This window comes from Bradyrhizobium cytisi (assembly GCF_008123515.1).
In the GTDB taxonomy this organism is placed as follows: Bacteria; Pseudomonadota; Alphaproteobacteria; order Rhizobiales; family Xanthobacteraceae; genus Bradyrhizobium; species Bradyrhizobium cytisi.
On sequence record NZ_VSSR01000039.1, the window covers coordinates 1 to 55,510 of the forward strand.

Genomic DNA, 55,510 nt, shown 5'->3' on the forward strand with positions numbered 1-55,510 from the left:
GTCGATCGCGTCCTCGAGCTCGCGCCCGAGATGATGGCGGCCTGATACGGCGGCAGCGCCGCCGACGTACTCGCAATTGGAAGTTCCCCCGCAAAGGGGATCAGAAGCAGAGGTTCACATGAGAACGTGTCTCGTCGTTGATGATTCCAGCGTCATCCGCAAGGTTGCGCGCCGGATCTTGGAAGGCCTCGACTTCCAGATTCTCGAAGCCGAGGACGGTGAGAAGGCGCTCGAGGCCTGCAAGCGCGGGTTGCCCGACGCCGTGCTGCTCGACTGGAACATGCCGGTGATGGATGGCTACGAATTCCTCGGCCATCTGCGCCGCATGCCCGGCGGCGACCAGCCCAAGGTGGTGTTCTGCACCACCGAGAACGACGTCGCCCATATTGCGCGCGCGCTGCACGCCGGTGCCAACGAGTACATCATGAAGCCGTTCGACAAGGACATCGTGACGGCGAAGTTCCAGGAAGTCGGCTTGATCTGAGCGAACACCGGAGGCTGAACGGCTCCTTCGGCGTTTTCAACTAAACCGTTTCAGTCTGAGTTGGTGAGTAATGAGTATTGCGTTCGCAGGTAATTCGGCCACGGGCTCGTCGCGCGAAGCGGGACCGCTGCGAGTGATGATCGTCGACGACTCCGTCGTGATTCGCGGTCTGATCTCGCGCTGGATCGGTGCCGAGCACGATATGGAGGTCGCTGCCTCGCTGCGCACCGGGCTCGAGGCGGTCAACCAGATCGAACGCATCAGCCCCGACGTTGCCGTGCTCGACATCGAAATGCCCGAGCTCGACGGCATCTCGGCGCTGCCGCAGCTCTTGGCGAAGAAGCGCGATCTCGTCATCATCATGGCCTCGACGCTGACCCGCCGCAACGCGGAGATCAGCTTCAAGGCGCTGTCGCTCGGCGCGGCCGACTACATTCCGAAACCGGAATCGACACGCGAGACGTCCGCCGCGGACATCTTCCATCACGATCTGATCCAGAAGATCCGTCATCTCGGCGCGCGGTTGCGCAGGAAGCCTGCGGTTTCAAGCCCGCCGCTGGCGCCGGCGAGCCCGGCTCCGGCTCCGGCCGCGCGCGGACCGATTGCGCGGCCTGCCTCGCCAGCACCGGCCATCCATCCCCTGTCGTCGGGGCCGCTGACCACGCGTCCGTTCTCGACCCAGATGCCGAAGGTGCTGCTGATCGGCTCTTCGACCGGTGGCCCCCAGGCGCTGATGGCGCTGGTCACCGAGCTTGGCCCGGTGATCGACCGCGTTCCGGTGCTGATCACCCAGCACATGCCCCCAACCTTCACCACCATTCTCGCCGAGCACCTCGCGCGTTCGAGCCGCCGGCCGGCAGCCGAGGCGGTCGATGGCGAGCCGGTGAAGCCGGGGCGCATCTATCTCGCGCCCGGCGGCAAGCACATGCGCGTGGTGCGCAGCGGCGCGGACGTGGCGATCGCGCTCGACGACGGCCCCGCGGTCAATTTCTGCAAGCCTGCGGTCGACCCGCTCTTTACCTCCGCCATCGACATCTGGCACGGCAACATCCTCTCCGTGATCCTGACGGGCATGGGCTCGGACGGCATGCGCGGCGGCAAGGACATCGTCGCTGCCGGTGGCAGCGTGATCGCGCAGGATGAAGCCTCCAGCGTGGTATGGGGCATGCCCGGTGCGGCTGCCCATGCCGGCATCTGCGCGGCGATCCTGCCGCTCAACCAGATCGGCGCCAAGGTCAACCGCCTGTTCGCGGGAGATCGCTCGTGACGCCTGCGGACTACGAGTATCTGCGCAAGTTCCTGAAAGAGCGCTCCGGTCTCGATCTCTCGCCCGACAAGCAGTATCTGGTCGAGAGTCGGCTGCTGCCGCTGGCCCGCAAGGCAAGCCTATCAGGCATCCCCGATCTCGTGCTCAAGATCAGGAACGGCGATGGCCGGCTTGCGACCGACGTGGTCGAGGCCATGACCACCAACGAGACCTTCTTCTTTCGCGACAAGATCCCGTTCGATCATCTGCGCGACAGCATCATGCCCGGCCTGATCCAGGCGCGTGCGGCGCGCAAATCGTTGCGCATCTGGTCGGCGGCTTCGTCGACGGGGCAGGAGCCCTATTCGATCGCGATGTGCCTGAAGGAGATGGGCACCGCGCTCGCGGGCTGGCGCATCGAGATCGTCGCCACCGATCTGTCGCAGGAGGTGCTGGAGAAATCCAAGGCCGGCGTCTACAGCCAGTTCGAGGTGCAGCGCGGCCTGCCGATCCAGCTCCTGATGAAATACTTCACCCAGTCCAACGAGGTCTGGCAGCTCAATACCGATATTCGCGCGATGGTGCAGTTCCGCCAGCTCAATCTGTTGCAGGACTTCTCCCATCTCGGCACGTTCGACGTGATCTTCTGCCGCAACGTGCTGATCTATTTCGACCAGGACACCAAAGCCGTGATCTTCGAGCGCATGGCGAAGGGCCTGGAAGCGGACGGCACGCTGTTGCTCGGCGCCGCCGAATCCGTCGTCGGCATCACCGACGCATTCCGTCCGATCTCCGACCGCCGCGGTCTCTACCAGCTCAATCCGGCGCGCTCCGGCCGGGCGATGGGGGGACTGATGCCGCAACCGCTGAAGGTCGCCGCGGCAAGGTGATCTACAAGATCGCATGCGGCAAAAACCGCGAGCCGTTGCCCGTGATCGGGCTCCCGTCTTCGCGGATCGAAAGCCCGCATGGCTCGTGGTTCACCAGCCAGCTTCCCACCACGGGATAGACGCCTGAAAAGTTCGGGAGCGGCGAGAGCGCCTGGCGAATAAATCCTTCCGCGCCATACGGGCCTGCGTGTTCGTCAAGCGAAACACCGGCCGACACCAGCGTGACATTGGCGCCTTCGCGCGACAGTAGGGGCTTGCGGACGTAGGAGCTGCCGAGCTCGGCTGCACGTGGATCGTCCTCGAAGAAGGCCGGCAGCAGATTGGGATGGTTCGGAAACATCTCCCAGAGCAGCGGCAGGATGCCCTTGTTGGAGAGCACCGCCTTCCATGGTGGCTCGATCCAGCGCGTCGGAGCGCCGGCAAGCTTTGCACCGAAAGCGTCGTGGAACATCCATTCCCAGGGGTAGAGCTTGAAGACCAGCTCGATGTCGCGGTCGTCGAGATCGACGAAGCCGCCGGCCTCATCGCGCCAGCCGATTTCTTCGATGTCGAGCAGCGTGGTCGAGAGGCCTGCCTGGCGCGCGGTGTCTTCGAGATAAGCGAGCGTGCCCGCGTCCTCTTCGTTGCCAGTCGTGCCTGTGAGATGCAGATGCCCGCCCGCGCCGATCGCTTTCCACGCCTCGATCAGCCGCTCGTGAATGGAGTTGAACTGGTCGGCGCGGGCGGGAACGATGCGCCGCTCGATCGCCTGCTCGAGCCAGGTCCATTGAAACACCGCAGCCTCGAAGATCGAGGTCGGCGTGTCCGCATTGTATTCGAGCAGCTTTGCCGGGCCGTGGCCGTCGAATTTCAGGTCGAGCCGGCCGTACAGGCTGCGGTCGTCTCGGTCCCAGCTTTCCGCGATCAGATCCCAGAACGCTTCCGGAATTTTGAGCCGCCGCAGATGGCGTTCGTCGCCGATCACGTGACCAGCGAGCTCCAGGCACATCGCATCGATCTCGCCGGTCGGCGTTTCGATCGAGCGCTCGATCTCGTCGAGCGTGAAGGCATAATAGGCGCGCTCGTCCCAATAACGCTCGCCGTCGATGGTGTGGAAGGCGAAGCCGCATTGCTCGGCGGTCTGTTGCCAGTCGTCGCGCTCGGGACAAATGATGCGTTGCATGTGTCAGCCGCCGCCCGAGAAGCCATGCGCAAACGAGCCGAAGCCGCCGCGCGTGACGCCACCGGAGCCGGAATCGGACGACGTCCCTGACGAGGAATGGCTCGAGGAGTCGCTGCTGTAGAAACCCGACCGCGAGGACCAGTGCGAGGTGCCGCCTGACGAGCTGCTGCTGCAGTTCGTCGTCTGCGTCGGCGCCGCCGCCCCGGGGACTGTCGCCCCGGCAACTGCCGCCCCGGGAGGAGAGGGGTCGCAGCTTCGGTGCGGTATCAGCGTGTAGGCCGTGGTGCCGGCCGCGATCGTCCCCATCACCAGCAGCGCGACATGGCCCGAGCGTTTCACCGGCTCGCGCGGGGCCGGCGGCGCGGGTGCGGGCCTGCGCTTGCCGAAATCCTTGGTCGGAGGCTTCGCTGCCATATCAGTAGATCATGCAGGCAGCGTTCAGGAGGCCCGCGGCGAGCGAGGACAGGCCGAGCCAGATCGCGGGCGCCAGCTCGCCGGCGGCGATCCGCCCCGACAGGTTCGGCACCGGGATTTTCACGATGTAAAACACGGCAACTTGCACGATCAGCGCGATTGCAGCCCAGATCAGGCAGTCCAGCACGTTGGCCGAATGCGCGATCGCGCTGAACAGCGGCGCCACGAAGCCGAGCAGGCTGAGGCCGAGCGCAATCGCAGCCGCTGGATCGTTGTCGCGGATCAGCTGAAACTCGTTGTGCGGCGTGATCCGCGTGTAAACGAAGAGATATGCCACTATCGCGATTAGCCCGGTGCAAAAATAGACCAGGAAGGCGGGCAGGCCGGCGAGCGATTGCAGGATCATGGGGAGGTCCAACGTTGGCGCCGTGAATTCTGGCACGATCGCTTAGTCGCCGCATCGGTCGAACAGGTTCGATCCCCAGAAACAAGTCGGCCCTGTGGTACGCCCCCGGCACTGCACGAAATATCGGGCCGCATGAGACATGCTTCACAAATGCGTCTCGAGGTTGCATGTGATAGTCTCGCGCATTGTTTTCACGGTCGTCCTGATTGCGATCGGCCACGCACATTCGAGGGCTTCTTCGTTCAGATCAAAATCTTGTTGAGTGAGGCGCAAAATGCCTGTTGCCGAATACGAAGATTTCGAGCTCGAGATCGGCTCCGATCTGCCCGTGGGTGGCGGCCCTCAGCAATATTACGGTCGTGTCGTCAGGTCGCCGGCGGGTGAGGCGCCGAAGGCACAGGTGAAGTTCTGGTTCTCTGCGCCCGGCGAATTGGCCAAGTTGCGCGGCGAGCTGGAAAACGCCGTGCTGGAAATCGACGACAAAAATCGGCAGGGCCCGACGACGCGTGGCGAACAGGTGCTGCGGGATTTCGGGCGCGGCGTGTTCCGCAGCGTCTTCACCGACGTGCCCTCGATCCAGCGGATCTACGAGCGCAGCAAGGGCGCAGCCCAGGATCTGAGGATCAAGCTGCGGATCGAGGCGGCCGATCTTGCCGGACTGCCGTGGGAATATCTCTACGACGAAGACGACATGCCCGGTTTCGTCAGCTTGACGCGGCCCATCGTGCGCTATCTCGAAACCGCCGGCAGCGTGGGCCGGATGGGCGTCAAAGGGCCACTGCGCATTCTCGGCATGATCGCCGACCCATCGACCAGCGAATGGCCGAAGCTCAATGTCGTCAAGGAGCGCGACCGCATCAACAAGGGCATCGATTCCCTCCAGCACGAAGGCAAGGTCGATTTCCAGTGGGTCCCGGGCGGGAGCGGACGAGACCTGATGAAGAAGCTGTTGGAGGGCGAATGGCACATCTTCCATTTCATCGGGCATGGCGGGGTCGAGGAAGCCTCGCCCGGGGTCGGCGCGAGCGGCTTCGTCGTCATGGTCGACGAGGACGGCAGGCCGGTGAAGAAGTTCGCCTCCGATCTTGCGATGATGCTGACTGGGGCAAAGCGGAGCATGCGCCTGATCATGCTCAATTGCTGCGAGAGCGCCCGGATCAATGTCGGCGATCGCTTCGGCAATCCTGCGATCGGGTTGATGAAGACGGGATGGCTGCCCGCCGTGGTGGCGATGCAGTTTCCGATCACCGACAGTGCCGCGATTTCGATGTCGGAGGGGTTTTACGCGGCACTTGCCGGCAATCGTTCGATCGACGATGCGGTGACACTTGCGCGCAAATTCATCCAGGAGAAGTCCCGCGTCGAATGGGGAATCCCGGTCCTCTATATGCGCTCGTCCGACGGCCGGATCTTTGACGTCGAAGCGCCGCAGCCGCTGCCGACCCCGGCCGAGGCCGCGCGCCTCTCGAAAGACATGCTGCGGCAGCGGCGCGACGAATTCATGGAAGCACTCGCCGCCGGTCCCGCCACGATCGAGGCGCTGGAGGAGCTGACCCGGCGCGGGCAGGAGTTGCACGGCCTGCTCGCGGATGACGGCGAACTTTCGGTTCGGCTCGCAAAAGTCTATTTCGATCTCGGCACGCTTCAACACAAGCAGAAGCAGATTCCGAAAGCCGCCGCGAGCTTCGCCTACATGCTGAAGCTTGATCCGGCGAAGCCCGAATATTTCGTGCGCCGCGCCAATTTCAACGTGACCGTCGGTCTTTACGAAAATGCGCTCAACGACATCACCGAAGCGATCAAGCTCAAGCCGAAGAACCCGGAATTCTACTGGATCAGGGGCATCGTCAGCATGACGGCCGCCGGCATCGACGACAAGCGTGGCTATCTCGAGGAGGCCATCAAGGCCTTCGGCACGGCAATCGCGACCAACGAGAACGAGCCGAAATATCTGGTGTCCCGGGCCAACGCCTATGCCCAGATCAAGGACGTCGCGAAGGCCCAGAACGATATGGACAGCGCGATTGCGCTGGCTCCGGACAATATCGATCTCCTGGTCCAGAAGGCCAAGATGATCGCCGAGGCTGCGTGACTCTCACGCGACCGCCGGATGCCGCGGTGTCCGGCGCGCCTTTCAACAACGAACCCTAGCAATAGGAGTTCATCGTGCCGCTTGCTGATGTCGTAGACCCCCTGAATGCGATCCTCGAGTCCTTCGGCGGACCGCTTCTGGTCGTGCTGTTCTACTGGTTCAGGTTTCACACGATGAAGGGGACCCGCTCGTTCACGACGCGGCCGCTGTTCTTGTTCGGCCTCGCCGTCTTCATCACGCCGTTCCTGGTGACCTACGCTTTTCTTCCCGATAAGCTGTCGCCGCTCGCCGCGGTCTGGCTCCTGATGTTCGCCTGGCTCATTCCGGTCGCGCCGAAGGCGTGGCGGAAATTCTGCCAGGAGCTGGCCGGCATTCCCGTCAGGGCGTTCGCGCTGCGCGACGCGCTGGCCGCGTCGCCGTTCCAGGTCGCCCCGGACGATATGCAGAGCCTCCAGCGCAAGCTCTCCAGGGTCGGCTATCAGGTCGATGATTTCCGCGCCACGCAATCGACCGCGATCCAGTCGCGCTTCCTCAAGATCTCGGCGCTGATGCTCCATCTCGAGCGCTGGGCCGCCGAGCATGATGCCTTCATGGAGCGCAATTCCGATCTCTATGCCGAGCTGCTCGCGGTCTACGATTCTCTCTGCTTCCGCACCGTCCGCGTGCTCAAGAGCAGCGCCGAGATCTACGGTGCGATCATGGAGGACAGCCAGGTCGAGCCGGACGACTGGCAGGCGCTCGATCAGCTCTCGACCCGCCATAGTGCGGTCAGCCAGCTTCAGCTGGCCGCCCAGACCGCGGCGGGATGCATGCTGGAGGATCTGCGCAAGGACATGGATTCCCTGCTCAACAATCTCCTGCTGTTCGCGGCGCGCGCCGCGCTCGCCGGCGAATGGACCTTTGCCCGCAGCAGAAAAAGGTTAGGGGCAATCGGCTTCGTGCTGGAGCCGGCCCCACCCGGTATCGTCAAGGTCGTGGCGGTCGTGGCGGCCTTCGCCTTCGTCTGGTGCCTGGCCTGGCTGCTCGGGTCCGGCAAGGTCGTCCACATGCCTGGAGACCAATATGTCGGCATGATGCGGACGCTGCTGATGACGCCGCTGTACCTGATCGTGAACTTCTGGCTGGTTTATTATTTCAAGCGGCAATACGCGTTTGCGAACGAGACCATCTTCGGCCGGCTGCCGGTCGGATTCATTCTCACCATCGGTCTCTGGAGTGCCCTGATCCTTTTCCCGATTCAGGCCGCCTTCGACTTCTACCAGTTTCCGCAAAAGCCCTATCTCGATGTGGTCCTGCACGAACTGCCGCTTTTGACCTTTCCTTGGGGGATCGCGGCGATGGCGGCGCTGCTGGTGCAGGATTCGACCTGGGGCAGGCGGTCGCGCAAGACACGGCGGATGCGCGACGGCCTCGTCTTCGGTGGCGGCATGACGGTGCTGCTGTGGGTGCTGCTGGGCATCCACCAGGTCAGCCCGATGCCGGTCATGGAGGTCGTCGACAACGTCTCCGGCTGGGCGTTCTTCTGGTCCTTCGTGCTCCCGACCTTCGCGTTCGGATTCATCATCGGCTACGCGTTGATCGCCTGGCTGCGCGAGGCGGCCGCACGCGTCCCGGTCAGGAGCGCGCCTCTCGCCACCGCTTCGCTGGCGAGTGCTTGACGGAAGCCCCAAAAAACAAAACCCCGCCATTTGCGGCGGGGTCCAGGCTGGGAGGAGCAAGCCCGAAGGGCTCGCGACGTAAGCTGATCAGGCCGGAATGCGCTCTTCGACCTCGTGCGGCTCGCGCAGCACGTAGCCGCGGCCCCACACGGTCTCGATGAAGTTGCGTCCCTCGGAAGCGTTGGCGAGCTTCTTGCGGAGCTTGCAGATGAAGACGTCGATGATCTTCAGCTCGGGCTCGTCCATGCCGCCATAGAGGTGGTTGAGGAACATTTCCTTGGTGAGGGTCGTGCCCTTGCGGAGCGAGAGCAGCTCCAGCATCTGGTATTCCTTGCCGGTCAGGTGCACGCGCTGGCCACCGACTTCGACCGTCTTGGTGTCGAGATTGACGACGAGGTCGCCGGTCTGGATGACCGACTGGGCGTGACCCTTGGAGCGGCGCACGATCGCGTGGATGCGGGCAACCAGCTCGTCTTTATGGAACGGTTTGGTCATGTAGTCGTCGGCGCCGACGCCGAGACCTTTGACCTTGTCCTCGATGCCGGCGAGGCCGGAGAGGATCAGGATCGGCGTCTTGATCTTGGAGACCCGAAGCTGCTTGAGCACGTCGTAGCCGGACATGTCGGGCAGGTTGAGGTCGAGAAGGATAATGTCGTAATCGTATAATTTTCCGAGATCGACGCCTTCTTCCCCCAAATCGGTCGTGTAGACATTGAAGCTCTCAGACTTCAGCATCAGCTCGATCGACTGCGCGACGGCGCTGTCATCTTCAATCAGCAAAACGCGCATGCCAGTTCCCCATAGTCGCCGCTCCTGGGCGTCAGGTCGGCCGCATTCGCGGCACTCAACTAAACGCCTTTGAACAACTGATTCGGATCCTGACGACAGATGGTTAACAAATCCTGATTCTGGAACGCAAGTCCCCTTGGTGCAATTTTTCTCGAATCGCCCTAAGGTCTTGCGTAGGAAGCAGCTTTTGTTACTCCGCTCCGTTCAAGCTCCACTTTAAGAGACGGGCCTAACCGACTCCCACGACTCAGCCTTCTTCTGAAGGGGAGTCGCGCTCAGTCACAAAGACAGTGACGCAATGATTAACGATGCGGGTAAACACGAGGTTAAGCGCCGTTCAGAAATATGGCGAAACTTAAGGGTTTCGCCATGAAGGCCCCCCGTCATGAAGGCGCGTCCGCTATGAAGGCCCTCTTATGAAGGCTGCTCCATGAAAGCTCTTGCCGAGCAGATCGGCGATATCGACGGCGTCAATATCTATGGCCGTGTGGTCGGCGTGCGCGGCCTCATGGTCGAGGTCGCCGGCCCGATCCACGCGATGTCGGTCGGTGCGCGGCTCGTGATCGAGACCGGCGCCAACCGATCCATCCCCTGCGAGGTGATCGGCTTCTCCGGCAACAACGCTGTCGTGATGCCGTTCGCCGGCCTCGACGGCGTGCGTCGCGGCTGCAAGGCCGTTATCGCCAATGCCGCCAATCAGGTGCGTCCGTCGGCGGCCTGGCTTGGCCGCGTCGTCAATGCGCTGGGCGAACCGATCGACGGCAAGGGACCATTGCCGCAAGGCGCTTCCCCGGTGCCGTATCGCAATTCGCCGCCGCCGGCGCATTCGCGCAAGCGCGTCGGCGCGCCGCTCGATCTCGGCGTGCGCGCGATGAACACCTTCCTCACCTGCTGCCGCGGCCAGCGCATGGGCATCTTCGCGGGTTCCGGCGTCGGCAAATCCGTGCTGCTCTCGATGCTCGCGCGCAACGTCGATGCCGCGGTCAGCGTCATCGGGCTGATCGGCGAACGCGGCCGCGAGGTGCAGGAGTTCTTGCAGGACGACCTCGGCGAGGAGGGCCTGGCGCGCTCCGTCGTGGTGGTCGCGACCTCCGACGAACCGGCCCTGATGCGGCGGCAGGCCGCCTATCTGACGCTCGCGGTCGCCGAATATTTTCGCGACGAGGGCCAGGACGTTCTCTGCCTGATGGACTCGGTGACGCGTTTCGCCATGGCCCAGCGCGAGATCGGGCTGTCCGCCGGCGAGCCGCCGACCGCCAAGGGCTACACGCCGACCGTCTTCACCGAGCTGCCGAAGCTTCTTGAGCGCGCCGGACCGGGGCTCGGCGAGGGCGCGATCACCGCGATCTTCACGGTGCTGGTCGACGGCGACGATCACAACGAGCCGATCGCCGACGCCGTCCGCGGCATCCTCGACGGCCACATCGTGATGCAGCGCTCGATCGCGGAGCGCGGCCGCTATCCCGCCATCAACATCCTCAGGTCGGTCTCCCGCACCATGCCGAAATCGGCCGATCCGCAGTTCTGGCCGACCATCCAGAAGGCGCGGGCGGTGATGGCCACCTATGCCGACATGGAGGAGCTGATCCGGCTCGGCGCCTACCGGGCCGGCTCCAGCCCCGAGGTCGACGAGGCGATCCGCCTGCACGAGCCGCTGGAGGCTTTCCTGCGCCAGGGCAAGGACGAAAATGCCTCGCTGGCCGATGGCTACCGCCAGTTGGCGCAAATCCTCGGCAATTTGGAAACGGAACGCTAACTTTGTCCCGTCATCATCCGATCCACAGAGTAGCAGAGCCGGTCTTGGCCCCAATCGGGCCTGTGGGGAGACTGGTGTCGTCCCACGTGCAGCCAAGGGACTTCTGGGGAGTACGAGTCGATGAAGTCACGTGATACCCTCATCCGCCTGAAGAAGTTTCAGGTCGACGAGAAGCGCCGCCGGGTCGCCCAGATCGAGTCCATGATCGCCGACTTCCAGCGGATGTCGACCGATCTGGATCGCGAGATCCAGACCGAGCAGGACCGCGCCGGGATCAACGATCCCGCGCATTTCGCCTATCCGACCTATGCCAAGGCCGCCATCCAGCGCCGCGAGAACCTGACCCGCTCGGCCGACGAGCTGAAGGGCCAGCTCGAGGAGGCCAAGGCCGCGCTCGGCGAGGCTTTCGAGGAGCTGAAGAAGGTCGAGCTCCTGGACGAGCGCGACCAGGCCCGCGAGCGCGCCGAAGAAAACGCCCGCGAGCAGGCCGATCTCGACAGCATCGGCCTGATGCGCTCTCGCATCGGCGCCGTTGCCTGAAGACGCCGCCAGCGGTCAAAATCGTCAGAGAATTTGCGAGCCCGGACCCGCAAGGTCCGGGTTTTTGCGTGTGCTGTCCACAGCGTGGCGCACCGGCTCTTGGTGACCGGCTTGGCCGCGCGCTATGGTAGCGGAGTGCCGGGGTCCGCGCGGATGCGGCGGGGCCTTGAGCGTTGGGGGGCTGAATGCTGACGCCAGCAGAGCTGGTCGGGCTGATCGAGGCGGTGGCGAAGCGCGACCAGGCCGCGTTCGAGCGCCTCTACGGCGCCACGCGCGCGAAACTCTATGGCGTCGTGCTCCGTATCTTGCGCCGGCAGGATCTCGCAGAGGAGGTCATTCAGGAGACCTACGTCAAGATATGGAACAGCGCCGGCCGGTTCAATCCGACGCTGTCATCGCCGATCACGTGGATGGCATCGATCGCGCGCAACCGCGCCATCGATATCGTGCGCAAGAAGACGGAGGCCTCCATCGAGGAGGAGCCGCAGGCGATGGACGTCGCCGCCGACAGTCCCGATCCCCTGGCGCGCCGGGAGATGTCCGAGGAGTTGAAGCGGCTGCTGGAATGTATTGGCCGCCTCGAGCCGGACCGTCAGCGGCTCGTGCTTCTCGCCTATTACAACGGCTGGAGCCGCGAGCAATTGGCGGAGAAATTCGCCGCGCCCGTCAACACGGTGAAGACGTGGCTCCGGCGCAGCATGTTGGATATCCGGGAGTGCCTCGGACTTTAGTGGATGATGAGAGTGCCTATGCTGACGCAGCGTTCTTGTTTCACCTCTCCCTTCGGGAGAGCTGAAGGAAAGTGATGGCCTATAGCGAGGACCATATCGTGCTCGCCGCGGAATATGCGCTCGGCACACTCGATGCCGACGAGCGCGCGCAGGTCGCGACCATGATGGCGGTGGACCAGGAGTTCGCCGCCTTGGTGCAGTCGTGGGAATTCCGGCTCGGCGTCCTCAACCAGATGGTCGGCACGATCGAGCCGCGGCCGATCGTGTGGGAGAACATCCGGCGCGAGATCGCGCGGACGCTATCGTCGCAGGATTCGCCCCAGGCACCGCCGGTGCTCCCGGAGGCGCCGCCGCCACCGCCGGAGTTCTATTCACCGGAGCCTTCATCGCCCGAATCTTCGGCGACAGAGCCTTCAGCGACAGAGTCTTCAACGACAGGTCCGCCGACGCCAGAGCCTCCGTCGCCGGACGTGCCGTCGCCCGAATCCAATTCCGATGCCGTTCCGATTTTCCCGCCGCAGTTCGTGCCGCAGACCCATGCGCCCGATCCGAGCGTCGCACCGGTGACGCAGGCGCCGGTCGCCGACGGCAGCAACGTGATCCATCTCGAGGGCCGCGTGAAGCGCTGGCGCACGATCGCCTCCGCCGTGGGTGCGCTTGCGGCCGCATTGCTGGTGACGCTATCGCTTCAGATCTTCCTGCCCGATGCGCTGCCGGGCGCGCTGCGGCCCGCACCGCGTATCCAGACGGTCGAGCTCAAGACACCGGCCGCGCCGCTGTCTTCGCCCGCGCAATATGTCGCGCTGTTGCAGGGCCAGAGCGGCGGCCCCGCCTTCATCCTCACCATTGACGGGGCGACCAAGAACTTCACGGTGCGCAAGGTCGGCGCGACGCCGGAGCCGGGCAAGAGTTTTGAGCTCTGGCTGATCTCCGACAGGTTGCCGCGCCCGCGTTCGCTGGGCGTGATCGGCAGCGGCGACTTCACGGCGCGCCCGGTGCTCGCCGGCTACGATGCCGATGTCGTCAATGGCGCAACCTATGCCGTCACGGTCGAGCAGTCGGGCGGCTCGCCCAACGGCCAGCCGACCTCGGCGCCGGTGTTTTCCGGCAAGCTGATTGAGACCGTGCCGCCGTCCCAGCCGCAGTTGCCGGCGAAGAAGTAGTCGCCACAAGGGCGCATAATTGTCGCTGCGGTCCATTTCGCCGTCGTAATTCGACAAGTCTCGCTGAATCCGTCTGTGATTTGAACCTCCATGCATGTCCCGGCGTCAAATGCCCGGAATTTGCAGTCGGCACCGCCGATCATGGTGCCGGAAAGGGGCTAGAAATCAGATGGATGCAGCCAAGCCGCCGGGCGTCTTTATTCACCAATATGCCGGCCTGCCGCAGGGGCCGGCATTCGAGCATTGGCGCGACAGGGCCTTGGGGTCCTGTGGCCTCGAGATCGGACCGAGCCAGGGCGACAGCATCGATTGCCGGCTGCAGATCAGCGTGGTCGATAATATTGCGCTCGCCATTCCCGAGGGGGCCTCCGCACACTATTCGCGCACGCAGAGCGGTCTCGCCGACGGCAGCGACGATCTCGTGCTGATCGCCGCGCATGCCGGCCTCGTCAACGTCCGGCAGAACGGCCACACCGTCGAGCTCGCGCCGGCGCAGATGACGCTTGCCGATATGGGCATCACCGGCAGCGTCGGTCACACCGACGAGAACCGCTTCGCCACCATCCGCATGCCGCGCCGCGCGCTGCTCGACATCAATCCGCGCGCCGAGGAGAAGCTGTCGCAGGTGCTGTCGGATGGTGCGGTCGCCGAGACCATCTTCCGCTATCACGCGCTCGCTGCCCATCAGGCACCGCATCTCGACGCCGTCGGCCAGCGCCTGACCGCGCAGCACATGGTCGATCTCGTCGGCCTGCTGCTTGGCACCGATGCCGAGCACGCGGCGCTCGCGCGCGGTCGCGGCCATGCGGCGGCCCGTCTCGATCTCATGCGCGCCGATGTGATGGCTGCACTCGGCCGCAACGATCTCTGCCTGTCCGAGGTCGCCACCCGCTCGGGGCTCAGCCCGCGCCAGGCGCAGCGGCTGTTCGAGCAGGCCGGCACCACCTTCACCGAATTCGTGCTCGAGCAGCGCCTGCTGCTCGCGCGAAAATGGCTCGGCGATCCCCGCGCGCGGGCGCGCAAGATCAGCGACATCGCGCATTCCTCGGGCTTCGCCGACCTGTCCTATTTCAACCGCGCCTTCCGCAAGCGTTTTGGCGCGACGCCGTCGGAACTGCGCGAGGCCTGAGGCCCGATTTTGTGCAGCGGCGCGCCGCGGCCGCAGTTGGTCGATCCGGACGAATGAGCTATATCTGTCTGCGCGGGGCAGATCGTCGGATTCCCTGGAACAGCGAAGTCAACGCACATGGCGCGTATCGTCGTGCTCGGCGCCGGGTTTGCAGGTCTGTGGGCGGCCATCGGTGCCGCGCGCATGCGCGACCAGATTGGTGCCGCCGGCCGCCACATCGAGATCCGCGTCATTGACCGCAATCCCTACCACAACATCCGCGTGCGCAATTACGAGGTCGACCTCAGCGAGGTCGCGCTGCCGCTTCCGCAACTGCTCGATCCGATCGGCGTCACGCACGGTATCGGCGAGGTCACGGCCGTCGATCCGTCGCGGCGCCAGATCTCGCTGGTCACGAGCAGCGGCGAGGAGACGCTGAGCTACGATCGCCTCGTGCTTGCACTCGGCAGCGAAGTGATGCGTCCTGATATTCCGGGGCTGGCGGAGCATGCGTTCGACGTCGATACCTATGCTGCGGCGCTTCGCCTCCAGGATCACCTGATCTCGCTCGGGCGCAGCCCGCCGTCGCCGGGACGATCGACAATTCTGGTGGTGGGCGCCGGCTTCACCGGCATCGAGGTTGCCGCCGAATTGCCTGACCGGCTGGTGCGCGCGGGCATCACCGGCAATCGTCGTATCATCCTGGTCGATTCCAATTCCGCGGTCGGTGCCACCATCGGCGCGCAGGCGCGTCCCGTTATCGAGACGGCGCTGTCGTCGCTCGACGTCGAAGCGCGGCTCGGGGTGCGCGTCGCGTCGATCGAAGCTGCTGGCGTTCGCTTGAGCTCGGGCGAGTTCATCGCAACGCAGACGGTGATCTGGTGCGCCGGCATGCGCGCGAGCCGGCTGACCGCAAGCTTTCCGGGCGCGCGCGACCGCCTCGGACGCCTTCTGGTCGATCCCTTCATGCGGGTCGCGGATCTCCCCGGCGTCTTCGCCGCAGGCGACGTCGCCTCCAGCGTGGTCGATGGCTTGCATCCGACCGTGATGTCCTGCCAGTTCGCCCGCCCCATGGGCCGGTTCGCCGGTCACAATGTGGTGGCCGATCTTGCCGGCCAGCCGATGCTGCCGCTGCGGATCGACTGGTACGTCACCGTGCTCGATCTCGGCGATTGGGGCGCGCTCTACACGGAAGGCTGGGACCGCGAGGTGCGGACGACCGGCCAGGCTGCGAAGGCAACCAAGCAGACCATCAACCGCAAGCGCATCTATCCCCCGCTCACCGGCAGCAAGGAAGATCTATTCGCCGCCGCCGCGCCGACGGTGCAGGCGCCGCCGCCGACCTATGGGGCGCCGCGTCGTTGAGCGGACCGTGCATCCGCTCCGGGCCTCAGCCGACTTGGGCGCCGTTCCCGCGATGTCGCCAAATGACCCGTTGCAGACGTAGGATTCTCTTGTCATTCTTCCCACGTGGTAAGTGGTTTGGAAAAGGCTCGACGGATGAGCTTGCGGCGCTCTACAGGCACGCGCGCCGATCCGCGTCCTCGGCCCCCGCGTCCCGAGCTATCGGTGCGCGGACGCAATTATCTGATAGCCCATGCGTGTTTCGATTGCCGGAAATCATGGAAGGTTCGGGCGGATACGAGGGCCGCTTGTCCGCATTGCGGCTCTTGCCTTCATGAGATGGGCCGCGCGTTCAAAGCTCCTAAGCGGGCCGATGCCGAGCAATGGTTGAAGGTGCAGGCCCTCTGGTCAGCAGGCTTCCGCTTTTGGCACTACGCCGGCGCACAGCCATTGCCAGAGCGACTGCGGGACGTTGAGGAATTCATACGCCGCAATCCGGAGCACCCGGCGCGCATCGCGCGTTAATGTCCGCTTGTGGCCCATAGCTGACCTCCGGCCGATTTACGGAAAATTTGGCATAGGTGAAGCGGACCTCGCCGCTTTGGTCTGGACAGGTAAGATGAGCTATAGTCGCGTGCAATGTCCGATTCAAATGACCTACCGAAAGATAGCATCCGACGTCTGTTTAGCGGGTTGCTCATTGCCGTAGAAATTATCGCTGTGATAGTCGGCGTGCTCTTCCTGCTGCTTGTCTTTATGCTCTCAACAGGGGGCAGGCCGAGCGACATAAACTTCGCGGCGCGCTCTGGGGCGGGGGCATGGGCCTTTGCGATCATATGCGATTTATTCAGGCGGGTAGTAGTTCTGAAGCGACATCGGCTCTGATTAACTAACTTGGAACGCGCAATGTCCGCACGTGGCCCATAGCTGATCTTGCCGTGCCTCCTGCCGACTGTCGGCTTCCGATCCAATTCCAGATTTCTCAACAAACTCAGAGCTGCTTATCGCCACCAATCCGGCGGGCTATGTAGAGGTGAGTCTCGTAGTCTATTTCGAATTCTCCTCCGTGACGATCGATCGCTCGGGAAACGTCATTGAGCAGCCCTTCGCGCACCGCTTGCGTGAGCATCCGAATATCCGAGCGCGTCCCCAGGAAATTGGCATAGCTTGATGTTGTGTGCTGCCACTTCCACGGATAGCAGCGGTGCTCCACCGGTCCAAACAATCCCGACTCGTCAAACCAGCCTTTGAATGGACCGCTGGGCAGGTACCAGGCTTCCGGCGGGGGCCCCCAGCGGCCCGCATGACGCAGGTATATTTCCTTGAACCGTTCGAGCAACGGGATGGGCCATCCTGTCGGAACATGCCCGAAGACGGCCAATGATCCGTCCGATGAAAGCAGCTTCGCGGCCTTCACGAACCGCAAGTCCGGCGAAACCCAGTGCCACGACTGCGCAGCGATGATGAGTCGGAACGGTCCTTGGTCTTGTGGCCACGCCTCGAGTGTCGTCTCGACCAGCTCGACGTTACCAAAACCGGCCAAGCTCTCACGCGCAGCACGGACCATTTCGGGGCCAGGATCGATTGCAACGATCCGAAAATCTCGCTTCGCGAAGCTCCTCGTTGCCTGCCCCGTGCCGCAGCCAACTTCCAGAACGGGATCGCCCGGCCTCAAGTTGCCGTACGAAACCACGTCGTCGACGAGGGCTTCGGGGTAGTCGGGGCGTGAGGCCCTATATGCCTCCGCAATCTGATCGAATGTAAAGCGCTGCTCCATGGAGGTCCCCGCTTCATCAGGTTGTGGAGCTAGCCAAGTAAAGCCATTCGTTGTCAAGACGTCTTGGGCCCATCTACAAGCCTTGCGTTGCCCGACGGGCAAAACATCCAAACCTTCGGTCAATCCACGCGGCCAAAAATATTCCACTTTACCGAAATTCGGAAATCGCGTATGTGTCGCCTACTCCGGCCCAAGGAAGAGGGGCGCATCGCGATCGTCACGAACGCGGGCCGGGCGGCGGTGGGCGTGGGTCACATCGGCGCGAAGGGTTTTGCAGGGCGGGCAACCGTGAGCGAAGACCTCGCGCATACGACCGGGGTGATCGGCGTACGGCGAAATCGTGTGGTCCTGGCGCCCGGAGTCTGTGCGCCAAGTCTTGCGGTGATGGGTGTGGCCCAACCGGGCCCTCACATCAGTCATCCGTGAGGCGACGGGGGCAATAGTGCATCGCTCCCCGGGGAGAGCACGACATAAGCCGTCAAACCACTGCGCAGGGAAGGCCGGGATGTCCTGGCTTCACCTGTATGCCGCTGTGCAGCTTTTCTGACTGTAACTTCGCACAGTGGACCGCGGGTGCCAGCCGGCACCCGGTCTTCCCTGCGCCCTCTTTCAGTTGAGGGTGAGGCGACTGAAGCAAAGCTCGGGCGATATGAGCCGCGAGAGGGCGAAGGTGTGTCTGCGATGGAGAAGGTGTGTCTGCGATGGATGTGCGAGTTGAAAGGACGATGTCCGCGCCTCACACTCCGTCATTGCGAGCGCAGCGAAGCAATCCAGACTGCCTCCGCGGAGGGATTCTGGATTGCTTCGCTCCGCTCGCAATGACGAGGTTGATGTAGCTGTGCGCGAACACCGCGCTCTCGTGCCCCGGACGCAGTGCAGCGCCCACTTCAGCGGTGCGCTGCAGAGCCGGGGGCCATGCAGCAGCGTGAGCGCGGCCTGGGTCCCGGCTCTGCGCAGCAACGCTAAGAGGCGTTGCGGCGCGTCCGGGACAAGAGAGGAGCGAGTGGCGCGCGCGTGCGCTCACAATGACGAGGTACCCCCAGACATGAGAAAGCGCCCGTGGGGGGCGGGCGCTTTCTGTAGTCGACTTGGGGTTGGGGTCGTCTACATATCCACGTGGCGACTTTGGGGGGCTGGTAAAGAGCCGCGTGAATTCCTGAAACTCAAATCTCCTTAGCGAACGACCGATGCGTTCGAGCTGGTGATCGCAACCGGCTTGCCGGCCTTGATGACGCGGGCGGTCTGGGTCAATCCGTCGTCCGAACCGGTGCGTGCAGTGATGCCGAACCCTGCCACCGCGATCCCGGCGACGAGGGCCACGACCACGATCTTCAGATGTGTCGAGCGATCTGCGCTGTAAATCGAGTGGTTCATGGAAGGCTCCTGCCGCCATCTACCCGAAGTAGTCGCCACCCTTGTTAGGCAGGTTCATGCTTCCGGTGCCCAACAACCTAGTATTGGGCGGATTCGTTCCCAAGGGGCTATCACAAGAGCGTGATACGACGTGAACGATCGCGATCAGGGGCGGACCTTGATCGCCAGATTTCGCAATTATTTCAAAGCTGTAATATGCCTGGAAGGCGCTTTGCCAGCAGTTGGTCGACAAAGTGCCAGAAACTAAAAAACCATTTGCCTGTGGCTGAAAAACACACGGCTTCTTAAGGCAAATCAGATGCTTCCGACCGTTTTCAGCCTCGCTCTCGGGTGGATTTCGGCCTGCGACAACACGGTCGTCTGGGCCCGGAACCGCTCGACCAGGGAGCGGACGAAAGGTCGAATTGCCGCGGAGGTCACCAGCACCGGCGCCTCGCCTTCGCGGGCGGCTCGCTCGAAGGCCTCGCGCACGCCGGTCATGAACTCGGACAGCTTGGAGGGCTGCATCGCGAGGCTGCGCTCTTCGCCCTGGCCGACGATGGATTCGGCAAAAGCCTGCTCCCACCGTGCCGACAGCGCGATCAGCGGCAGATAGCCGTTGTAGGACGTATTCTGCGCGCAGATCTGCCGCGCGAGGCGAGCGCGGACATGCTCGACCATGGTCGCGGGATTGCGCGAGAAGGCGAGCGAGTCGGCGATGCCTTCGAGGATGGTTGAGAGGTCGCGGATCGAGATGCGCTCGGCGAGCAGCAGCTGGAGCACGCGCTGGATGCCGGAGACCGTGACCTGTCCGGGCACGATGTCCTTGACTAGCTCGCTCTGCTCCTTCGGCAGCTCCTTGAGCAGCTTCTGCACCTCGCCATAGGACAGCAGGTCCGACATGTTGGCCTTGAGCAGCTCGGTGAGATGGGTCGAGAGCACGGTCGCGGCGTCGACAACGGTGTAGCCCTTGAGCGAGGCCTCCTCCTTGAGGCTGGCGTCGACCCAGGTCGCGGGCAGGCCGAAGGTCGGCTCGGTGGTGTGGATGCCGGGCACCTGCACCTGGCTGCCGCCGGGGTCCATGACCATGAACTGGTTCGGCCAGATCTTGCCGGTGCCGGCGTCGACCTCCTTGATCTTGATGATGTAGGTGTTGGCTTCGAGCTGAACGTTGTCGAGGATTCGCACTGCGGGCATCACGAAACCCATCTCGATCGCGAGCGAGCGGCGCAGCGCCTTGATCTGCTCGGTGAGGCGGTCGGTGCCGTCGGGGCCGTTGACCAGCGGCAAGAGCGCATAGCCGAGCTCGATCTTGAGGTCGTCGATCTTGAGCGCCGCCGAGATCGGCTCCTCGGCCGCCGCGGTGCCGGGGGCACCGGGCGTCCCGGCCGCGGGTGCGGCCCTTGCGGCAGCCTCGGCGTTGGCGGTCGCACGGTTGCGGTTGCGCGCCGACCAGGCCAGCGCACCGGCGCCGGCGCCGAGCAGGAAGAAGGGGATGGTCGGAATGCCCGGCAGCGCGGCCAGCACCAGCATGACCGCCGACGACATCGCCAGCGCCTGCGGATAGCCGGAGAACTGCTTCATCAGCGCCTTGTCGGCCGCTCCCGAGACGCCGGCCTTGGAGACGAGCAGACCCGCCGCTGTCGAGACGATCAGCGCCGGGACCTGGGTGACGAGGCCGTCACCGACGGTCAGCAGCGTGTAGCTGCGGCCGGCGTCGGCAAAGGACAGGCCCTGCTGCGCCACGCCGATAATCATGCCGCCGACGACGTTGATGAAGACGATCAGGAGGCCGGCGATGGCGTCGCCGCGGACGAACTTCGAGGCACCGTCCATGGCGCCGAAGAACCCGCTCTCATCCTCCAGCGCCTTGCGGCGCTCCTTGGCGACCTTCTCGTCGATCAGTCCGGCGGACAGGTCGGCGTCGATCGCCATCTGCTTGCCGGGCATGGCGTCGAGGTGGAAGCGGGCGGCGACTTCGGCGATACGGCCCGAACCCTTGGTGATGACGACGAAGTTGACGATGATCAGGATGGCGAAGACGATGATGCCGATGACGAAATTGCCGCCCATCACGAAGCTGCCGAAAGCTTCGATGACGTGACCGGCAGCATCCGTGCCCTCGTGCCCATGCGACAGGATCAGGCGGGTCGAGGCCATGTTGAGCGACAGCCGCAGCATGGTCGAGATCAGCAGGATGGTCGGGAAGGCGGAGAATTCCAGCGGCGCCTGGATGAACAGCGAGGTCATCAGGATCAGGATCGACAGCGTGATCGAGATCGCCAGGAACAGGTCCAGAACGATCGCCGGCAGCGGCAGGATCAGCACCACAAGGATGGTGAGGACGCCGAGCGCGAGCGCGATGTCGCCGCGCTTGAGGATGGTGACGATCTCGGAAAGGGAGGGGATGCCGGGCTTGGCGTTACCTACGCCCTGTCCCGCGGTGACGTCGACCATGGTAGCTGCTCCCCCGCGCGACTGCCGTCCGCGCGCCCCAAACGTCTGCGCGGCGGCCGATGGGCCGCCGTTCCGAAAGTGAGGCACCGCACTGGCGTCCACGGGAGCTCCCGTTCTACGCGGCTGACGACACTCGACTCCACTGGGCAATTCTTGCCGGGTGTATGGTTAGCAAAGGGTTAACGGAGGGTGCGGCAGGAGTGCGGGGTGGGGGTGTTTCGGGACTATCAGGTCGTCATTCCCGGGCGCGCGAAGCGCGAGCCCGGAATCCATCGTGCCGCAAGCGATGTGGTGACATGGATTCTCAGATGCGCAATTGCGCATCATAGCTCGCGCCAAGAGGCGCGCCCCGGAATGACCATGAAGGAGATCGCCCTACTTCGCCTTCTCCATCTTCGTCACCGTGTAACCCGACGCGGCCTCCTCGGCTTCGAATGACACCTTGTCGCCGACCTTCACCTGCTTGAGCATGGCGGGATCCCTAACGCGGTAGACCATGGTCATGGGCTCGTCCATGCCGAGGCCTTTGGCGGGGCCGTGCTTGAGCGTGATCTTGCCGGTGGTTTCGTCGATCTTCTTGACCTCACCGTTGATGGAAGCGGCCTGCGCCAGCGCGCTCGCGGTCAGGCCCAGCGTCAGTGCGAATGCTGCGGTGGCGCGGATGATCGGCTTCATGGCTCTCTCCATTGTCCTCATTTCACGGTGACGTGGCCGACCATGCCGTAGTCGCGATGGTCGGGGATCAGGCAGGAAAATTCGAAGGTGCCGGCTTTGGTGAACTTCCAGACGATCTCGGCCGTCTTGTTCGGCGCAAGCCGCACCCCGTTCGGGTCGTCATGCTCCATGTGCGGGTGCTTCTTCATCACCTCGGCATGTGCGAGGTTCTCCTTCGTGGTGGCGAGCAGGAATTCGTGGTCCTCCCTGCCGACATTGCGCAGCACGAAACGGATCTGCTCGCCGCGCTTGACTGTGATGCTCGACGGCTCGTAGGACATTTCGCTCAACGCGATCTCGATGGTGCGCGCCGGCTTTTTGGGATCGCCGGGCTCGCCGGCCGAGAAGCCGTGATGGTCGTGACCCTCGTGCGCGAACGCGGGTGCGATCGACAGCGCGAGCAGCGTCAAGGCGAGTTTGATCGTCTTCATTGTGGTCTCCAGTTGGTGGTTCATCGAAACGCTCACATCTTCATCTTGTGCGCCGGCATGGCTGGCTGCCGCGCCGGCTCCGCCGCCGGCGAGGCGACCTCGTAGGCGACGGTGCCTTGCGGGAATTGGTAGGGGCCGGGATCGCGATAATCGTCGCGCGCGAGGTCCTCGCGGATCTTCATCACCGTAAACATGCCGCCCATCTCGATCGGGCCGAACTGGCCGGTGCCGCTCATCATCGGCAGCGTGTTGTCAGGCGCCGGCATCTCCATGTTGCCCATCGCCATGCCGGACTGGCCCATCACCATGGCGTCGGGCGCAAGCTTGCCGACAGCCTTGGCGAGATCCTTGCGCGACACGCCGATCATGTTGCGCATGTCGTGCCCCATCGCATTCATGGTGTGATGCGATTTGTGGCAGTGAAACGCCCAGTCGCCGGGATTGTCGGCGAGGACGTCGAATACGCGCACAGCGCCGACCGGCACGTCGGTCGTCGTCTCCGGATATTGCGCGCTCTCGGGAATCCAGCCGCCGTCGGTGCACGTCACCGCAAAGCTGTGGCCATGCAGATGGATCGGGTGATTGGTCATGCTAAGATTGCCGATGCGCACGCGCACCTTGTCGCCGAGCCTGACCGGCAGCGGATCGATGCCCGGAAACACCCGCGCATTCCAGGTCCACATGTTGAAATCAGTCATCTCGTTGACCCGCGGCAGATAGGTGCCGGGATCGACGCGATAGGTGCTCATCACGAAGACGAAATCGCGGTCGACGGGGCGGAAGTTTGGGTCGCGCGGGTGCACGACAACCATGCCCATCATGCCCATCGCCATCTGCACCATCTCGTCGGAATGCGGGTGGTACATGAAGGTCCCGCTCTTCTTCATCTCGAACTCGTAGACGAAGGTCTTTCCCGGCTCGATATGCGGCTGGGTCAGTCCGCCGACGCCGTCCATGCCGCTCGGGATGATCATGCCGTGCCAATGCACGGTGGTGTATTCGGGAAGGCGGTTGGTGACGAAGATGCGGACCTTGTCGCCCTCGACTGCCTCGATGGTCGGCCCCGGCGACTGGCCGTTGTAGCCCCACAGATTGACCTTCATGCCCTCGGCGAATTCGCGCACCACGGGCTCGGCGACGAGATGGAATTCCTTCCAGTCGCCGTTGATGCGGAACGGCAGTGTCCAGCCGTTGAGCGTGACGACGGGGCGATAGTCGGGACCGCCAATGGGATGCAACGGCGGCTGCATCACCGCCTTGTCCATATGGGCTGCTTCCGGAATCGATGCGGCTTGGACGCGGCCGCTGACGGCTGATGCGCCCACGAGCGCGGCGGTGCCCAAAAATCCTCGGCGGGAAAACATGCTGGCCTCCATGTCAGTGGCCGCCATCGGCAGGTGCTGCCGCGGCGATATTGGTTGGATTGTCGCCGCCGGAAACAGGCGCGCCGCCGCCATTGACGGCGGTCTGCAACTCGGACTGGGCGATGAAGAAGTTTTGCCTGGCCTCGATCGCGCCGCGCAGCGAAGCGAGCCGCTGGCGTGCTTCGGTCAGGAGCGCGAAGATGTCGACCTGCATGCTGGAGAAGCGCAACTGCATCTCCTCGGTGATGATCTTTCGCAGCGGGATGATCTCGCGCTGGTAGTGACTAGCGATGTCGTAGGAGGAGCGATAGACACGGTAAGCGTCGCGCGCCTCCGAGCGGACGTTCACGGCACGCTCGGTGAGGCGGTTGAAGGCGAGATTGTAGGTTTCCGCGGCCTGCCGCACACGGACCTCGCCGCCATCGAAGATCGGGATCTGGAACTGCACGTCGAAGCCGCGCTCGCGGAACGGGGCGCCTTCCGGATCCTGAGTCCGGCGGGAGATGCCAGCGAGATCGAGCAGCGTGACGAAGCGGGTCGCCTCGGTGAGGTTCAACGACTTCGCCAGCGCCGTCAGATCCAGCCGCGCGATCTGCAGGTCGATGCGATGGGCCACCGCGTTGGCCTCGATCGAGGGCAAAGCCTGCGGCCGGCGCGGCAGCGGCGGCAGTTGGTTGGGCAGACGGAAATCGAGGCCGTCGTCCCACAGCCCCATCAGCCGTGCCAGCCTTTCGCGCGCGCTCGTCGCCGCCTGGCGTGCGGTGGCGAGGTCGGCGGTGGTCTCGGCGTAAAACACCTGTTCGAGGGCCTGATCGAGCTTGTTGACCGAGCCGGTTTCGCCGAGCTTGACAGCGAGCTGCGCGGTCGATTCCGCGGTCGCCTTCGCGTCGGTCAGCAGGACCACCATCTCGTTTCCGGCGACTGCGCGAACGTAAGCGCGCCGCACATCGGCGGCGAGCCGAAGTGTGGCCAGCGCCGCACGCAATTGCGCCTGACGAAAGCGCTCGCGCGCGATGTCCGATCGGAACGGCAGCGTGGCCAACGCCAGGATGTCGCCGACGACCTGGCGCTCGATCTCGCTGGCGCCATTGCCCGAGATGCGCGAGACCGAGAACATCGGATTGGGCGGCAGGCTCTGCTCGACCAGATCGGTCTCGGCCAGCGCCAGCTCGTTATAGGCGGCCTGCAGCCCCTTGTTGTTGAGCAGCGCGACCTGCACGGCGGTCTCTTCGGTCAGCGTCCGCGACAGCAACTGGCGAACGCGCGCGTCGACCGCACCGGCTCCCTCGGCCGTCCGCACGAAGGCGATGTCCTTCCTGATGGTCTGGCTCGTCAGCTCCGAGACCGCGCTCATGCCGCTGTCGGGCGAGAACGCGGCACAGCCGGAGAGGCCGAGCGCGCCGAGAACGAGCAGGCTCCGTGCAAAATACTCTGCCATGGCGCGCTCCTACCGGTCCTGCTTCGGCTGCGGAGTGACAGCGTCGTTGCGCTCGCGCCATGGCGCAGGCGCTGCAGGCCGCAGGCTCGTGTAAGGCGCAACCGTCGAGCGATAGTCGACGCGCGCTGCCTTTGCTGCGGGATCGGCCGGATCCGCGCCGGTCACGGACGTTGTCGCCGGCATGCAGCCGGACAACGCCAATGTGGCCGCGGCCAGCAGCGGCCAATTGAATCGAAAGTGACCTCGACGCACCGCAGATGCGGTGGCGGACCTCGCCCCGAGAAGCGTAAGCATGATTTATCCCTGATCTGTCTGGAGACCACAGGTTCGCGCGCGCGGATTGCACGCCCGGCCTGATGTCGTGGAATCAGATCAGATGATGGGAGGGCGATAGAGCCGGGGCGGCGCTGCGCTGTGCAGGCTGGCCACGATCTCGGGCGCGCAGCTGGAAACCGGCTGAAGCGGCTTTGCGAAGCTCGGGAGATCGGCCGGTAACGCGCTGATGCACATCATGGCGCAGCACGGGCCAGCCTTGCCCTTGCCGTCATGATGATGCGGGGCAGGCGTGTCCTGCGCGGCGGCCTGGTGATGCGCATGCATCGCCGCGTGGTCACGCGTCACGTCGCCATGCATGTGGCTGGCCGGCATCTGATGATGCACGGCCACAAGGTCGGCGAGCGGAGCTTCGTCGCCAAGGCATGGTGCTGGACCACTGCCCCAGGCGAGGCTTGCCGCCGGCGCGAGCACGCAGAACAGATAGGCCAGCGCAATGAAGCGCCCCACCCTGATCCGCATCGATCGCGTCAATTGCAACAACATTCCGACAGCATGCTCCGCGCGGCGTTGTTGCCCACGCAGATTGCAAACTAATGGCAAAGCGCGATTTCGCCAAGCTCCTTCTTACCGCAGTGCACCGCGCATGCCCATTATCGCGGCACGATGCTTGACCGCGAGGCGATCCGCGAACATGTTCCGCGCCGTGCACGCACCAAATCACCCAGAACAGAAACCGGCCTCATTCAGCCCTGACTCCCGTCAGGCCTGGGTGCGGCTCTTGCTCGCACTGCTGATCGGCTCGATCGGCGGCGTCGGCATGTGGGCGGTCGTCGTGGTGATTCCGGTCGTGCAGGCCGAATTCTCCGCCACGCGCGGCGCGGTGTCGCTGGCCTTCACACTGATGATGTTCGGCTTCGGGCTCGGCGGCGTGATCGCCGGCAAGATCACCGACAAGTTCGGCATCGTGCCGGCCATGGCGATCAGCATCGCCTTCCTCGGCGTCGCCAATACACTGGCGGGGCTCTCGACCCAGCTCTGGCAGTTCGTCGCCGCCTATTTCCTGATCGGCCTCGGCACGTCAGCGACCTTCGCGCCGCTGATGGCGGAGGCCTCGCACTGGTTCGAGCGCTATCGCGGGCTGGCCGTGACCATCGTCGCGAGCGGCAATTACGTCGCCGGCACGATCTGGCCGCCGCTCATCAGCTCGGGCATCGAGAGGATCGGCTGGCGCACCACTCATGTCGGTATCGCCCTGGTCTGCGTTAGCCTGATGTCGATCCTGGTGCTGGTCCTGCGCGCGCAGATGGGCGACGACAAGGTCCGCAATCACGCCAATGCGCCGCCGCCGCGGGTCGATCTCAGGCTCTCGACCAACACGCTGACGGTGCTGCTCTCGATCGCCAGCATCTCCTGCTGCGTCGCCATGGCGATGCCGCAGGTGCATATCGTCGCCTATTGCGGCGATCTTGGTTACGGCGTGGCGCGCGGCGCCGAGATGCTGTCGCTGATGATGGCCTGCGGCATCGTCAGCCGCATCGGCTCCGGCTATCTTGCGGACAAGATCGGCGGCATTCCGACATTGCTGATCGGAGCACTGGCGCAGGGTTTTGCGCTGGTGTTCTACCTGTTCTTCGATAGCCTCGCCTCGCTCTACCTGATCTCCGCGATGTTCGGCCTGTTCCAGGGCGGCATCGTGCCGAGCTATGCCATCATCGTGCGCGAGGCGATGCCGGCCAGTGAAGCCGCGACCCGCGTCGGCATCGTCATCTTCGCCTCCGTGTTCGGCATGTCCTTTGGTGGCTGGGTGTCCGGCGTCATCTTCGATGCCACCGGCTCCTACGCGGCTGCGTTCGCCAACGGCGTGGCGTGGAATGCCCTCAATGTCGGAATCGTGCTGATGCTGTTGATCCGCTCGCGGATGAATTCGGTCAAGACGGGTCCGGGTTTTGCGACTTAGGACGACGCCACATGTCAGCTTCCGCTGGATCTGGTTGATCCTTGTTGTCGTGCTGCTGGATCAGGGCACGAAAAAGCTCGTCGTCGACCTGCTGGAGCCGGAGCGTCCGCTGCTCATTCTGTCGTCCACGGTATTGCCATGCATCGACTTCGTGCTCTCCTACAATAAAGGCGTCTCGTTCAGCTTCCTGCGGCTTGCCGACGATGCGCAACGCTGGCCGCTGGTTGGTCTCTCGCTTCTCGCCTGCGGACTGTTGGCCTGGTGGCTCCGCCGCGTGGCGCCGTGCCAGCCGATCCTGGCAACCGGACTTGCCCTGATCATTGGCGGTGCGCTTGGCAATATGCTGGACCGCGCGCGGATTGGCTCGGTGATCGACTTCGTCCATCTCTCCTATCAGGCCTGGTCGTTCGCCATCTTCAATGTCGCGGACGCGGCGATCACCTTGGGCGCCATTGCGACCGTAGTGTCTTTATGTCTGGAAGCGACCTAGACCGCCTGTCCTGCCCTCAGCAGCGAGCAGCCGGTGATCTTGTAACCTCCGTCCGCCTGCTGCTCGAGCGTGTAGAGCGCTTCCCAGGCTTCGCCGTTGGCATCGATGATGTGAACCCGCTGGGCGACGGAGCTGCCTTCGATCTTGCTCTCGCCGAACTCAAAGCTCTTGTGACGATAGACCGGCGCGTAGCCGTTCTGCACCATGGACATGAAGATGTCGGGCGCGGGGAAGATCTCCCGGATCGCCGGCGCGGCGTAGGAATAGGCGGCCGCTGCGTCGTCATGGCTCAAGGCTTGTTCCTGCGCTCGGATCACGCCTTGCGCTGTCGCGATGTCGTCGGCACGTGCGGAGATGGAACTGCAAGCAATACTAAGAACAACGAGCACGGCGGCAATGCGCATGGCAGGCTCCGCGTTGAAATCCCGGCTATGCTGATCGTAGCACGACCTTGGCAACTACGGACGCGCTATCGCTTCGGTTTCGCGGCCGGCTTCGCGCGCTTGGTGGTGTGCGCCTTTGGCTTTGCGACGGGCTGCACGCGAAGACCATCGACGAACACGTCGAGGAGCCGCAGTGCGGTTGACTGCCAGCCGGGCTGGTCGTGGATGTAGCACATGCCGAAGAACGCGCGCAGCAAGTCCTCGGGACTGATGTCGGCACGCATCTCGCCGGCCGCGACTGCGCGGTCGAGCAGCGAGCCGGTCGCCTTCGTCAGCCGGTCGAACGAGAAGGCGTGCAGCTCGGACCCGCTCTGCACCGCGAGCGCCAGGGCCGCCACCATGCCTTTCTTGGTGGCGACGAATTCGACACCTGAACGCAGCCAGCGCCTGAGCGCATCGACCGGATCCTTGGCGTTCTTCAACTGCTCGGCGAACTCGCTGAGCTGCTCGACCTCGCGCCGGTACACCGCCTCGAACAGATCCTCGCGCGTCGGGAAATGCCGGTAGAGCGTGCCGATGCCGACGCCTGCGCGTTTGGCCACGGCCTCCAGGCTCGCCTCCGGGCCGCCCGCGTTGAACACGACCTTGGCTGCCTCGAGCACGAGTTCGCGATTGCGCACGGCATCGGCGCGGGGCTTGCGGGTCCGGTCGGTGTGGTCGTCCATGCCGGCAATGTAGATCACGAATTGGTTAGATTGAACCCTTGGCTAGCTGCACCGCGTTGTCTGCGCACGGGCTTTTGACGAATTCCAAATATTTTCCAGTGACCCTTGTTAAGCGGAGGCTGCCTCCGTATCTTCGCTGAGGTGCCAGTCCTGACCCACGTCCGGGGCGGCGCGATATCGACGGCGGCCACGGCGGTGGCGCGCCGGGCGATGAGCCATGTCCATATCTGATCGGAGCCTTGTATGAACCACTCCATCAGCCTCACCGTGAACGGTGCGCGGCGCGATTTCGTCCTCGACGATCCGCGCGTCACGCTGCTCGATCTCCTGCGTGAGCGCCTCCATCTGACCGGAACCAAGAAAGGATGCGACCGCGGCCAGTGCGGTGCCTGCACTATTCTGGTCGACGGCAAGCGCATCAATTCCTGCCTCGCGCTCGCCATTAGCCATGACGGCGCCGACATCCTCACCATCGAGGGCGTTGCGCGCGGCGATCAGCTTCATCCGGTCCAGGCGGCCTTCATCGCCCATGACGGATTCCAGTGCGGCTTCTGCACGCCCGGCCAGATCATGAGCGCCATCGGCATGATGCAGGAAGCCCAGGCCGGCAACGATCCCGAGCGCATCCGCGAATGCATGAGCGGCAATCTCTGCCGCTGCGGCGCCTATGCCGGCATCGTCGATGCCGTGCTCGAGGCGCAGGCCGGTGCCGACGAATCCAACCAGAGGCGCTCCGCATGAAGCAGTTCGATTATGTCAGGCCTGCCACCGTCGCTGAAGCCGTTGCCGCCGCCGCCCAGCCGGGCGCGACCTATCTCGCCGCCGGCACCAATCTGCTCGACCTGATGAAGGGCGGTGTCAGCCGTCCGGATCGGTTGGTCGACGTCACGCATCTCGATGGTCTCGATCAGATCGAGCGTCTCGCGGATGGAAGCGTGCGCATCGGCGCGTTGGTGAGCAATGCCGATCTCGCGCATGATGCAGAATTTGCAAAATCCTATCCGGCCGTCGTGGAAGCGCTGCTCTCCGGCGCGTCGGCGCAATTGCGCAATGCCGCGACTGTGGGCGGCAATCTGCTGCAGCGGACCCGTTGCGCATATTTCTACGACACCGCCAGCCGCTGCAACAAGCGCGAGGCCGGCTCGGGCTGCGACGCCCGCGAGGGCGAGAACCGCACGCACGCCGTGCTCGGCTGGAGTGAAAGCTGTATCGCCACGCATCCGTCCGACTTCTGCGTGCCGCTGGTGGCGCTCGACGCCATCGTCGAGATCGAAGGCAGGAACGGTCGTCGCGAGATCGCGCTCGACGAATTGCATCGCCTGCCCGGCCATACGCCCGAGCGTGAATCAGCGCTTGAGCCCGGCGACCTCATCGTCGCGGTGCGTCTGCCGCCCGCGGCGCCTGGTTTTGCAGCGCATGCGCGCTATCTTAAGGTTCGCGAGCGCACGTCCTACGCGTTTGCCGTTGTCTCGGCTGCTGCGGCGCTACGGATCGAGAATGGCAAGATCGCGGAGGCGCGACTTGCGCTTGGCGGCGTCGCCGCAAAGCCCTGGCGTGCCCGCGCCGCGGAGGATGTGCTGAGGGGCGTCGCACCGACGGCAGATGCTTTCCAGGACGCCGCATGGCGCGCACTCGCCGACGCAAAGCCGTCCGGCGACAACGCCTACAAGATCGAGCTCGCGCGCCGCATCGTCGTGCGCGCGCTGACCCTTGCTGCCGCCGGCACGCCCGCGCGTATCCCCGCTCTGCCGGCTTCTCCCTTTGCCTCGACGTCTGGAGCCATCCATGCCTGAGCTCAATCTCACCAGCGCCCCCGCCCATCTTCGCCATGGCTCGAGCATCGGCCAGCCGCTGACCCGCCGCGACGGCGTGCTCAAGGTCAAGGGGCAGGCGACCTACGCCGCCGACAATCATCCGCCCGGCATGCTGTTTGCGGTGATGGCGGTTTCCAGCATCGCACATGGCCGCGTGACCTCGCTCGATGTCGCTGCCGCCAAGCGTCATCCCGGCGTCGTCGACGTCATGACGCCTGACCACAAGCCGCAGCTCGCGATCGATCCGGAGATCAAGACCAATCCATTCGTGTTCCGGATGGAGGTGCTGCAGAGCAACGAGGTCCGCTACGCCAACCAGCCCATCGCCGTCGTGATCGCCGAGACGCTCGAGGCGGCGACCGAAGGCGCGGTGCTGCTGGCGCCGTGCTATGAGACGCTGCCCGCCCTCGTCGGCCTCGATGCCGGCGAGAGTTTTGTGCCGCCTGTCGTTGGCGTCGGCAATCCCGCGGAAAATCATCGTGGCGATGTCGAGGCAGGCCTCGCATCGGCCGAGAAGCAAATCGACGTCGTCTACGAGACGCCGCCGCAATACCACAACGCCATGGAGCCGCATGCGATCGTTGCTAGCTGGGATGATGACAGTGTGCAGATCGACATGCCCACCCAAGGTCTCATGTTGTCGCTGACGCGCGTCGCCGAACTGTTCGGCATCGCGCATGACAAGATCCATATCCGCAGCCCGTTCCTCGGTGGCGGCTTTGGCTCCAAGGGGCTCATGGCCGGTCCTCCCGTGCTCGGTCTGATGGCCGCAAAACTGGTCGGCAGGCCGGTCAAGCTCGTGCTGCGCCGTGAGCAGATGTATGGCCCGGTCGGCCATCGTGCGCCGACACGTCAGCGCTTGCGCATCGGCGCCGACGGTGAGGGGTGCCTGACTGCGCTCGACCACCATGCGCGCACCGTGTCGAGCACGTTCGATGATTTCTACGAACCGGCCGCCGACGCGTCGCATACGCTCTATGCCGCGCCTGCGATCCGCACCTCGCACGATGCTGTGCGCGTCAATACCGGCACGCCATTGTTCATGCGTGCGCCGGGCGAGGCGACGGGATCGATTGCGCTGGAAAGCGCGATCGACGAGATGGCCTGGGCTTGCGGCATGGATCCGCTGGCCTTCCGGCTGAAGAACTACGCCGAGGTCGAGCCGATCACCGGCAAGCCGTTCTCGTCCAAAGCGCTGCGCGCCTGCTACGATCAGGGCGCGGCGCGCTTCGGCTGGTCGAAGCGCTCGCTGCAGCCGCGCCAGACGCGCGACGATGCCGGCCTGCTCGTCGGCTGGGGCATGGGCACCGCGACCTTCCCGGCGCTGATGTTCCAGGCGGAGGCGCGCGCCGCGATCCGCCGTGACGGCACCGGCGCGATGGAGATCGGCGCGCATGACATGGGGCAGGGCGCCTGGACGGCGCTGGCCCAGATCGCAGCCGACGCCGTCGGGCTCGATATCGACCGCGTCGAGTTCAAGGCGGGGACATCAGATCTGCCCGATGCCGGCATCGCCGGAGGCTCGGCGCACACTGCAACCGCCGGTGCGGCGATCCACAGCGCCGGCGCGGCCGTGATCGCAAAACTCGCCGATCTCGCCACCAAGGACCAGCGCTCGCCGCTGTTTGGCGCCGGCAATGCCGGCGTGATCGCGCGCGACGGCCGGTTGATCCGGCGCGACGACGAGAACCGCAGCGAGAGCTACACCGAGATCCTGGCCCGTGCCGGCGTCGCCGAGGTCGAGGCCCGCGGCACAGGTGCGCCGAATCCGGCGGCGATGGAGGAGTATGCGATGCATGCCCATGGCGCGGTGTTCGCGGAGGTGAAGGTCGATCCCGAGCTCGGGCAGATCCGCGTCACCCGCATGGTCGGCGCCTTCGCCGCGGGGCGCATCGTCAATCCGCATCTGGTGAAGAGCCAGCTGTTCGGCGGCATGATCTGGGGCATGTCCTTTGCGCTGCACGAAGAGGCCATCACCGACCGCCGTAGCGGAAGGATCATGAACGCCAATCTCGGCGAGTACCACATCCCGGTGAATGCCGATGTGCCGCCGCTCGATGTGATCACGGTCGACGAGTACGATCCGCACGTCAATGCGCTCGGCATCAAGGGCGTCGGCGAGATCGGCATCACCGGCAGCGCCGGCGCCGTGGCGAACGCGGTCTGGCATGCGACCGGAGTGCGGGTGCGCCGCTTCCCAATCCGGATCGAGGAGCTGCTGACGTAGCTTTGAGGCTTTCGGCCTGCCGCCGGCTCAAAACGTCGGTGGCGTGCAGGCCGAGATCACTTCGCACGGCTTGCCGCCGACGCAGCGGAAGCGATGCGGACGGCGGCTCTCGAAATAATAGGCATCGCCCGGATTGAGGATGCGGCGTTCATCCTCAACAGTTACTTCGAGCTTGCCCGAAATCACGATGCCGCCTTCCTCGCCGTCGTGAACAAGATGCACGCGCCCGGTATCGCTGCCGGGCTCGTAGCGCTCCTTCAATATCTGCAGGCTGCGGCCGAACAGATTGTCGCCGACTTGCCGATACGAGATCGGCTTCTTACCGACCTCGGTCAGCTCTTCCGAGCGGTAGAAGATCTTGCGACGACTCTCCGGCTCCAGCGCGAAGAACTCGGCGAGCCCCATCGGGATGCCGTCGAGGATGCGCTTGAGCGCGCCGACCGACGGGTTCATCTGGTTGGATTCGATCAGCGAGATCGTCGAATTGGTGACGCCGGCGCGCTTGGCGAGCTCCCGCTGCGACAGCTTGTGGCGCGCCCGGATGAATCGCAGCCGTCCACCGATGTCGACGCTCATGCCCAAATCCCTGTTGCAGGTGTTGCGGATCGCGCAAATATGGACCGGCAGCCCCAGTTAAATCAATGGCTTGCAGGCCGTCAGAAAAGGACTTGTTGCGCTTTGGAAGCCGTGCCTCTGCTGTGCCGTCAGCAAAGGAGCGTGGCCCGTGACCCTTCATCAGATTCCGAACACTATCAAGACCGACTCGTTCTGGATGCCGTTCACGGCCAACCGTCAGTTCAAGAAGGCGCCGCGCCTGTTCTCCTCGGCCGAGGGCATGCATTACACCACCGTCGACGGCCGCAAGGTGATCGACGGCTCCGCCGGCCTCTGGTGCGTCAACGCCGGCCACGGCCGCAAGCAGATCGCCGCCGCAGTCGAGCGGCAGCTCATGACACTGGACTTCGCGCCGTCATTCCAGATGGGCCATCCGCTGGCGTTCGACTTCGCCGAGCGCCTCGCCGAGATCGCGCCCAAGGGCCTCGATCGCATCTTCTTCACCAACTCCGGCTCTGAATCGGTCGACACCGCGCTGAAGATCGCGCTCGCCTATCATCGCGCCAACGGCCAGTCGAGCCGCACCCGCCTGATCGGCCGCGAGCGCGGTTATCACGGCGTCGGCTTCGGCGGCACGTCGGTGGGCGGCATGGTCGCCAACCGCCGCGCCTTCGCCACGCTGCTGCCTGGCGTCGATCACATCCGCCACACCCACGATCTCGGCCGTAACGCCTTCGCCAAGGACCAGCCGGAGCACGGCGCGGAGCTTGCTGATGATCTCGAGCGTCTGGTGGCCTTGCATGGTGCCGAGACCATCGCTGCCGTCATCGTCGAGCCGGTGCCGGGATCGACCGCGGTGCTGCCGCCGCCGAAGGGCTATCTGCAGCGCCTGCGCGCGATCTGCGACAAGCACGGCATCCTCCTGATCTTCGACGAAGTCATCACCGGCTTCGGCCGCCTCGGCACGCCGTTCGCCGCCGACTTCTTCGGCGTCACGCCTGATATGATGACGACGGCGAAGGGCATCACCAACGGCACCATCCCCTGCGGCGCGGTGTTCGCCAGCCGCAAGATTCACGATGGCATGATGGTCGGTCCGGAGAACCAGATGGAGCTGTTCCACGGCTACACTTATTCCGCGCATCCGACCGCCTGTGCCGCGGGTATCGCCACGCTCGACATCTACAAGGACGAGGGCCTGCTCACGCGCGGTGCGTCGATCGCCGAATATTGGCGCGATGCGCTGCACTCGCTCAAAGGCCTGCCGAATGTCGTCGACATCCGCAATTGCGGCCTGATGGGCGCGGTCGAGCTGTCGTCGCGTGACGGAACGGTCGGTGCGCGCGGCTACGACGTCATGGTCGACTGCTTCAATCGCGGGCTCTACTTCCGCATGAGCGGCGACTCCTTCGCGCTGTCGCCGCCGCTCATCGTCGAGAAGAGCCATATCGACGACATCGTGTCGATCCTGGGCGATGCCATCAAGCGGGTGGCCTGATAATTGCTCCCGCGGTTCACGGAGTTTCTTCTTGCAGCGGCGAACGTGATGCCGCGGGAGTTTGACGAAGCGTGAAAGTTCTGATCCTCGGCAGCGGTGTCATCGGTGTCACCTCTGCCTACTACCTCGCGCGTGCCGGTCACGAGGTGACGGTCGTCGACCGTCAGCCCGAACCGGCGCTGGAGACCTCTTTTGCCAATGCCGGCGAAGTGTCGCCCGGCTATTCCTCGCCGTGGGCCGGCCCCGGCGTGCCGGTGAAGGCGGTCAAATGGCTCCTGATGAAGCACGGCCCGCTGGTGGTCCGGCCGAAGCTCGACCCAGTGATGTGGGTCTGGCTGCTCAAGATGCTGCGCAACTGCACCAGCGCGCGCTATGCGGTCAACAAGAGCCGGATGATCCCGATCGCGGAATACAGCCGCGACTGCCTGCGCGATCTGCGCCGCGACATCGGCATTCAATATGACGAGCGCACGCGGGGCACGCTGCAGCTGTTCCGCTACCAGGCGCAGCTCGACGGCACCGGCGAAGACATCGCCGTGCTCAAGCAATATGGCGTGCCTTACGAAGTGCTGAGCCGCGAGGGCTGCATCGCGGTCGAGCCGGCGCTTGCCGGCGTCAAGGAGAAGTTCGCCGGCGGGCTTCGTCTGCCGCAGGACGAGACCGGCGACTGCCACATGTTCACGCAGGCGCTGGCCAAGCATGCCGAAGCGCTCGGCGTGCGATTCATGTTCAATACCGGCATTGATCGGATCGTCACCGATGGCACGCGCCTCAGCGGTGTCGCGACCAGCGCCGGGATGTTGCAGGCCGACGCTTACGTCCTTGCGCTCGGAAGCTGGTCGTCGCGGCTCGTTGCGCCGCTCGGCATTTCGCTGCCGGTCTATCCGGTGAAGGGCTATTCGATCACGGTGCCGATCAAGGACGCCTCCGGCGCGCCGGAATCGACCGTGATGGACGAGAGCTACAAGGTCGCGATCACGCGCCTCGGCAATCGCATCCGCGTCGGCGGCACCGCCGAGATCTCCGGCTTCTCGACCAAGCTCTATGATGCGCGGCGCGCCACGCTCGATCACTCCCTGACCGATCTGTTCCCGCGCGGCGGCGATCTCTCCAAGGCGACGTTCTGGAGCGGCCTGCGTCCGATGACGCCGGACGGCCCGCCCGTGATCGGCCCGACGCGTTACAGCAATCTCCATCTCAACACCGGCCACGGCACGCTCGGCTGGACCATGTCCTGCGGCTCCGGGCGCGTGCTCGCGGACATGTTGTCGGGCAAGAAGCCGGAGGTGGATGTGAGTGCGCTGACGGTGGACCGGTATCAGCACAGGTTTGGATAAGACTCTATCCCCTCGTCATTGCGAGGAGCTCTTGCGACGAAGCAATCCAGACTGCCTCTGCGGAAAGACCCTGGATTGCTTCGCTTCGCTCGCAATGACGGAAGCAGAGAATTCAGCCCGCCCCCGTTACGCAATTCACCCACAGCACCACGGCCTTCGCATCCTGCGCCGGATTGGAAAACCGGTGTGGCCGGCGGCTCGCGAACCGAAAGCTGTCGCCTGTCTTCAGCGACCACGTCTCGCTGTCCACCGTCAGCATCATCTCGCCTTCGAGCACCAGGCCGGCCTCTTCGCCGTCATGGGTGTAGAGCTCGTCGCCGGTAGAGCCGCCGGGCTCCAGATGCACCAGGAACAGATTGAGCTTGTTGTCGGCACTCGCAGGGCTCAGCAATTGTTTTGAGACGCCGGTGCGCCAGAGTTTGAGTTCGGGCCGCTGCGATCCGCGCGTCACCACCTGATCGGATGTGCCGTCGGCGCTCGGGCTTGCGCCGAACAGCGCGGCGATGCCGACGCCGAGCACGTCGGCGAGCGTGGCCAGCACGCGCAGCGACGGCGACGACAGGCCGCGCTCGATCTGGCTGAGGAAGCCGATTGACAGATCCGTGCGCGCGGCGACCGTCTCCAGCGAGAATTGCCTGATACGCCTGAGATCGCGAATGCGGCGACCGACAGCAATGTCCATTGCAGGCTCCGCGGGCTTCGCGATAGCCTTGGCCTTCTTCACCGGCTTTGCGGCGGCCGGTTTGCGCATTCTTTTGCCACCGCTCACGTCAAACCGCTTCCTTCATGTGCATGAAAACTGCTTGCATCGCGGGCGAAAGTGTGGCCCAATTTTCATATTAGTGAAAATAGGCCGAAACGGCTCGGCCCGCAATGTCTGCGATGACGACATTTGCGAGCGCCGCATCGGCCCGGCCCAAAGGGGGATGCGATGAAGCGTTTTGGTCTGGCCGCGGTCGCGGCGCTCGCACTTGCGGCCATCGCGCCGGCTTCGGCGCAGCAGGTGCTGAAGGTCGGCTCGACGCCGACGGGCATTCCCTTCACCTTCCTCGACACCAAGACCAACACCATCCAGGGCATCATGGTCGATCTCATCACCGAGATCGGCAAGGATGCCGGCCTCAGCGTGCAGATCGAGCCGATGCAGTTCTCGGCGCTGATCCCGTCGCTGACCTCGAGCAAGATCGACATCATCGCGGCTGCGATGTTCATCACCGCGCCGCGCAAGGAGGTCGTCGACTTCTCCGACCCGATCTACACCTATGGCGAAGGCCTGGTGGTGCCGAAGGCCGACACCAAGGCCTATGCCACACAGGACGATCTGAAGGGCGAGACGGTCGGCGCCCAGGTCGGCACCGCCTTCGTCGACGCGCTGAAGAAGTCCGGCCTGTTCGCCGACGTCAAGGCCTACGACACCATCCCCGACATCCTGCGCGACGTGAACACCGGGCGCCTCAAGGCCGGCTACGCCGATTATCCGATCCTCGCTTACAATTTGAAGCAGGGCGGCTTCCCCGAGGTGCGTCTCGTCGACGGCTACAAGCCCGTTACCGTCGGCTCGGTCGGCATCGGCGTGCGCAAGGGCGAAGCCGCGCTGCTCGGCAAGATCAACGCGTCGCTGGCGAAGCTGAAGGCCAACGGCACCATCGACAAGATTCTCGGTAAATGGGGCCTGAAGGCACAGGGCTGATGAAAGGTCCATCGAAGGTTGCCCGATGAGAGGCTTCTGGCACGACGCCGTCGAGTTCTTCCCGATCCTGATGAGCGGCGTCGCGCTGACGATCGTCGTCACCATCGGCTCGCTGCTGCTCTCGACGGTGCTCGGCCTGATCTGGGCGATGATGCGGGTCTCCGGCATCAAGGTGCTGTCGATGCTCAGCGCCAGCCTGATCAACGTGATCCGCGGCATCCCGATCATCGTGCTGCTGTTCTATCTCTACTTCGTGATGCCCGATCTCGGCGTCACGCTCAGCGCGTTGCAGGCCGCGATCCTCGGGCTCGGCATCGCTTATTCGGCCTATCAGGCCGAAAACTTCCGCGCCGGCATCGAGGCGATCGACAAGGGACAGATCGAGGCGGCGCAGTCGATCGGGATGGGCTGGTGGGTGACCATGCGCCGCGTGGTGCTGCCGCAGGCAGTGCGCATCGTGCTGCCACCTTACGGCAACGTCATGATCATGATGCTGAAGGATTCCTCGCAGGCGTCGACCATCACGGTCGCCGAGCTCGCGCTTCAGGGCAAGCTGATTGCGTCATCAACCTTCAAGAACACCAACGTGTTCACGATGGTGGCGCTGATGTACCTCACCATGAGCATTCCGCTGATCCTGCTGGTTCGCCACTTCGAGAAGCGGGCGGGCAAGAAATGATCGAGCTCACCGACGTCCACAAGAGCTTTGGCCAGAACGAGGTGCTCAAGGGCATCACCGCGAACGTTGAGAAGGGCGAGGTGGTCTGCATCATCGGTCCCTCAGGTTCGGGCAAGTCCACCATTTTGCGCTGTATCAACGGACTTGAAAGCTACGATCGTGGTGAGATCAACATCGAGGGCCTGAAGGTCGACCGCGATGCGGCCTCGATCGTGAAAGTCCGCACCCAGGTCTCGATGGTGTTCCAGCGCTTCAACCTGTTCCCGCATCGGACAGTGCTCGAAAACGTTGTCGAGGGGCCACTCTTCGTGAAGAGGGAGCCGCGTGTCCAGGTGCTCGAGCGCGGCCGCGCACTGCTTGCGCAAGTGGGCCTGGCCGAGAAAGCCGACGCGCATCCGCCGCAGCTTTCCGGCGGCCAGCAGCAGCGCGTCGCGATTGCGCGGGCCCTGGCGATGCAGCCGAAGGCGATCCTGTTCGACGAGCCGACCTCGGCGCTCGATCCGGAGCTCGTCGGCGACGTCCTCGGTGTGATGCGCAAGCTCGCCGACGACGGCATGACCATGGTCGTCGTTACCCACGAGATGGGCTTTGCCCGCGACGTCGCCGATCGCGTGCTGTTCATCGATGGCGGCGTCATCGTCGAGCAGGGGCCGGCCAAAACACTGCTGAACCAACCCCAGCATTCGCGCACGCAGGACTTTTTGCGCCGCGTCCTGCATCCGCTCTGACCGGATTTCGCCATGACTACGCGCCTGCCTCTGCCGCCCTCGCTCTATGCGGACACCGCTGTCGCGCCGGTGGCCACGCCGCCGCTCGACGCGGACAAGACCGTCTCCATCGCGATCGTCGGCGGCGGCTATACGGGGCTGTCCACGGCGCTGCATCTGGCGGAGCAGGGGGTCGGGGCGCTGGTGCTGGAGGCGCAGGAGCCGGGTTGGGGCGCGTCGGGCAACAATGGCGGCCACACCAATCCGGGATTGAAGCACGATCCCGATCAGATCGAGGCGGATTTCGGCGCGGAGCTTGGCCGCCGCATGATCGAGTTTGCCTATGGCACGACGAACTTCACGCACGATTTGATCCGGCGCTACCAGATCCCCTGCGAGGCGCGGCAGAACGGCACGCTGCGCGCGGCCTATAATGAGGCCAGCGCCGCCGCGATCGAGAAGACCGCACAGCAATGCATCCGCCGCGGCATGCCGGTGTCGTATCTGAACCGCGAGCAGCTGCGCGAGATGACCGGCACGGATCGCTACATCGGCGCCATGCTCGACACCCGCGGTGGCGACCTGCATCCGCTCAGCTACGCCCGAGGCCTCGCGCGCGCCGCGATCTCCGCCGGCGCGAAGGTTTATGGCGAGACGCCGGCGCTATCACTCCGGCGCGACGGCAGCCGCTGGCGCATCGAGACGCCGCGCGCGGTCGTGCATGCTGATAACATATTGCTCGCCACAAACGGTTTCACTGACGATCTCTGGCCCGCACTCCGCCGCACCATCGTGCCGGTATTCTCTTCGATCGCAGCCACCGCGCCCCTTTCGGACGATGTCGCGCGCTCGATCATGCCGACGCGTCCCGTCCTCTACGAGAGCGGCCACATCACGGTGTATTACCGCATCGATCAGCAGAACCGCCTCTTGATGGGCGGCCGCGGACCGATGCGCTGGATCAATTCGCCGAACGACGTCGCCTATCTCGTCCGCTACGCCGAGCGGCTCTGGCCACAGCTCAAGGGCGTGGCCTGGACCCACGGCTGGAACAGCCGGCTCGCGATCACCAAGGACCATTATCCGCATGTGCATGAGCCGGCGGAGCACATCCTGATCTCGCTCGGCTGCAACGGTCGCGGCGTCGCGCTCTCGACCGCGATGGGCGCGCAGCTCGCACGCCGTTTGATCGGCGGAGCCAAAGCTGAGATCGATATGCCCGTCACCGGTATCAAGCCGATCCCGATGCACGCGTTCTGGCCGGTCGGGGTGACGACTGCGGTGATCACGGGCCGCGTGCGCGACCGGCTGGGGATCTAGCTTTCCGCCACCGCGTCGGCCCAGGGCTGGAAGATCTCGACTGCGCCGGAATTGATGTCGCCGTCGCGCATCACAACGCTCGGGCAGGCGAACTTCATCGGCAGGGTCTGCACCGGCGCTTCCTTGTAGTCGAAGCGTGCGGCAAGCGCCTTGCGTACATCCGCAGGCAGCCGCGTGTCGCCGAGCACGAGCGCGCCTTCGCTACAATCGATGCGGGGCTGATGGATGGCGGCATCGAGGTCCATGTCGAAATCCATCGCAAAGGACACGAGCTGCATCACCGAAGGCAGGATGCGGCGGCCGCCGGAAGCGCCAACTGCGAGGCGCTTGCCGTCCTTGGTCTCGGCAATAACAGGTGTGTAGTTGGTGAGGCAGCGCTTGCCGGGGGCGAGCGAGTTGGTGGTAGCAGGCGTCGGATCGAACCACATGATCCCGTTGTTCATGGGAATACCGGTGTGCGGCGTCACATATTTCGAGCCAAAGGACGAGAGCAGCGTCTGCGTCACCGCGGCAATGTTGCCGTCTCGGTCCACCACGGAGAAATGCGTGGTGCAGGCCGGCGCCAGATATTCGGCGCCGAGCGCGCGCTTGCCGTCGGCATCGCCCATGTCCTTGAGCCGCTCGCGATAGGCTGCCTGCAAGGCGAGCGCATATTCGACATAGGCGGCCGCATCTGGCGTGCCGGCCGGCTTCAGACCTTGCTGCAGCAGGCGCAACGCATGCGCCATGGTCGGCCCGGCCGTGAGCTCGGGGGTCGCATACACCTTGCCGCGGCGATAGGGGATCGCCAGCGGCTCGCGCAGATGTGCGCGGAACGCGGCGAGGTCCTCGACCGACAGCGAGCCGCCATCGGCCCTGATGTCGGACGCGATGCTCTTGGCGAGATCGCCCTGATAGAAGTCGCGCGGTCCGGCTTCGGCGAGGTGCAACAGCGTCGCCTTCAAATTGTCCTGCGGTAGCCGGATCTCAGCCTCGATGCTCCAGGGCGGGCTCGGGGGCAGGCCGTCCTGCAAAAACATTGCCGCGCTCGCGGGATAGCGCCGAAGATCTGCCGCCGAGCCCGCGATCGTCAGCGCGGTCCACCAGTCGGCCAGCAGGCCCTCGCCGGCGAGCGCCGCAGCCGGAGCGACCAGGTCTTTCCACGTCATCCGGGCGTGTCGACGGTGCGCCTCCTCCATGCCGGCGACGACACCTGGCACGGCGATCGCGCCGGGGCCGTGAACGTTGCGGTCGTCCTTCACCCGCGGCCACGGAAACAGGTCGGAAGCGGCGCGTTCTCCGGTGATGGGATAATCGGCCGCACGCAGGCTTTGCGGTGCGCACATGCCATAGTCGATCACCTCGTAGCGATTTTCCTTGGCGCGGTAGAGCACCATCGCGCCCCCGCCGCCGATGCCGCTGTTCCAGGGCTCCAGAACATTCAGCGCAAAGGTGGTCGCCACGATCGCGTCGACGCAGTCGCCGCCCGCTGCCAGCACCTGCGCTCCCACCTCGGCCGCCCGCCGCGATTGCGAGGCGACAATGCCGCCCTTGGAGGTGACGGCGGGTTTGCGGACGGTTTGGTTGAGGCTGAACTGATGAGGCATGAGTCGTTTTGTGTCTTCGGTTATCGTTGCTTCGCGCGCGCTGACAATGGCACATCGCCTTCAACGAGAACATCCACTGGGAGGAACGACATGGCAGGTGTGAAACAGGCGCGGGTTGGCGCCGTCGGGATATTGACGCTCGACGAGCCGGAGAGCCTGAACGCAATGACGCCGGTCCTGCTCGGCGCGCTTGCCGGTCGCGACGCGCGCACTGGTCGAGGAGAGCGAGCATACCAGCTACGAGGCGCAGTTCCGCCGCGAGATCGAACTTCAGGCCATCATCGGCACAAGCCGCCGACGCTATCGAAGGCCGCAAGGCCTTCGTCGAGAAGCGCAAGGGGAAGTTTACAGGGAAGTAGGCGAGAAGGAGCGGGCTGCGCTCAGAGCTCGCGGTTCAGCCGGCTGGCCTGATATTTGGCGTGCCATTTTGGGCCAGGGCCGCGCATGTAGTAGAGCTCGGGGCGGTAGGGGTTGCCTGCGATCCGCACCAGCTTCTGCCATTTGGTGGCGACGAAGGTGAGGGGCTGGCGGAGCAGAGTCAATGACGCGAGCAGCATGGCATCACCTCAGTGCGGCTTGCCGAGCATGGCGGTGAAGGGAAGATCGAAAATCTCCTCGCCGTCGTCGTCGCTGATATGGATCACCCAATCACGCCAATCCTCGGCGCCGGGCGTCTCGATCATCGCGCGCATGATCTGGGCGGCGCGGTCGCGCGCCTCGGTCAGGTTGGCGACTGCCGTGCCGTAACGATCGATCAGCGTGCCTTCGGCATTCGAGCAGTGGAAATACATCTGAACCATGCACGCCTCCTCTGGAAAGCGATTTGGACGGCATATCGATACCACCCGAACAGAACGAAAAATATTCGGGCCAAGCCCGGTAAGGGAATCTACGGAGATTGGTCGGCACCACGCGCCTTGCGGGTTTGATCACAGGCGGGTGATGTTCAACTGGACGGCGCCTGGCGGGCATGGAACAACCTTCGACCGAACGTCGGGGAGGCCCAGTGAATCATCTCACATTCCAGGTTGGACGCCGAAGCTTGTGCGTAAGTGTCGTCGCCTTTGCGGCAGTCCTGCACGGCTTTGGCTCACTGGCTGCGTCCGATCACGTGAGGAAAAGCGGCTACGCGGTGGGAACGGAGACCTGCGGCAGCGGCGATCTCGCCTTTCCCAAGGTCCAGATCGATATGAAGGCCGGCTTTTGCGCCGGCCTCGTCGCCAGCGAAGAGGACCATCTGAAATTTCCGCGGTCGATCATCCAGGTGCCCGGCCGGGACCTGTTCGTGGTCGCCGACATGGGCGGTTGGGGTCATGCCGATGGCCGGCTGCTGCTGCTCGACCCGCACGCTGCCCAGGGGCAGCGCTTTAAGGAGCTCCTGACCGGGGTCGAATATCCGTTCGGCCTCGTGATCGGTCCGGACAAGAAGCTCTACGCCTCGACCGCCGAGACCATCTTCCGCCTCGATCCGCTCGCGGACGATCCGCGCGGCACGGTCGAGACCATCATTCGTCACATGCCGGGCCGCCGCATCACGCTGCCTGACGGCACGAAGCTCGACGAGAGCGCGCACCCCCTCAAGCAGTTTGTGTTCGATCGCAACGGGCGGCTGTTCGTCAATGTCGGCGCCCACAGCGACGATTGCATCACGCCGGCGCCGATCACGAGACCTTGCGCGGCGGCTGAAGGTTCTTCCGCCATGGCTGCGATCTGGCTGTTCACGCCGCCGTCGGGGGGCGTCTTCCCGGCGTTGAAGCCGAATGATCCCGATCCGCCGCATACGGTCTACGCGCGGGGCCTGCGCAACTCGATGGCGCTGGCGCTGCACCCGAACTTTCCCGACGCCGGCTACGCGTTCCTGCAAGGCGAAAACGGCCGCGATCTGCCCGACATCTTCGAGCCGAACGAGGAGATCAACGCGATCGAGCGGGGCAGGCACTACGGCTGGCCTTATTGTTATGATCTGTCGACGCCGAGTCCCGAGTTCAAGCGCGTGCTGCAATCCGGCGTCTATAAATCGCTTTGCACGGCGAACGCGCTTTACAAGCGGCCTTTCTCGCTGCTGCCGCCCCACGGTGCGCCGCTCGCGATGTTGTATTATCACGGCGCCAAATTTCCCGAGCTCGAAGGCAAGCTGCTGGTCGGCCTGCACGGTTATCGCCCGACCGGCAGCCGCGTGCTGATCTACGACGTCGACGACCACGGTTTTCCAAAACCCGCGCCTGCGCCGGTGCGCTACCACGTGAGCTGTGCGGCCGATCCGACTCACAATTTTCAGACCGACGCCGGAGATGTCGCCGCCGCGTCGTTCGAGGAGTTGATCGCCGGCTGGCACCGCGTCAATGGTGCGCGGCCGCAAGGCGCGCCGGTCGGAATCACGGTCGCAGAGGACGGTGCGATCTGGCTGGTCGAGGACAAGAACCAGACGATCATCCGCATCGATCGCGCCGCGGGCGATCCGCCGCCGCCGCTGCCCTGCGACACGCGCAGCCAGGCGCTGATCGACCAGCTCGCTGCCTTCGTCGCCAGGGATCCGCAAAACAAGGTCCGGCTCGCCACGCTGCGCAAAAACCTCGTCGAAAAGCACTGCGTCGGCTGTCACTCCGATTTCGGTCTGAAGGCGGGGCAGTCGGACGCCGATAAGGACGCGACCGTGCTCCGTTTCATGTTGTCGCAGGATGGCTGGATCTATCCGGGCGATCCGGAGTCCGGCAAGCTGCGCACGCGGCTGCGCGGCATTGGCGCGGAGAAGCTGATGCCGCCGGGCGGCGAGAGCCTGCCGAAGAGCGAGCCCGGTTATGCGGCTCTGCTCACGACTGCGGATCTGCTCGTTGCCAAGATGGTTCCGGGGACGCCGATGCGCATCAAGCTCGGCCTGCCGCAGCGCAAGTTTTATGGCAAGGCGAACAAGGAATGCGGCGAAATACCGGCCGCCAAGGTCGTTGTCGTGACACAAAGGAACGCTGTAGACAAACCGGGCTTCAGCCGATTCTTCCGGCCGGCCGATCCTTACTTGAATGGCGAGTGCACCGACGACGATGGCTATTACATCCGGCAGGAATTTCTGGTGCCTGTGCAGTAGCATCCTGCTCGTCGTCGCCACGCCGCTCGTCGCGGCCGAGACGAAGCTGTTCGAAAGCGTGCAGGTGACGCCGGCCAGCGAATATACGTTCGGCATCGAAGGGCCTGCCGCCGATCTCGATGGCAACCTCTTCGTCGTCAATTTCGGCAAGCCCGGCACCATCGGCCGATTGCCTGCAGGCGGTGCGGCGTCGGAGGCCTTCACGGCGCTTCCCGAGGGCAGCGTCGGCAACGCCATCCGCTTCGATCGCAACGGCACGATGTTCATCGCCGACTACAAGAAGCACAACATTTTTGCGATCCCGAAGGGTAGCTCCGAGCCCGGCGTCTGGTTTCACTCCGACGAGATGAACCAGCCCAACGACATCACCATCGCCCGCGACGGCACGATCTATGCGAGCGATCCGAACTGGAAAGGTCGCGAAGGCCACGTCTGGCGCATTGCGAAAGCCGCCGATGGCACGGTGCAGGGACAGGTCATGTCAGCACCGCGCGCGATGGGCACCACCAACGGCATCGACCTCAGCCCCGACGGCAACACGCTCTATGTCGGTGAATCCAGCAGCGGCCAGGTCTGGTCCTACACCATCCGCGGCAACGCGCTCACCGACGCGAAGCTCGTCAAGGCGTTCCAGCCCGACACCATCGACGGCCTGCGTACCGATATCACCGGCCGCCTCTATGTCGCGCGCATCCTCAAGGGGACGATCGCGCTGATGAAGCCCAACGGGGCGGTCGAGCGCGAGATCGCGCTGAGGGCCAAGGAGCCGACCAATCTCGCCTTCGGCGGCGGCGACGGCAAAACCGTCTTCGTCACCCAGCGTCAGGGCGGCTTTATCGAATCCTTCCGCACCGACCAGCAGGGCCGCGAGCACTGTCTCCAGCGCGGGCGCTGCTGAGCGCCTCACGGGCGGTCTGCTTCCGGCGCAGAGCGGCACGGCACGAGCGGCATTCTTCTTGCTTGCATCTGGCCGCCGCGGGCATTTAGACATCTGTGGCATCGTCAATGCGACCACGGAGTATCGAGTGAAAGCCGTCCATACCGAACTGCACCGCAGCCACGATCCGCAATTCTTCCTGGTTCGCGGTGTCGTCAAGCGCACCACCGAGCAGCCCGAGCGCGCAGACCGCCTGCTCAAGGGTCTGAACGACGGCAAGCATCAACTGGTCGAGCCGACGACATTCGGCCAGGGCCCGCGCGCGCGCATTCACAGCCCCGAATATCTATCGTTCCTGAGTGAAGCCTGGGACGCCTGGAAAGCACTCGGCGATTCCGGCCCGGAGATGATCGGCAACATCCATCCCGTGCGACATGCCGCGACCTATCCCACCCACATTGTCGGCAAGCTCGGCTGGCACACCGCCGACACCGCGGCGCCGATCGGCCCGGGCACCTGGGACGCGGCCTGCGCCGCGACCGACGTCGCGGTCACGGCGGCGCAGATGGTGATTGACGGCGAGGACGCGACCTACGCCCTCTGCCGTCCGCCCGGCCATCACGCCTATCGCGACATGGCCGGCGGCTTCTGCTTCCTCAATAACAGCGCGATTGCCGCGGCCCATCTGCGGCTCAAGCACGAGCGTGTCGTCATTCTCGACGTCGACGTCCACCACGGCAACGGCACGCAAGGCATCTTCTACGCGCGGCCGGACGTCTACACGGTCTCGATCCACGCCGATCCGATCGCGTATTATCCCTATGTGTGGGGCTATGCGCACGAGCGCGGCGAAGGTCCAGGCCTCGGCACCAATCTCAACATTCCGCTGGCGATCGGCACCGGCGATGACGGCTACATCCAGGCGATGGATGTCGCGTGCAAGGCGATCGAAGCCTTCGCGCCCGGCGCGCTCGTGATCGCGCTCGGCCTCGACGCCTCGGAGCACGATCCGTTGAAGGGCCTCGCCGTCACCACGCCCGGCTTCCGCCGCATCGGCCAGGCCATCGCGAAGATGGGCCTGCCGACCGTGTTCGTGCAGGAAGGCGGTTATCTCTCGGATATTCTGGGTGCGAACCTGACTTCAGTGCTGGCAGGATTCGAAGAGGCGCGGTGATTGTCTCGCCCTAATCCTTGAACAGGATCTGCTCGAGCAGGTCGATCCGCCTGATCCGGATGGTGCTGCCATCGATGGCGATGATGCGGCGGTTCTGGAAGCGCTTGAGCATCATCGTGACCCATTGCCGGGTCGAGCCGACCATGGCCGCGATCTGGTCATGGGTGATCTTGCGGTTGATGACGACGGTGTCGCCATCGGCAATGCCGTGCAGCTCCGACAAGGTGAGCAGGAGCTGCGCCAGCCGCTCGATCACCGATCGCGTGCCGAGGATCTGTGCCATCGAGGAATAGCATTTGCCCTTGGCGATGAGGCCGTCGATCAGCGCCAGTGCGAATTGCGGCATGCCGGTCAGGAGCTTCTCGAGCGCCGGGCCCGACAGCGCCGCGATCTCACAGGCCTCGATGGCGATGCCCGACCACATGTGAATGCCGCCACCGGAGATCTCCGGACCGCCGATGAAATGTCCCGGCGTCCAATAGGCGAGCGTGATCTCGCGGCCTGACGGTGCCGTGTAGTAGACCCGCACCTGGCCGCGGCGGATGATGAAGATGCCGTCGTGGCCGTCGCCTTGGCTGAACACCATCTCGCCCTGCGGCACCGTGATCGTGCGGCCGGCCGCATGCACGCGCGCCTGTTCCGGCGCGGACAAGCGATCGAGGAAATGCGCGCCGGCATTCAAGCCGTCGATCGTCTCGCTCATGAACAGCGCCGAGCTTGTGGTCGTCGTACGTGCGCTGCGGGACCGCCGCGACTTCTCGCGGCCGGGCCAGTCGAACCGCACGCCTGCATGTGGCCGCTGGGCAAAAGCGGCAGGCTCGGTCACGGCAGCTTCCTTGAGAATGGTCATCCCAATCCTGAGCTCAACGAGGTCTTGCAAACAGGTAAGTGCGGAGATGGTGCGATGTCCATCTCTTTGCGATCGTTCCAAATCACATAGCAAAGCTTGATATGTGCGCCGAGCGGAGACGAAACGATTCCTCTGTCGATTGCATGGTCCTGAGAAAATCCTTTGCGCCGGCGCGCGACGGAATCATGACGCCAGCGCTCTATGCTCGCGATGCAAGTAATTGCTTCAACCGCTGCGTCGCGCCTTCGATAGTGACGGTTCGCGTCGCTGCCGGCATGGATCCGGCCTGCCGAGGACAGTTCGATGATCGATTTCAGCTCTTTGAGACTCAGTGCGACCGTCGTGGTCATGACCGTCGCCATGTTCGGACCGTCGCGGGCGGAGACGATCCGGGTTGCGGTCGGGACGCAGGATACGACCATCAACTGCGCGACCGGCGGGCTGCTCATTCGCGAGCTCAAGCTGCTGGAGAAGTTCCTGCCTCGTGACGGCAAGTACAAGGATGTGACCTACGACATCCAGTGGAAGAATTTTACGAGCGGCGCGCCGCTCACCAACGAGATGGTCGCGGGCAAGCTCGATTTCGGCGCGATGGCGGATTTTCCGGGCTCGCTGAACGGCGTTGCGTTCCAGAAGGCCGGGCGTCGCAGCCTGTTTATCAGCGTGCTGTCCGGCAGCACCAAGGGCAGCGGCAACGGAATCGTGGTGCCGTCGAGCTCGCCGGTGCAGTCGCTCGATGAGCTCAAGGGCAAGACCATCTCCGTTCCCTTTGCCTCGACCTCGCACGGCATGCTGCTCCGCGCCATTGAGGCCAAGGGCTGGAATCCCCAGACCGACGTCAACATCATCACGCAGGCACCGGAAGTCGCCGGGCCGGCCTTGCAGGCCAATAAGATCGAGGCACATGCCGACTTCGTCCCGTTCGCTGAGCTGTTTCCGTGGCGCGGCTTTGCGCGCAAGATCTTTGACGGTGCACAGGCCAATGCACCAACATTCCACGGTTCACTCGTCGACGCTGACTACGCCGAAAAATATCCGGAGATCGTGGTCGCCTATTTGCGTGCTGCGCTCGAGGCGGATCGCCTGATCGCGGAGGAGCCGGAGAAATATAGCGAGCTGATCGCGAAGGTGACCGGCATCGAGGCGGAGGTCGACTACCTCTTCCACGGTCCGCTCGGTCTTCAGACCCGCGATGTCACCTGGAAGCCGGAATACCGCCAGGCGGTCGCCACCTCGATCAAGACGCTGAAGCTGCTCAAGCGCGCGGACAGCGATCTCGATATCAACCAGTTCGTCACCGACAAGTATATTCGCATTGCAGCGGCGCAGGCCGGCCGCGACTATGACGCCGGGCTGAAAAACTATGCGCAGCTTCCGCTTCGCGCCAAGGATGCGGCGACGGGCGCTGAGATCAGCGACTTCAGTCGCGTGGCACAGATCTGGGTCAAGGATGAGCCGCATGTGCGCCACTACGCCTCGCCAGAGAACGCGCTGAAGGCGCTCGCCGGACTCGAGAAGGACGGCAAGACCATCCGCGTCGTCTATGCGCAGGATCGCGAAAGCGGCATCAAGCTGTTCGCAAACCAGGCGTGGTTCGTGCGATCCCAGAACGGTGAGCTGAATGCGTTCCTGCTCAAGGATGCCGCCGAGCGCTGGTCGAAGCAGCATGGCGGGACGGTGCTCGACTTCGCCGCTGCGCGCGAATCCTTGGTCGCGAGCCGGTAAGACCATGGCGATCGCTCAACCGGCGCGGCCCGCGGGCATCCGATGGGTGGTCCGCGGCCTTTCGATCCTGGCCTGCATCGCGCTGTGGCAGGTCGCGTCAGTGACGCATCTCAATCTGGGGATCGTCACCTTCCGCAACGTGCCGCCACCGGTCGAGGTTGTTGAGTCTGCTGTCGCCCTGTTTCGTTCGCCGAAGCTGGTGGCGCATATCACCAGCAGCCTCTGGCGCGTGTTCGCGGGCTATGGGGCGGCGGTGGTGATCGGCGCGGTCCTCGGCTTTGCGATCGGCCGGTCGCGCGCTGCGAGTGACCTCTTGCAGCCGCCGCTGGAATTGCTGCGGCCGATTCCGGCGGTGGCGTGGATACCGCTGTCGATCCTGATGTTCCCGTCGTCCGAGCTGTCGATGATCTACATCACCTTCATCGGTGCGCTGTTTCCGATTGTGCTGAACACGGTCCACGGTGTTGCGAATGTCGATCGCCGGCTGGTCGCGTCCGCGCGCAGCCTGGGCGCCGGCGAGTTGGCGATCCTGAAGGAGGTGGTGCTGCCGGGCGCCGCGCCCAGCATTGTCACCGGTCTTGCGATTGGCATGGGCACCTCGTGGTTCTGCCTTGTCACCGCCGAGATGATCTCGGGCCAGTTCGGCATCGGCTATTACACCTGGGAGGCCTACACGCTTCAGAACTATGCCGACATCATCGTCGGCATGCTGGTCATCGGCCTGCTCGGGATGGGCTCCAGCTGGCTGTTGACGACGGCCGGACGGCTCGCGATGCCCTGGCGCAGCCCGAAGGTGGCGCGATGAACATTCGGGTTGCGGATATCGGCACGCAAAGCGTCGGTCGTATCGACATCGCTGAAGTCTCGATCTCGCTCGGAGAGGGGATCGATGCGTTCGAGGCGGTGAGCGGGCTCGATGTCTCGATCTCGCCGGGCGAGCTCGTCTGCATTCTTGGGCCTTCCGGCTGCGGCAAGTCCACGCTGCTCGGCGCGCTGGCCGGACACCTGCCGATCACGGCAGGCCGGCTCACGGTCGACGGACAGACGGTCGCGGGTCCGAGTCCGGACCGCGGCATGGTGTTTCAGCAGCACACGTTGTTTCCGTGGAAGCGAGTGCGGGACAACGTAGCCTTCGGCCCGAAGATGCGGGGCCTTGCAAAAGCCGAGCGCAATCGCGCGGCGGATGCAATCCTGAAGCTGGTCGGTCTGTCCGGCTTCGAGGCATTTTACCCGGCGCAGCTGTCGGGCGGCATGCAGCAGCGTGTCGAGATCGCGCGGGTGTTGATCAACCAGCCGCGGGTGCTGCTGATGGACGAGCCCTTCAGCGCGCTCGACGCGCAGACGCGCGGCATGATGCAGGAGGTCCTGCTCGATATCTGGGGCAAGATCCCGACCACCACGGTGTTCGTCACCCACGACATCGACGAGGCGCTGTTCCTCGCCGATCGCATCGTCGTGATGAGCGCAAGGCCTGGCCGGGTGATCGAGGACATCGTGCCGCCGTTTGCTCGGCCACGGAGCCAGGATCTCGTCACCGAACCCGAGTTCGTGCGCCTGAAGCGTCATGTCATGCAGCTTCTGCGGTGGCCGGAAGGCAGCGAGCCGATGGCGCGGCTCAGCCCGCTGGGCGTGCCGACCTAGAATAGTTCGCTCGCCCTCAACGCCTTGCAGACGTGCTGCATCTCGGTCTCGTCCGCAACCATGTCGAGCATGATCGTGGTGAGGCCCTTCGCGGCAAACTCCTTCAGCTTCGCGCCGATCTCGGCATGGCTGCCGACGAGATAGGGGCAGTCGGCCTGGAAGGTGAGGAACGGCAAGAGCCAATAGCCATTGTCGTGGAGCTCGCCGGTCTGGCCTTCGTACAATCGTCGCTTCCAGACGGAATCTGAATTCTCCACCGTAAGCGCGAGCAGCTCGCGGTTATCAGGGTTGTCGCGGAAGCGGGCCTTCGCCGCCTGCCGCGCCTCCTCGCTGCTCTCGCGCGCGAAGATGCCAAAATTCATTCCGGGGGCGTTGAGACCGCGATCGAGGTCGGGCGGGAGCATCTGCATCTTGATGCAGCCGGTCTCCTCTGCGACGCGCCGCGCCGCTTCCGATTGCCCCGCGATCAGGAATTCCGGCATCAGCTCGGCCGGCAAGCGCGGCCGGAGTTGCAGATTGCTGGCGCGGTAGAACCGACCCTCGAGATTGACCGGGCGCTGGCTCGCGAGCAGCTCGCGCATCAGTGCGACGAACTCGCCGAGCCGGACATAGCGGTCGGCATGCGGTTGCTCGTCGCCAAGTCCCTCCAAGTCGCTGATTGCGGTGCCCGTAATCATGTTGAGATAGACCTTGCGGCCGTAGAGCTGCGCAAAGGACGACACGAACTTCGCCGCTGTGAATGGGTGCATGTAGACCGGATTGACGGCGATCAGCGGCGAAGATCGCGTCGTCGCGGCCAGGATGTGCTGGGCCATCGCCCAGGGCTCGACGAAGACGTCATTGCCTTCGAACAGCAGAATGCCTTCGAAACCGTTGCGGTCGGCGAACTCCGCCACCCGCGTCAGCTCGCCGACATATTTTTGGGGATCGCGGTTGCGCGAGATCGCGGGAAAGACGCGCAGCCGCGCCGGAATCATTCCGCCGCTTCCCGGAGCGGCCAGGCGTTGCGGGTGATGCGAAGGCCGCCGACCGCACCGGAGCCGTCGGCGATCGCCAGGCGATGCGAGGGCGAGGGCGAGCACAGCGAGAAGTGCCAACCTGCCGGATCGTCGGAGATATCGGGCTTGAAGCTGATCTCGATCGCCTCTCGCGACACCTGCATCGCGAATGCGTCGAGCGGCAGGTTGAGCCCAAAACCCCTGGCTTTCAGATAGGCTTCCTTCAGCGTCCAATAGTCGAAGAAGCGCTCGATCGCGGCGGGCTCCGGCAGTCCGCGCAGCGTCTCGACCTCCTCCGGCGCAAAGAAGCGAAGCGCGGTGGAGAGTGGCGCGACGCGCCGCGACACGGTCTCGACGTCGACGCCGACGGTCTCGTGCTTCGAGACGACGCAAGCTACGCAGCCGTCGGCATGGGACAGGCTGAAATGCAGTGCCGTCGAAGTCGCGGGCGCCGCGACAAAGGGCCGCCCGTAGCGGCCGGTCGAAAACGACCAGTCGGTCGGCTCGATCTCGGGGGCCGCGTGCGAGAGCGCCAGGCGCAACATCGCGTGCGCGAAGATATATTGCCGCTGATGCCGCTCGAACATGAAGCGGTCGGCGCGTATCCGTTCGTCGACGGAGAGCAGCCGCCGGCACGATTCGACCGCGCCCGGCGTCTCGATGCTCTCGATCAGTCCGACAAACAGTTCAATTTCGTCGTCTGCCATCAATTGGGCCCATAGCGTCAGGCGGAGGCCAAATCCGGCCCTGACCGAAGAATCAACCAAACAGGAAGCAACTGAGCCGACCGCTTCTAGCGGTCCACTCAGGCAAATTCTTGTCGATTGCTGGCCGGTTTACAGGTTCAAGCTTGTGCGAGACCCCAACTCGACAGGCGAGCGGCCTAAATTTGGAAATGAACTTGAAGATTCGTGCGGCGTCCCGGCCGACAAGTCTTACTTTTTCTTCTTGGCTTTCTTGCCGCCCAGCATCGAAAGGCTGGTGTCGACGTCCTTTAGAGCGGACTGGAGCTTCTTCTTCTCGTCAGAGAGAAGCTTTTGCAGGGCCTTGCGGTCCTTGTCGCTCAGCGAGGTACCCTTGGTAAATTTGATAAAACCCATAATGACACTCCCCCGGTTGAAAATAATCGTCCAAATCAAAAACGCAGGAATAATCTTGCGCGGCAAGCGCCAAAGAATCAAGATGCAACTTGGTCATTCACAGCTCTTGCGAGTGAACCCGCGTTCGGCGTGGACTAACAGCCGGTCAAGCCGCCCGGCGGGCGAGCAGCCGGTCGAGTGGCGCATTGGGCTGCGTGATAGCGGCCCTCAGCAGCGCAACGAGATCCTCCATCCAGGCGCCGACCACGGCGCCGTCGAGCAGCTCGCCCTTGTAATTGCACGAACCTGTAATCCCGGTCAGGCGCTCCTTGAGCATCAGCGACAGCCAGGTCTGGTCGACCGGCAGTACCGGCTGGCCCTCGCGCGCGACATTTCCGATCGATCGCACTGCGACATCAGGCAGCTCGAGCGGCTGGCGCAGCGGATTTTGCAGCGTGAAATAGACCTGGAGCAGCGAAGCCGGATCGATGCCCTCCTGCTCCAGATGGTCGGCCAGGATGTTGAACGGCAGCTCCTGCCGGGCATGCGCCTCGAGCACGCTTTGGCGCACGCGGCCCAAGGCCTGCGTGAACGACAGATCCGGTGTAATTCGGCTGCGGACGATCACCGTGTTCTCGAACGGACCCACGATCCCCTCAGTGTCCGGCTGGGCGCGATTGGCCATGGCGGTCGCGACCGAGATGTCCGTGCGTCCGGTCCGCGCCAGCAGCAGGGCCTTCAGGCCAGTGAGCAGGCACATGAACAGCGTGGCGTTGTGCTGTCGCGCATAGGCGGTGAGGCGGGCGACCAGGTCGCGCTCCAGGCTGAGGGGATGATGGCCGGTCGACGCGCCCGGCCGCGCCTCACCGTCAAACAGGGGGGCTGAACCGCGCAATGCCTCGCTCCAGTCGAGGGCCTGGCGGCGGGCCGCCTCGGTGCCGCACCACCAGCGCTGCCAGCGTGCGACGTCGGAGAACGCGAGCGGCATCTTCGGCAAGGGCGCCGACGGATGGCCTGCCAGCGCGGCGTAGCGGTTGGACAGTTCCTCGAACAGCACGCCGATCGACCAGCCATCGGCGATGGCATGGTGCAGTGTCAGCAGCAGGATGTGATCCTCGGCGTGCAGCCGCAGCAGCCGCGCCCGCAGCAGCGGCGCCCGGGCGGCGTTGACAGGAGTATATGTCTCCTGCGCGATCAGGAGCTCGATCTTCCTGAGCTCGAGGGCCTTGCGGCGCTTGTTGTTGTGGGGCCGCCCGTCGCCGATGGTCTCGACGGTCAGAACCGGACCGAGCGCGGCGGGCGCGACGATCCGGCTGACCGGCTCCTCGCCATTCCAGCCGAACGCCGTGCGTAACGATTCGTGGCGGCGCACGATGTCGTCGATGGCCTGCGCCAGCCTGCGCGGATCGATCGGGCCTTCGAGGTGGAAAGCGAAGGGCAGGTTGAACAGCGGTAGATCGGGCAGATTCTGCTCGATTCGCATCATCTGGTCCTGCGCGATCGACAGCGTGGGCGGTCCGCTG

General features: G+C 64.4%; 54 protein-coding genes (1 of these 54 cut by a window edge). 28 read left to right on the top strand and 26 right to left on the bottom strand.

Translation table 11 applies throughout. The features are described 5' to 3' along the window. The first annotated feature begins 118 nt into the window (after window positions 1-118). The 3 genes from FXB38_RS23125 to FXB38_RS23135 all read left to right on the top strand — a co-directional run bounded on the left by FXB38_RS23125 (window position 119) and on the right by FXB38_RS23135 (window position 2,620). Window positions 119-484, top strand: a complete 366-nt coding sequence (locus tag FXB38_RS23125; RefSeq protein WP_007600538.1) for a response regulator — start codon at window positions 119-121, stop codon at window positions 482-484. Between the two features lie 70 nt (window positions 485-554). Then, window positions 555-1,751 carry a protein-glutamate methylesterase/protein-glutamine glutaminase gene (locus FXB38_RS23130; RefSeq protein WP_148753277.1) on the top strand — a complete coding sequence of 399 codons (1,197 nt, stop codon included), beginning with the start codon at window positions 555-557 and terminating at the stop codon, window positions 1,749-1,751. Beyond that, complete coding sequence (locus tag FXB38_RS23135) at window positions 1,748-2,620, top strand: CheR family methyltransferase (RefSeq protein ID WP_148753278.1); 873 nt, start codon at window positions 1,748-1,750, stop codon at window positions 2,618-2,620. Before FXB38_RS23130 ends, FXB38_RS23135 begins: the two co-directional genes overlap by 4 nt. Before the next feature lies 1 nt (window position 2,621). Here the strand turns inward: FXB38_RS23135 and FXB38_RS23140 are convergent, their stop codons facing one another. From FXB38_RS23140 to FXB38_RS23150, 3 genes are read right to left on the bottom strand one after another with little or no spacing between them, the layout of a single operon-like run. Further along, entirely contained in the window at window positions 2,622-3,782 is a 1,161-nt protein-coding gene (locus FXB38_RS23140) for a glutathionylspermidine synthase family protein (protein ID WP_148753279.1), read from the bottom strand. A gap of 3 nt (window positions 3,783-3,785) precedes the next feature. Further along, complete coding sequence (locus tag FXB38_RS23145; protein WP_148753280.1) at window positions 3,786-4,196, bottom strand: hypothetical protein; 411 nt, start codon at window positions 4,194-4,196, stop codon at window positions 3,786-3,788. Between the two features lies 1 nt (window position 4,197). Then, a complete protein-coding gene (locus FXB38_RS23150) occupies window positions 4,198-4,602 on the bottom strand; it encodes a DUF350 domain-containing protein (RefSeq protein WP_128968112.1) in 405 nt (134 codons plus the stop codon). Window positions 4,603-4,876: 274 nt separating this feature from the next. Between FXB38_RS23150 and FXB38_RS23155 the strand changes: the two genes are divergently transcribed. Then, window positions 4,877-6,694: a CHAT domain-containing tetratricopeptide repeat protein gene (locus tag FXB38_RS23155; RefSeq protein ID WP_148753281.1), complete on the top strand. Its 1,818-nt coding sequence runs from the start codon at window positions 4,877-4,879 to the stop codon at window positions 6,692-6,694. A gap of 74 nt (window positions 6,695-6,768) precedes the next feature. Next, on the top strand, window positions 6,769-8,352 hold the full coding sequence (locus FXB38_RS23160) for a hypothetical protein (RefSeq protein ID WP_148753282.1): 1,584 nt from the start codon (window positions 6,769-6,771) through the stop codon (window positions 8,350-8,352). A gap of 87 nt (window positions 8,353-8,439) precedes the next feature. Here the strand turns inward: FXB38_RS23160 and ctrA are convergent, their stop codons facing one another. Then, window positions 8,440-9,141: a response regulator transcription factor CtrA gene (gene ctrA, locus FXB38_RS23165; RefSeq protein ID WP_007600544.1), complete on the bottom strand. Its 702-nt coding sequence runs from the start codon at window positions 9,139-9,141 to the stop codon at window positions 8,440-8,442. Between the two features lie 430 nt (window positions 9,142-9,571). Here ctrA and fliI point away from each other — a divergent pair, with 430 nt between their 5' ends. The 6 genes from fliI to FXB38_RS23195 all read left to right on the top strand — a co-directional run bounded on the left by fliI (window position 9,572) and on the right by FXB38_RS23195 (window position 15,804). Further along, window positions 9,572-10,897 (top strand): flagellar protein export ATPase FliI, encoded by a 1,326-nt coding sequence (fliI, locus tag FXB38_RS23170; RefSeq protein ID WP_148753283.1) that lies wholly within the window; start codon window positions 9,572-9,574, stop codon window positions 10,895-10,897. Between the two features lie 120 nt (window positions 10,898-11,017). Next, the gene (gene fliJ, locus FXB38_RS23175) at window positions 11,018-11,437 is read left to right on the top strand and encodes a flagellar export protein FliJ (protein ID WP_128953708.1); all 420 of its coding nucleotides are present in this window, start codon (window positions 11,018-11,020) and stop codon (window positions 11,435-11,437) included. Between the two features lie 185 nt (window positions 11,438-11,622). Further along, a complete protein-coding gene (locus FXB38_RS23180; RefSeq protein ID WP_148753284.1) occupies window positions 11,623-12,168 on the top strand; it encodes a sigma-70 family RNA polymerase sigma factor in 546 nt (181 codons plus the stop codon). 74 nt (window positions 12,169-12,242) lie between these two features. Beyond that, complete coding sequence (locus tag FXB38_RS23185) at window positions 12,243-13,331, top strand: anti-sigma factor (RefSeq protein ID WP_148753285.1); 1,089 nt, start codon at window positions 12,243-12,245, stop codon at window positions 13,329-13,331. 169 nt (window positions 13,332-13,500) lie between these two features. Beyond that, a complete protein-coding gene (locus tag FXB38_RS23190; protein WP_148753286.1) occupies window positions 13,501-14,460 on the top strand; it encodes a helix-turn-helix transcriptional regulator in 960 nt (319 codons plus the stop codon). A gap of 117 nt (window positions 14,461-14,577) precedes the next feature. After that, window positions 14,578-15,804, top strand: a complete 1,227-nt coding sequence (locus tag FXB38_RS23195) for an NAD(P)/FAD-dependent oxidoreductase (RefSeq protein WP_148753287.1) — start codon at window positions 14,578-14,580, stop codon at window positions 15,802-15,804. 970 nt (window positions 15,805-16,774) lie between these two features. On the opposite strand, the gene FXB38_RS23200 is transcribed toward FXB38_RS23195, so the two are convergent. The 9 genes from FXB38_RS23200 to FXB38_RS23245 all read right to left on the bottom strand — a co-directional run bounded on the left by FXB38_RS23200 (window position 16,775) and on the right by FXB38_RS23245 (window position 26,136). Then, window positions 16,775-17,560 carry a class I SAM-dependent methyltransferase gene (locus FXB38_RS23200; RefSeq protein WP_148753288.1) on the bottom strand — a complete coding sequence of 262 codons (786 nt, stop codon included), beginning with the start codon at window positions 17,558-17,560 and terminating at the stop codon, window positions 16,775-16,777. Between the two features lie 1,173 nt (window positions 17,561-18,733). Further along, on the bottom strand, window positions 18,734-18,934 hold the full coding sequence (locus FXB38_RS23210; RefSeq protein ID WP_148753290.1) for a hypothetical protein: 201 nt from the start codon (window positions 18,932-18,934) through the stop codon (window positions 18,734-18,736). 294 nt (window positions 18,935-19,228) lie between these two features. Beyond that, window positions 19,229-21,370 carry a flagellar biosynthesis protein FlhA gene (gene flhA / locus FXB38_RS23215; RefSeq protein WP_187435077.1) on the bottom strand — a complete coding sequence of 714 codons (2,142 nt, stop codon included), beginning with the start codon at window positions 21,368-21,370 and terminating at the stop codon, window positions 19,229-19,231. Between the two features lie 375 nt (window positions 21,371-21,745). Next, complete coding sequence (locus FXB38_RS23220) at window positions 21,746-22,045, bottom strand: copper-binding protein (RefSeq protein ID WP_187435078.1); 300 nt, start codon at window positions 22,043-22,045, stop codon at window positions 21,746-21,748. A gap of 17 nt (window positions 22,046-22,062) precedes the next feature. Beyond that, window positions 22,063-22,515, bottom strand: coding sequence for a cupredoxin domain-containing protein (locus FXB38_RS23225; protein WP_187435079.1), 453 nt, complete (start codon window positions 22,513-22,515; stop codon window positions 22,063-22,065). Window positions 22,516-22,547: 32 nt separating this feature from the next. Further along, a complete protein-coding gene (locus FXB38_RS23230) occupies window positions 22,548-23,879 on the bottom strand; it encodes a copper oxidase (protein WP_148753294.1) in 1,332 nt (443 codons plus the stop codon). Window positions 23,880-23,892: 13 nt separating this feature from the next. Then, window positions 23,893-25,317 (bottom strand): TolC family protein, encoded by a 1,425-nt coding sequence (locus FXB38_RS23235; protein WP_148753295.1) that lies wholly within the window; start codon window positions 25,315-25,317, stop codon window positions 23,893-23,895. 9 nt (window positions 25,318-25,326) lie between these two features. Continuing rightward, a complete protein-coding gene (locus tag FXB38_RS23240) occupies window positions 25,327-25,611 on the bottom strand; it encodes a hypothetical protein (RefSeq protein ID WP_148753296.1) in 285 nt (94 codons plus the stop codon). Window positions 25,612-25,689: 78 nt separating this feature from the next. After that, complete coding sequence (locus tag FXB38_RS23245; RefSeq protein WP_148753297.1) at window positions 25,690-26,136, bottom strand: hypothetical protein; 447 nt, start codon at window positions 26,134-26,136, stop codon at window positions 25,690-25,692. Between the two features lie 148 nt (window positions 26,137-26,284). Here FXB38_RS23245 and FXB38_RS23250 point away from each other — a divergent pair, with 148 nt between their 5' ends. Then, the gene (locus FXB38_RS23250; RefSeq protein ID WP_148753298.1) at window positions 26,285-27,550 is read left to right on the top strand and encodes an MFS transporter; all 1,266 of its coding nucleotides are present in this window, start codon (window positions 26,285-26,287) and stop codon (window positions 27,548-27,550) included. Further along, the gene (gene lspA / locus FXB38_RS23255; RefSeq protein ID WP_283812756.1) at window positions 27,540-28,040 is read left to right on the top strand and encodes a signal peptidase II; all 501 of its coding nucleotides are present in this window, start codon (window positions 27,540-27,542) and stop codon (window positions 28,038-28,040) included. Before FXB38_RS23250 ends, lspA begins: the two co-directional genes overlap by 11 nt. On the opposite strand, the gene FXB38_RS23260 is transcribed toward lspA, so the two are convergent. Both FXB38_RS23260 and FXB38_RS23265 read right to left on the bottom strand, forming a co-directional pair. Continuing rightward, a complete protein-coding gene (locus tag FXB38_RS23260) occupies window positions 28,037-28,444 on the bottom strand; it encodes a DUF4864 domain-containing protein (RefSeq protein ID WP_148753300.1) in 408 nt (135 codons plus the stop codon). The two genes, lspA and FXB38_RS23260, sit on opposite strands and share 4 nt — an antisense overlap. 65 nt (window positions 28,445-28,509) lie before the next feature. Beyond that, window positions 28,510-29,148 carry a TetR/AcrR family transcriptional regulator gene (locus FXB38_RS23265; protein ID WP_187435091.1) on the bottom strand — a complete coding sequence of 213 codons (639 nt, stop codon included), beginning with the start codon at window positions 29,146-29,148 and terminating at the stop codon, window positions 28,510-28,512. A gap of 243 nt (window positions 29,149-29,391) precedes the next feature. Here FXB38_RS23265 and FXB38_RS23270 point away from each other — a divergent pair, with 243 nt between their 5' ends. From FXB38_RS23270 to FXB38_RS23280, 3 genes are read left to right on the top strand one after another with little or no spacing between them, the layout of a single operon-like run. Continuing rightward, entirely contained in the window at window positions 29,392-29,889 is a 498-nt protein-coding gene (locus FXB38_RS23270) for a (2Fe-2S)-binding protein (RefSeq protein ID WP_148753302.1), read from the top strand. Continuing rightward, window positions 29,886-30,941, top strand: coding sequence for an FAD binding domain-containing protein (locus FXB38_RS23275; RefSeq protein ID WP_148753303.1), 1,056 nt, complete (start codon window positions 29,886-29,888; stop codon window positions 30,939-30,941). Before FXB38_RS23270 ends, FXB38_RS23275 begins: the two co-directional genes overlap by 4 nt. Continuing rightward, window positions 30,934-33,189, top strand: a complete 2,256-nt coding sequence (locus FXB38_RS23280) for a xanthine dehydrogenase family protein molybdopterin-binding subunit (protein WP_148753304.1) — start codon at window positions 30,934-30,936, stop codon at window positions 33,187-33,189. Before FXB38_RS23275 ends, FXB38_RS23280 begins: the two co-directional genes overlap by 8 nt. 27 nt (window positions 33,190-33,216) lie before the next feature. Here FXB38_RS23280 and FXB38_RS23285 read toward each other — a convergent pair whose 3' ends face one another. Beyond that, window positions 33,217-33,765 carry a cupin domain-containing protein gene (locus FXB38_RS23285; protein WP_148753305.1) on the bottom strand — a complete coding sequence of 183 codons (549 nt, stop codon included), beginning with the start codon at window positions 33,763-33,765 and terminating at the stop codon, window positions 33,217-33,219. A gap of 148 nt (window positions 33,766-33,913) precedes the next feature. Here FXB38_RS23285 and aptA point away from each other — a divergent pair, with 148 nt between their 5' ends. Beyond that, on the top strand, window positions 33,914-35,242 hold the full coding sequence (gene aptA, locus FXB38_RS23290) for an omega-aminotransferase AptA (RefSeq protein ID WP_148753306.1): 1,329 nt from the start codon (window positions 33,914-33,916) through the stop codon (window positions 35,240-35,242). Window positions 35,243-35,313: 71 nt separating this feature from the next. Continuing rightward, entirely contained in the window at window positions 35,314-36,579 is a 1,266-nt protein-coding gene (locus tag FXB38_RS23295) for a D-amino acid dehydrogenase (protein WP_148753307.1), read from the top strand. Between the two features lie 112 nt (window positions 36,580-36,691). Here the strand turns inward: FXB38_RS23295 and FXB38_RS23300 are convergent, their stop codons facing one another. Next, window positions 36,692-37,330 (bottom strand): helix-turn-helix domain-containing protein, encoded by a 639-nt coding sequence (locus FXB38_RS23300; RefSeq protein ID WP_187435081.1) that lies wholly within the window; start codon window positions 37,328-37,330, stop codon window positions 36,692-36,694. Between the two features lie 180 nt (window positions 37,331-37,510). On the opposite strand from FXB38_RS23300, the gene FXB38_RS23305 reads away from it, so the two are divergent. From FXB38_RS23305 to FXB38_RS23320, 4 genes are read left to right on the top strand one after another with little or no spacing between them, the layout of a single operon-like run. Next, the gene (locus FXB38_RS23305; RefSeq protein ID WP_148753309.1) at window positions 37,511-38,269 is read left to right on the top strand and encodes an ABC transporter substrate-binding protein; all 759 of its coding nucleotides are present in this window, start codon (window positions 37,511-37,513) and stop codon (window positions 38,267-38,269) included. 25 nt (window positions 38,270-38,294) lie between these two features. Then, on the top strand, window positions 38,295-38,948 hold the full coding sequence (locus tag FXB38_RS23310) for an amino acid ABC transporter permease (RefSeq protein ID WP_148753310.1): 654 nt from the start codon (window positions 38,295-38,297) through the stop codon (window positions 38,946-38,948). Next, on the top strand, window positions 38,945-39,676 hold the full coding sequence (locus FXB38_RS23315; protein WP_148753311.1) for an amino acid ABC transporter ATP-binding protein: 732 nt from the start codon (window positions 38,945-38,947) through the stop codon (window positions 39,674-39,676). The genes FXB38_RS23310 and FXB38_RS23315 overlap by 4 nt, the downstream gene beginning before the upstream one ends. 12 nt (window positions 39,677-39,688) lie before the next feature. Beyond that, a complete protein-coding gene (locus FXB38_RS23320) occupies window positions 39,689-40,975 on the top strand; it encodes an NAD(P)/FAD-dependent oxidoreductase (RefSeq protein ID WP_148753312.1) in 1,287 nt (428 codons plus the stop codon). Here FXB38_RS23320 and FXB38_RS23325 read toward each other — a convergent pair. From FXB38_RS23325 to FXB38_RS42945, 3 genes are all read right to left on the bottom strand, one after another. Then, window positions 40,972-42,561, bottom strand: coding sequence for a gamma-glutamyltransferase family protein (locus FXB38_RS23325; protein WP_148753313.1), 1,590 nt, complete (start codon window positions 42,559-42,561; stop codon window positions 40,972-40,974). The two genes, FXB38_RS23320 and FXB38_RS23325, sit on opposite strands and share 4 nt — an antisense overlap. A 380-nt stretch (window positions 42,562-42,941) precedes the next feature. After that, window positions 42,942-43,118: a hypothetical protein gene (locus FXB38_RS42940; protein ID WP_187435082.1), complete on the bottom strand. Its 177-nt coding sequence runs from the start codon at window positions 43,116-43,118 to the stop codon at window positions 42,942-42,944. 9 nt (window positions 43,119-43,127) lie between these two features. Continuing rightward, window positions 43,128-43,361, bottom strand: a complete 234-nt coding sequence (locus FXB38_RS42945; protein WP_187435083.1) for a DUF6894 family protein — start codon at window positions 43,359-43,361, stop codon at window positions 43,128-43,130. Between the two features lie 206 nt (window positions 43,362-43,567). On the opposite strand from FXB38_RS42945, the gene FXB38_RS23340 reads away from it, so the two are divergent. From FXB38_RS23340 to FXB38_RS23350, 3 genes are all read left to right on the top strand, one after another. Next, window positions 43,568-45,643 carry a PQQ-dependent sugar dehydrogenase gene (locus FXB38_RS23340; RefSeq protein WP_148753314.1) on the top strand — a complete coding sequence of 692 codons (2,076 nt, stop codon included), beginning with the start codon at window positions 43,568-43,570 and terminating at the stop codon, window positions 45,641-45,643. After that, window positions 45,600-46,541, top strand: coding sequence for an SMP-30/gluconolactonase/LRE family protein (locus FXB38_RS23345; protein ID WP_187435085.1), 942 nt, complete (start codon window positions 45,600-45,602; stop codon window positions 46,539-46,541). Before FXB38_RS23340 ends, FXB38_RS23345 begins: the two co-directional genes overlap by 44 nt. Window positions 46,542-46,668: 127 nt before the next feature. After that, on the top strand, window positions 46,669-47,694 hold the full coding sequence (locus FXB38_RS23350) for a histone deacetylase family protein (RefSeq protein ID WP_148753316.1): 1,026 nt from the start codon (window positions 46,669-46,671) through the stop codon (window positions 47,692-47,694). Between the two features lie 10 nt (window positions 47,695-47,704). Here the strand turns inward: FXB38_RS23350 and FXB38_RS23355 are convergent, their stop codons facing one another. Next, window positions 47,705-48,544: a Crp/Fnr family transcriptional regulator gene (locus tag FXB38_RS23355; protein WP_148753317.1), complete on the bottom strand. Its 840-nt coding sequence runs from the start codon at window positions 48,542-48,544 to the stop codon at window positions 47,705-47,707. Next, window positions 48,541-48,894 carry a hypothetical protein gene (locus FXB38_RS23360; protein WP_148753318.1) on the bottom strand — a complete coding sequence of 118 codons (354 nt, stop codon included), beginning with the start codon at window positions 48,892-48,894 and terminating at the stop codon, window positions 48,541-48,543. Before FXB38_RS23360 ends, FXB38_RS23355 begins: the two co-directional genes overlap by 4 nt. On the opposite strand from FXB38_RS23360, the gene FXB38_RS23365 reads away from it, so the two are divergent. From FXB38_RS23365 to FXB38_RS23375, 3 genes are read left to right on the top strand one after another with little or no spacing between them, the layout of a single operon-like run. Continuing rightward, the gene (locus FXB38_RS23365) at window positions 48,893-50,269 is read left to right on the top strand and encodes an ABC transporter substrate-binding protein (protein ID WP_246230066.1); all 1,377 of its coding nucleotides are present in this window, start codon (window positions 48,893-48,895) and stop codon (window positions 50,267-50,269) included. The two genes, FXB38_RS23360 and FXB38_RS23365, sit on opposite strands and share 2 nt — an antisense overlap. A 4-nt stretch (window positions 50,270-50,273) precedes the next feature. Continuing rightward, window positions 50,274-51,074: an ABC transporter permease gene (locus tag FXB38_RS23370; RefSeq protein ID WP_187435086.1), complete on the top strand. Its 801-nt coding sequence runs from the start codon at window positions 50,274-50,276 to the stop codon at window positions 51,072-51,074. Continuing rightward, a complete protein-coding gene (locus tag FXB38_RS23375) occupies window positions 51,071-51,910 on the top strand; it encodes an ABC transporter ATP-binding protein (protein ID WP_148753321.1) in 840 nt (279 codons plus the stop codon). The genes FXB38_RS23370 and FXB38_RS23375 overlap by 4 nt, the downstream gene beginning before the upstream one ends. Here FXB38_RS23375 and FXB38_RS23380 read toward each other — a convergent pair. The 4 genes from FXB38_RS23380 to FXB38_RS23390 all read right to left on the bottom strand — a co-directional run. Next, on the bottom strand, window positions 51,907-52,887 hold the full coding sequence (locus FXB38_RS23380; RefSeq protein ID WP_148753322.1) for an LLM class flavin-dependent oxidoreductase: 981 nt from the start codon (window positions 52,885-52,887) through the stop codon (window positions 51,907-51,909). The two genes, FXB38_RS23375 and FXB38_RS23380, sit on opposite strands and share 4 nt — an antisense overlap. Then, window positions 52,884-53,615 carry a 4'-phosphopantetheinyl transferase family protein gene (locus FXB38_RS23385; protein ID WP_148753323.1) on the bottom strand — a complete coding sequence of 244 codons (732 nt, stop codon included), beginning with the start codon at window positions 53,613-53,615 and terminating at the stop codon, window positions 52,884-52,886. The genes FXB38_RS23380 and FXB38_RS23385 overlap by 4 nt, the downstream gene beginning before the upstream one ends. 228 nt (window positions 53,616-53,843) lie before the next feature. Continuing rightward, window positions 53,844-54,008 (bottom strand): hypothetical protein, encoded by a 165-nt coding sequence (locus FXB38_RS42950; RefSeq protein ID WP_187435087.1) that lies wholly within the window; start codon window positions 54,006-54,008, stop codon window positions 53,844-53,846. Window positions 54,009-54,153: 145 nt separating this feature from the next. Further along, window positions 54,154-55,510 carry the final stretch of a non-ribosomal peptide synthetase gene (locus tag FXB38_RS23390; protein ID WP_148753324.1) on the bottom strand. Its footprint extends 5,081 nt past the window's final position, so only the last 1,357 of its 6,438 coding nucleotides appear in the window; the start codon falls outside the window, past its right edge — the gene reads right to left on this strand; it ends in the stop codon at window positions 54,154-54,156.

What these genes read in the sequence shown, in the direction of transcription:
- FXB38_RS23125 (WP_007600538.1), top strand. Translation starts at nt 119, where the DNA reads ATGAGAACGTGTCTCGTCGTTGATGATTCCAGCGTCATCCGCAAGGTT.
- FXB38_RS23130 (WP_148753277.1), top strand. Translation starts at nt 555, where the DNA reads ATGAGTATTGCGTTCGCAGGTAATTCGGCCACGGGCTCGTCGCGCGAA.
- FXB38_RS23140 (WP_148753279.1), bottom strand. Translation starts at nt 3,782, where the DNA reads ATGCAACGCATCATTTGTCCCGAGCGCGACGACTGGCAACAGACCGCC.
- FXB38_RS23145 (WP_148753280.1), bottom strand. Translation starts at nt 4,196, where the DNA reads ATGGCAGCGAAGCCTCCGACCAAGGATTTCGGCAAGCGCAGGCCCGCA.
- FXB38_RS23150 (WP_128968112.1), bottom strand. Translation starts at nt 4,602, where the DNA reads ATGATCCTGCAATCGCTCGCCGGCCTGCCCGCCTTCCTGGTCTATTTT.
- FXB38_RS23155 (WP_148753281.1), top strand. Translation starts at nt 4,877, where the DNA reads ATGCCTGTTGCCGAATACGAAGATTTCGAGCTCGAGATCGGCTCCGAT.
- ctrA (WP_007600544.1), bottom strand. Translation starts at nt 9,141, where the DNA reads ATGCGCGTTTTGCTGATTGAAGATGACAGCGCCGTCGCGCAGTCGATC.
- fliI (WP_148753283.1), top strand. Translation starts at nt 9,572, where the DNA reads ATGAAAGCTCTTGCCGAGCAGATCGGCGATATCGACGGCGTCAATATC.
- fliJ (WP_128953708.1), top strand. Translation starts at nt 11,018, where the DNA reads ATGAAGTCACGTGATACCCTCATCCGCCTGAAGAAGTTTCAGGTCGAC.
- FXB38_RS23180 (WP_148753284.1), top strand. Translation starts at nt 11,623, where the DNA reads ATGCTGACGCCAGCAGAGCTGGTCGGGCTGATCGAGGCGGTGGCGAAG.
- FXB38_RS23185 (WP_148753285.1), top strand. Translation starts at nt 12,243, where the DNA reads ATGGCCTATAGCGAGGACCATATCGTGCTCGCCGCGGAATATGCGCTC.
- FXB38_RS23190 (WP_148753286.1), top strand. Translation starts at nt 13,501, where the DNA reads ATGGATGCAGCCAAGCCGCCGGGCGTCTTTATTCACCAATATGCCGGC.
- FXB38_RS23195 (WP_148753287.1), top strand. Translation starts at nt 14,578, where the DNA reads ATGGCGCGTATCGTCGTGCTCGGCGCCGGGTTTGCAGGTCTGTGGGCG.
- FXB38_RS23200 (WP_148753288.1), bottom strand. Translation starts at nt 17,560, where the DNA reads ATGGAGCAGCGCTTTACATTCGATCAGATTGCGGAGGCATATAGGGCC.
- FXB38_RS23210 (WP_148753290.1), bottom strand. Translation starts at nt 18,934, where the DNA reads ATGAACCACTCGATTTACAGCGCAGATCGCTCGACACATCTGAAGATC.
- flhA (WP_187435077.1), bottom strand. Translation starts at nt 21,370, where the DNA reads ATGGTCGACGTCACCGCGGGACAGGGCGTAGGTAACGCCAAGCCCGGC.
- FXB38_RS23220 (WP_187435078.1), bottom strand. Translation starts at nt 22,045, where the DNA reads ATGAAGCCGATCATCCGCGCCACCGCAGCATTCGCACTGACGCTGGGC.
- FXB38_RS23225 (WP_187435079.1), bottom strand. Translation starts at nt 22,515, where the DNA reads ATGAAGACGATCAAACTCGCCTTGACGCTGCTCGCGCTGTCGATCGCA.
- FXB38_RS23230 (WP_148753294.1), bottom strand. Translation starts at nt 23,879, where the DNA reads ATGTTTTCCCGCCGAGGATTTTTGGGCACCGCCGCGCTCGTGGGCGCA.
- FXB38_RS23235 (WP_148753295.1), bottom strand. Translation starts at nt 25,317, where the DNA reads ATGGCAGAGTATTTTGCACGGAGCCTGCTCGTTCTCGGCGCGCTCGGC.
- FXB38_RS23240 (WP_148753296.1), bottom strand. Translation starts at nt 25,611, where the DNA reads ATGCTTACGCTTCTCGGGGCGAGGTCCGCCACCGCATCTGCGGTGCGT.
- FXB38_RS23245 (WP_148753297.1), bottom strand. Translation starts at nt 26,136, where the DNA reads ATGTTGTTGCAATTGACGCGATCGATGCGGATCAGGGTGGGGCGCTTC.
- FXB38_RS23250 (WP_148753298.1), top strand. Translation starts at nt 26,285, where the DNA reads ATGTTCCGCGCCGTGCACGCACCAAATCACCCAGAACAGAAACCGGCC.
- FXB38_RS23260 (WP_148753300.1), bottom strand. Translation starts at nt 28,444, where the DNA reads ATGCGCATTGCCGCCGTGCTCGTTGTTCTTAGTATTGCTTGCAGTTCC.
- FXB38_RS23265 (WP_187435091.1), bottom strand. Translation starts at nt 29,148, where the DNA reads ATGGACGACCACACCGACCGGACCCGCAAGCCCCGCGCCGATGCCGTG.
- FXB38_RS23270 (WP_148753302.1), top strand. Translation starts at nt 29,392, where the DNA reads ATGAACCACTCCATCAGCCTCACCGTGAACGGTGCGCGGCGCGATTTC.
- FXB38_RS23275 (WP_148753303.1), top strand. Translation starts at nt 29,886, where the DNA reads ATGAAGCAGTTCGATTATGTCAGGCCTGCCACCGTCGCTGAAGCCGTT.
- FXB38_RS23280 (WP_148753304.1), top strand. Translation starts at nt 30,934, where the DNA reads ATGCCTGAGCTCAATCTCACCAGCGCCCCCGCCCATCTTCGCCATGGC.
- FXB38_RS23285 (WP_148753305.1), bottom strand. Translation starts at nt 33,765, where the DNA reads ATGAGCGTCGACATCGGTGGACGGCTGCGATTCATCCGGGCGCGCCAC.
- FXB38_RS23300 (WP_187435081.1), bottom strand. Translation starts at nt 37,330, where the DNA reads ATGCGCAAACCGGCCGCCGCAAAGCCGGTGAAGAAGGCCAAGGCTATC.
- FXB38_RS23305 (WP_148753309.1), top strand. Translation starts at nt 37,511, where the DNA reads ATGAAGCGTTTTGGTCTGGCCGCGGTCGCGGCGCTCGCACTTGCGGCC.
- FXB38_RS23310 (WP_148753310.1), top strand. Translation starts at nt 38,295, where the DNA reads ATGAGAGGCTTCTGGCACGACGCCGTCGAGTTCTTCCCGATCCTGATG.
- FXB38_RS23315 (WP_148753311.1), top strand. Translation starts at nt 38,945, where the DNA reads ATGATCGAGCTCACCGACGTCCACAAGAGCTTTGGCCAGAACGAGGTG.
- FXB38_RS23320 (WP_148753312.1), top strand. Translation starts at nt 39,689, where the DNA reads ATGACTACGCGCCTGCCTCTGCCGCCCTCGCTCTATGCGGACACCGCT.
- FXB38_RS23325 (WP_148753313.1), bottom strand. Translation starts at nt 42,561, where the DNA reads ATGCCTCATCAGTTCAGCCTCAACCAAACCGTCCGCAAACCCGCCGTC.
- FXB38_RS42940 (WP_187435082.1), bottom strand. Translation starts at nt 43,118, where the DNA reads ATGCTGCTCGCGTCATTGACTCTGCTCCGCCAGCCCCTCACCTTCGTC.
- FXB38_RS42945 (WP_187435083.1), bottom strand. Translation starts at nt 43,361, where the DNA reads ATGGTTCAGATGTATTTCCACTGCTCGAATGCCGAAGGCACGCTGATC.
- FXB38_RS23345 (WP_187435085.1), top strand. Translation starts at nt 45,600, where the DNA reads ATGGCTATTACATCCGGCAGGAATTTCTGGTGCCTGTGCAGTAGCATC.
- FXB38_RS23355 (WP_148753317.1), bottom strand. Translation starts at nt 48,544, where the DNA reads ATGACCATTCTCAAGGAAGCTGCCGTGACCGAGCCTGCCGCTTTTGCC.
- FXB38_RS23365 (WP_246230066.1), top strand. Translation starts at nt 48,893, where the DNA reads ATGACCGTCGCCATGTTCGGACCGTCGCGGGCGGAGACGATCCGGGTT.
- FXB38_RS23360 (WP_148753318.1), bottom strand. Translation starts at nt 48,894, where the DNA reads ATGACCACGACGGTCGCACTGAGTCTCAAAGAGCTGAAATCGATCATC.
- FXB38_RS23370 (WP_187435086.1), top strand. Translation starts at nt 50,274, where the DNA reads ATGGCGATCGCTCAACCGGCGCGGCCCGCGGGCATCCGATGGGTGGTC.
- FXB38_RS23375 (WP_148753321.1), top strand. Translation starts at nt 51,071, where the DNA reads ATGAACATTCGGGTTGCGGATATCGGCACGCAAAGCGTCGGTCGTATC.
- FXB38_RS23380 (WP_148753322.1), bottom strand. Translation starts at nt 52,887, where the DNA reads ATGATTCCGGCGCGGCTGCGCGTCTTTCCCGCGATCTCGCGCAACCGC.
- FXB38_RS23385 (WP_148753323.1), bottom strand. Translation starts at nt 53,615, where the DNA reads ATGGCAGACGACGAAATTGAACTGTTTGTCGGACTGATCGAGAGCATC.
- FXB38_RS42950 (WP_187435087.1), bottom strand. Translation starts at nt 54,008, where the DNA reads ATGGGTTTTATCAAATTTACCAAGGGTACCTCGCTGAGCGACAAGGAC.